Annotated in this window: 54 protein-coding genes, 2 tRNA genes and 1 pseudogene (1 of these 57 cut by a window edge); 30 read left to right on the forward strand and 27 right to left on the reverse strand. The window is 71.7% G+C overall.

From position 1 onward, the window contains the following. Positions 1-2: 2 nt before the first annotated feature. Together ACPXB1_RS05315 and ACPXB1_RS05320 are read left to right on the forward strand one after the other, a co-directional pair. Positions 3-76: transfer RNA gene (locus ACPXB1_RS05315), tRNA-Met, on the forward strand. 122 nt (positions 77-198) lie between these two features. Next, positions 199-272 (forward strand) — tRNA-Met (locus tag ACPXB1_RS05320). Between the two features lie 108 nt (positions 273-380). Here the strand turns inward: ACPXB1_RS05320 and ACPXB1_RS05325 are convergent. Further along, entirely contained in the window at positions 381-4,151 is a 3,771-nt protein-coding gene (locus tag ACPXB1_RS05325) for a S8 family serine peptidase (protein ID WP_355590960.1), read from the reverse strand. A 167-nt stretch (positions 4,152-4,318) separates the two neighbouring features. On the opposite strand from ACPXB1_RS05325, the gene ACPXB1_RS05330 reads away from it, so the two are divergent. Continuing rightward, on the forward strand, positions 4,319-4,567 hold the full coding sequence (locus ACPXB1_RS05330; protein ID WP_355590963.1) for a hypothetical protein: 249 nt from the start codon (positions 4,319-4,321) through the stop codon (positions 4,565-4,567). Positions 4,568-4,610: 43 nt separating this feature from the next. Here the strand turns inward: ACPXB1_RS05330 and ACPXB1_RS05335 are convergent, their stop codons facing one another. Continuing rightward, positions 4,611-5,942, reverse strand: coding sequence for an ABC transporter substrate-binding protein (locus ACPXB1_RS05335; RefSeq protein ID WP_355590966.1), 1,332 nt, complete (start codon positions 5,940-5,942; stop codon positions 4,611-4,613). Positions 5,943-6,090: 148 nt separating this feature from the next. Here ACPXB1_RS05335 and ACPXB1_RS05340 point away from each other — a divergent pair, with 148 nt between their 5' ends. Next, entirely contained in the window at positions 6,091-6,924 is an 834-nt protein-coding gene (locus ACPXB1_RS05340; RefSeq protein WP_425734861.1) for a phosphoribosylaminoimidazolesuccinocarboxamide synthase, read from the forward strand. An 88-nt stretch (positions 6,925-7,012) separates the two neighbouring features. On the opposite strand, the gene glpK is transcribed toward ACPXB1_RS05340, so the two are convergent. Continuing rightward, a complete protein-coding gene (gene glpK / locus ACPXB1_RS05345; RefSeq protein ID WP_355632275.1) occupies positions 7,013-8,497 on the reverse strand; it encodes a glycerol kinase GlpK in 1,485 nt (494 codons plus the stop codon). 77 nt (positions 8,498-8,574) lie between these two features. Here glpK and ACPXB1_RS05350 point away from each other — a divergent pair, with 77 nt between their 5' ends. After that, the gene (locus ACPXB1_RS05350) at positions 8,575-9,513 is read left to right on the forward strand and encodes a ribose-phosphate diphosphokinase (RefSeq protein ID WP_355590975.1); all 939 of its coding nucleotides are present in this window, start codon (positions 8,575-8,577) and stop codon (positions 9,511-9,513) included. A 61-nt stretch (positions 9,514-9,574) separates the two neighbouring features. Here ACPXB1_RS05350 and ACPXB1_RS05355 read toward each other — a convergent pair whose 3' ends face one another. Continuing rightward, positions 9,575-10,030, reverse strand: coding sequence for an ATP-binding protein (locus tag ACPXB1_RS05355; protein WP_355590978.1), 456 nt, complete (start codon positions 10,028-10,030; stop codon positions 9,575-9,577). 120 nt (positions 10,031-10,150) lie between these two features. Between ACPXB1_RS05355 and macS the strand changes: the two genes are divergently transcribed. Both macS and ACPXB1_RS05365 read left to right on the forward strand, forming a co-directional pair. Further along, entirely contained in the window at positions 10,151-11,290 is a 1,140-nt protein-coding gene (macS, locus tag ACPXB1_RS05360) for a MacS family sensor histidine kinase (RefSeq protein WP_425734862.1), read from the forward strand. A gap of 14 nt (positions 11,291-11,304) precedes the next feature. Next, positions 11,305-11,958, forward strand: coding sequence for a response regulator transcription factor (locus ACPXB1_RS05365; RefSeq protein WP_355591408.1), 654 nt, complete (start codon positions 11,305-11,307; stop codon positions 11,956-11,958). Positions 11,959-11,964: 6 nt separating this feature from the next. Here ACPXB1_RS05365 and ACPXB1_RS05370 read toward each other — a convergent pair whose 3' ends face one another. From ACPXB1_RS05370 to ACPXB1_RS05380, 3 genes are all read right to left on the reverse strand, one after another. Beyond that, positions 11,965-12,537 (reverse strand): DUF5709 domain-containing protein, encoded by a 573-nt coding sequence (locus ACPXB1_RS05370; RefSeq protein ID WP_355590988.1) that lies wholly within the window; start codon positions 12,535-12,537, stop codon positions 11,965-11,967. Between the two features lie 88 nt (positions 12,538-12,625). Continuing rightward, a complete protein-coding gene (locus tag ACPXB1_RS05375) occupies positions 12,626-13,432 on the reverse strand; it encodes an ATP-binding protein (RefSeq protein WP_355632278.1) in 807 nt (268 codons plus the stop codon). Further along, positions 13,432-14,430 carry an SDR family oxidoreductase gene (locus ACPXB1_RS05380; RefSeq protein WP_355590994.1) on the reverse strand — a complete coding sequence of 333 codons (999 nt, stop codon included), beginning with the start codon at positions 14,428-14,430 and terminating at the stop codon, positions 13,432-13,434. The genes ACPXB1_RS05375 and ACPXB1_RS05380 overlap by 1 nt, the downstream gene beginning before the upstream one ends. Before the next feature lie 227 nt (positions 14,431-14,657). On the opposite strand from ACPXB1_RS05380, the gene ACPXB1_RS05385 reads away from it, so the two are divergent. Further along, a complete protein-coding gene (locus tag ACPXB1_RS05385) occupies positions 14,658-15,857 on the forward strand; it encodes a glycosyltransferase (RefSeq protein ID WP_355590997.1) in 1,200 nt (399 codons plus the stop codon). Here ACPXB1_RS05385 and ACPXB1_RS05390 read toward each other — a convergent pair. The 4 genes and pseudogenes from ACPXB1_RS05390 to aroA all read right to left on the reverse strand — a co-directional run bounded on the left by ACPXB1_RS05390 (position 15,815) and on the right by aroA (position 20,082). Then, positions 15,815-16,742, reverse strand: a pseudogene (locus ACPXB1_RS05390) (hypothetical protein). The gene ACPXB1_RS05385 and the pseudogene ACPXB1_RS05390 sit on opposite strands and share 43 nt — an antisense overlap. A gap of 59 nt (positions 16,743-16,801) precedes the next feature. Further along, positions 16,802-17,620: a histidinol-phosphatase gene (gene hisN, locus ACPXB1_RS05395; protein WP_355591002.1), complete on the reverse strand. Its 819-nt coding sequence runs from the start codon at positions 17,618-17,620 to the stop codon at positions 16,802-16,804. Positions 17,621-17,648: 28 nt separating this feature from the next. Then, positions 17,649-18,659: a ribosome small subunit-dependent GTPase A gene (rsgA, locus tag ACPXB1_RS05400; protein WP_355591005.1), complete on the reverse strand. Its 1,011-nt coding sequence runs from the start codon at positions 18,657-18,659 to the stop codon at positions 17,649-17,651. Positions 18,660-18,780: 121 nt separating this feature from the next. Further along, the gene (gene aroA, locus ACPXB1_RS05405) at positions 18,781-20,082 is read right to left on the reverse strand and encodes a 3-phosphoshikimate 1-carboxyvinyltransferase (RefSeq protein WP_355591008.1); all 1,302 of its coding nucleotides are present in this window, start codon (positions 20,080-20,082) and stop codon (positions 18,781-18,783) included. Positions 20,083-20,183: 101 nt separating this feature from the next. On the opposite strand from aroA, the gene ACPXB1_RS05410 reads away from it, so the two are divergent. From ACPXB1_RS05410 to rsrA, 5 genes are all read left to right on the forward strand, one after another. After that, a complete protein-coding gene (locus tag ACPXB1_RS05410) occupies positions 20,184-20,894 on the forward strand; it encodes an SOS response-associated peptidase (RefSeq protein ID WP_355591010.1) in 711 nt (236 codons plus the stop codon). A gap of 198 nt (positions 20,895-21,092) precedes the next feature. Beyond that, the gene (locus ACPXB1_RS05415) at positions 21,093-21,485 is read left to right on the forward strand and encodes a WhiB family transcriptional regulator (protein ID WP_053660304.1); all 393 of its coding nucleotides are present in this window, start codon (positions 21,093-21,095) and stop codon (positions 21,483-21,485) included. A gap of 53 nt (positions 21,486-21,538) precedes the next feature. Next, the gene (locus ACPXB1_RS05420) at positions 21,539-22,156 is read left to right on the forward strand and encodes an alpha/beta family hydrolase (protein WP_425734863.1); all 618 of its coding nucleotides are present in this window, start codon (positions 21,539-21,541) and stop codon (positions 22,154-22,156) included. 329 nt (positions 22,157-22,485) lie between these two features. After that, positions 22,486-23,313 carry a sigma-70 family RNA polymerase sigma factor gene (locus ACPXB1_RS05425; RefSeq protein WP_355591016.1) on the forward strand — a complete coding sequence of 276 codons (828 nt, stop codon included), beginning with the start codon at positions 22,486-22,488 and terminating at the stop codon, positions 23,311-23,313. Between the two features lies 1 nt (position 23,314). Continuing rightward, entirely contained in the window at positions 23,315-23,602 is a 288-nt protein-coding gene (gene rsrA, locus ACPXB1_RS05430) for a mycothiol system anti-sigma-R factor (protein WP_053660297.1), read from the forward strand. 180 nt (positions 23,603-23,782) lie between these two features. Here rsrA and ACPXB1_RS05435 read toward each other — a convergent pair whose 3' ends face one another. Next, the gene (locus tag ACPXB1_RS05435; protein WP_369814844.1) at positions 23,783-23,857 is read right to left on the reverse strand and encodes a 50S ribosomal protein bL37; all 75 of its coding nucleotides are present in this window, start codon (positions 23,855-23,857) and stop codon (positions 23,783-23,785) included. Positions 23,858-24,083: 226 nt separating this feature from the next. Here ACPXB1_RS05435 and ACPXB1_RS05440 point away from each other — a divergent pair, with 226 nt between their 5' ends. After that, on the forward strand, positions 24,084-24,299 hold the full coding sequence (locus tag ACPXB1_RS05440; protein WP_355591023.1) for a biotin/lipoyl-binding carrier protein: 216 nt from the start codon (positions 24,084-24,086) through the stop codon (positions 24,297-24,299). Then, on the forward strand, positions 24,296-24,805 hold the full coding sequence (locus ACPXB1_RS05445) for a GNAT family N-acetyltransferase (protein WP_355591026.1): 510 nt from the start codon (positions 24,296-24,298) through the stop codon (positions 24,803-24,805). Before ACPXB1_RS05440 ends, ACPXB1_RS05445 begins: the two co-directional genes overlap by 4 nt. Positions 24,806-24,828: 23 nt before the next feature. On the opposite strand, the gene ACPXB1_RS05450 is transcribed toward ACPXB1_RS05445, so the two are convergent. Continuing rightward, positions 24,829-25,434 (reverse strand): TetR/AcrR family transcriptional regulator, encoded by a 606-nt coding sequence (locus ACPXB1_RS05450; RefSeq protein ID WP_425734864.1) that lies wholly within the window; start codon positions 25,432-25,434, stop codon positions 24,829-24,831. 112 nt (positions 25,435-25,546) lie between these two features. Between ACPXB1_RS05450 and ACPXB1_RS05455 the strand changes: the two genes are divergently transcribed. After that, positions 25,547-27,127, forward strand: a complete 1,581-nt coding sequence (locus tag ACPXB1_RS05455; protein WP_425734865.1) for an MDR family MFS transporter — start codon at positions 25,547-25,549, stop codon at positions 27,125-27,127. Positions 27,128-27,271: 144 nt separating this feature from the next. Here the strand turns inward: ACPXB1_RS05455 and ACPXB1_RS05460 are convergent, their stop codons facing one another. After that, positions 27,272-29,110, reverse strand: coding sequence for a tetratricopeptide repeat protein (locus tag ACPXB1_RS05460; RefSeq protein WP_425734866.1), 1,839 nt, complete (start codon positions 29,108-29,110; stop codon positions 27,272-27,274). Positions 29,111-29,291: 181 nt separating this feature from the next. On the opposite strand from ACPXB1_RS05460, the gene ACPXB1_RS05465 reads away from it, so the two are divergent. Next, positions 29,292-30,323, forward strand: coding sequence for an SIS domain-containing protein (locus ACPXB1_RS05465; protein WP_355591411.1), 1,032 nt, complete (start codon positions 29,292-29,294; stop codon positions 30,321-30,323). 24 nt (positions 30,324-30,347) lie between these two features. Then, positions 30,348-31,925, forward strand: a complete 1,578-nt coding sequence (locus ACPXB1_RS05470) for a histidine kinase N-terminal domain-containing protein (RefSeq protein ID WP_355591038.1) — start codon at positions 30,348-30,350, stop codon at positions 31,923-31,925. A 19-nt stretch (positions 31,926-31,944) separates the two neighbouring features. On the opposite strand, the gene ACPXB1_RS05475 is transcribed toward ACPXB1_RS05470, so the two are convergent. After that, entirely contained in the window at positions 31,945-33,561 is a 1,617-nt protein-coding gene (locus ACPXB1_RS05475; RefSeq protein WP_425734867.1) for a glycosyltransferase family 39 protein, read from the reverse strand. A 455-nt stretch (positions 33,562-34,016) separates the two neighbouring features. Here ACPXB1_RS05475 and ACPXB1_RS05480 point away from each other — a divergent pair, with 455 nt between their 5' ends. From ACPXB1_RS05480 to ACPXB1_RS05495, 4 genes are read left to right on the forward strand one after another with little or no spacing between them, the layout of a single operon-like run. Continuing rightward, positions 34,017-35,729, forward strand: coding sequence for a nitrite/sulfite reductase (locus ACPXB1_RS05480; protein WP_355591041.1), 1,713 nt, complete (start codon positions 34,017-34,019; stop codon positions 35,727-35,729). After that, positions 35,726-35,887 carry a hypothetical protein gene (locus tag ACPXB1_RS05485; RefSeq protein WP_355591044.1) on the forward strand — a complete coding sequence of 54 codons (162 nt, stop codon included), beginning with the start codon at positions 35,726-35,728 and terminating at the stop codon, positions 35,885-35,887. The genes ACPXB1_RS05480 and ACPXB1_RS05485 overlap by 4 nt, the downstream gene beginning before the upstream one ends. Then, positions 35,884-36,645: a phosphoadenylyl-sulfate reductase gene (locus tag ACPXB1_RS05490; RefSeq protein WP_425734868.1), complete on the forward strand. Its 762-nt coding sequence runs from the start codon at positions 35,884-35,886 to the stop codon at positions 36,643-36,645. Before ACPXB1_RS05485 ends, ACPXB1_RS05490 begins: the two co-directional genes overlap by 4 nt. A 32-nt stretch (positions 36,646-36,677) precedes the next feature. After that, the gene (locus ACPXB1_RS05495) at positions 36,678-37,430 is read left to right on the forward strand and encodes a sirohydrochlorin chelatase (RefSeq protein ID WP_425734900.1); all 753 of its coding nucleotides are present in this window, start codon (positions 36,678-36,680) and stop codon (positions 37,428-37,430) included. 67 nt (positions 37,431-37,497) lie between these two features. Here ACPXB1_RS05495 and ACPXB1_RS05500 read toward each other — a convergent pair whose 3' ends face one another. Both ACPXB1_RS05500 and ACPXB1_RS05505 read right to left on the reverse strand, forming a co-directional pair. Then, positions 37,498-37,755: a WhiB family transcriptional regulator gene (locus ACPXB1_RS05500; protein WP_007072794.1), complete on the reverse strand. Its 258-nt coding sequence runs from the start codon at positions 37,753-37,755 to the stop codon at positions 37,498-37,500. A 447-nt stretch (positions 37,756-38,202) separates the two neighbouring features. Next, positions 38,203-39,153 (reverse strand): diacylglycerol/lipid kinase family protein, encoded by a 951-nt coding sequence (locus tag ACPXB1_RS05505; protein WP_425734869.1) that lies wholly within the window; start codon positions 39,151-39,153, stop codon positions 38,203-38,205. Positions 39,154-39,196: 43 nt separating this feature from the next. On the opposite strand from ACPXB1_RS05505, the gene ACPXB1_RS05510 reads away from it, so the two are divergent. Continuing rightward, positions 39,197-39,586, forward strand: coding sequence for a hypothetical protein (locus ACPXB1_RS05510; RefSeq protein WP_355591053.1), 390 nt, complete (start codon positions 39,197-39,199; stop codon positions 39,584-39,586). A gap of 21 nt (positions 39,587-39,607) precedes the next feature. Here the strand turns inward: ACPXB1_RS05510 and ACPXB1_RS05515 are convergent, their stop codons facing one another. Genes ACPXB1_RS05515 through sodN form a run of 3 tightly spaced genes read right to left on the reverse strand, consistent with a single transcriptional unit; the run spans position 39,608 to position 40,970 of the window. Then, positions 39,608-40,015 carry an ATP-binding protein gene (locus ACPXB1_RS05515; RefSeq protein ID WP_053660278.1) on the reverse strand — a complete coding sequence of 136 codons (408 nt, stop codon included), beginning with the start codon at positions 40,013-40,015 and terminating at the stop codon, positions 39,608-39,610. A 32-nt stretch (positions 40,016-40,047) separates the two neighbouring features. Further along, positions 40,048-40,569 (reverse strand): GNAT family N-acetyltransferase, encoded by a 522-nt coding sequence (locus tag ACPXB1_RS05520; protein ID WP_355591056.1) that lies wholly within the window; start codon positions 40,567-40,569, stop codon positions 40,048-40,050. Next, positions 40,566-40,970: a superoxide dismutase, Ni gene (sodN, locus tag ACPXB1_RS05525; RefSeq protein ID WP_053660274.1), complete on the reverse strand. Its 405-nt coding sequence runs from the start codon at positions 40,968-40,970 to the stop codon at positions 40,566-40,568. Before sodN ends, ACPXB1_RS05520 begins: the two co-directional genes overlap by 4 nt. 84 nt (positions 40,971-41,054) lie before the next feature. Between sodN and ACPXB1_RS05530 the strand changes: the two genes are divergently transcribed. The 3 genes from ACPXB1_RS05530 to ACPXB1_RS05540 all read left to right on the forward strand — a co-directional run bounded on the left by ACPXB1_RS05530 (position 41,055) and on the right by ACPXB1_RS05540 (position 43,778). Beyond that, positions 41,055-41,405 carry a S24/S26 family peptidase gene (locus ACPXB1_RS05530; RefSeq protein WP_355591060.1) on the forward strand — a complete coding sequence of 117 codons (351 nt, stop codon included), beginning with the start codon at positions 41,055-41,057 and terminating at the stop codon, positions 41,403-41,405. A gap of 143 nt (positions 41,406-41,548) precedes the next feature. After that, positions 41,549-42,727 carry an NAD(P)-dependent malic enzyme gene (locus ACPXB1_RS05535; protein ID WP_355591063.1) on the forward strand — a complete coding sequence of 393 codons (1,179 nt, stop codon included), beginning with the start codon at positions 41,549-41,551 and terminating at the stop codon, positions 42,725-42,727. An 88-nt stretch (positions 42,728-42,815) separates the two neighbouring features. Beyond that, positions 42,816-43,778, forward strand: coding sequence for a zinc-binding dehydrogenase (locus tag ACPXB1_RS05540; RefSeq protein WP_355591065.1), 963 nt, complete (start codon positions 42,816-42,818; stop codon positions 43,776-43,778). Positions 43,779-43,954: 176 nt separating this feature from the next. On the opposite strand, the gene ACPXB1_RS05545 is transcribed toward ACPXB1_RS05540, so the two are convergent. Both ACPXB1_RS05545 and ACPXB1_RS05550 read right to left on the reverse strand, forming a co-directional pair. Beyond that, a complete protein-coding gene (locus ACPXB1_RS05545) occupies positions 43,955-44,926 on the reverse strand; it encodes an alpha/beta hydrolase family protein (RefSeq protein WP_355591067.1) in 972 nt (323 codons plus the stop codon). A 68-nt stretch (positions 44,927-44,994) separates the two neighbouring features. Next, entirely contained in the window at positions 44,995-46,044 is a 1,050-nt protein-coding gene (locus ACPXB1_RS05550) for an aldo/keto reductase (protein ID WP_355591070.1), read from the reverse strand. Between the two features lie 89 nt (positions 46,045-46,133). Here ACPXB1_RS05550 and ACPXB1_RS05555 point away from each other — a divergent pair, with 89 nt between their 5' ends. Then, positions 46,134-46,577, forward strand: a complete 444-nt coding sequence (locus tag ACPXB1_RS05555; protein ID WP_355591073.1) for a MerR family transcriptional regulator — start codon at positions 46,134-46,136, stop codon at positions 46,575-46,577. Positions 46,578-46,633: 56 nt separating this feature from the next. On the opposite strand, the gene ACPXB1_RS05560 is transcribed toward ACPXB1_RS05555, so the two are convergent. Then, positions 46,634-47,530 (reverse strand): alpha/beta hydrolase family protein, encoded by an 897-nt coding sequence (locus tag ACPXB1_RS05560; RefSeq protein WP_355591076.1) that lies wholly within the window; start codon positions 47,528-47,530, stop codon positions 46,634-46,636. Between the two features lie 156 nt (positions 47,531-47,686). Between ACPXB1_RS05560 and ACPXB1_RS05565 the strand changes: the two genes are divergently transcribed. After that, on the forward strand, positions 47,687-47,857 hold the full coding sequence (locus ACPXB1_RS05565; RefSeq protein WP_355591079.1) for a hypothetical protein: 171 nt from the start codon (positions 47,687-47,689) through the stop codon (positions 47,855-47,857). Here ACPXB1_RS05565 and ACPXB1_RS05570 read toward each other — a convergent pair whose 3' ends face one another. Both ACPXB1_RS05570 and pta read right to left on the reverse strand, forming a co-directional pair. Then, a complete protein-coding gene (locus ACPXB1_RS05570) occupies positions 47,858-48,985 on the reverse strand; it encodes an acetate kinase (protein ID WP_355591082.1) in 1,128 nt (375 codons plus the stop codon). It abuts the gene before it with no gap. After that, on the reverse strand, positions 48,982-51,051 hold the full coding sequence (gene pta, locus ACPXB1_RS05575; RefSeq protein WP_425734870.1) for a phosphate acetyltransferase: 2,070 nt from the start codon (positions 51,049-51,051) through the stop codon (positions 48,982-48,984). The genes ACPXB1_RS05570 and pta overlap by 4 nt, the downstream gene beginning before the upstream one ends. 487 nt (positions 51,052-51,538) lie before the next feature. On the opposite strand from pta, the gene ACPXB1_RS05580 reads away from it, so the two are divergent. Together ACPXB1_RS05580 and ACPXB1_RS05585 are read left to right on the forward strand one after the other, a co-directional pair. Then, positions 51,539-52,243 (forward strand): hypothetical protein, encoded by a 705-nt coding sequence (locus ACPXB1_RS05580; protein WP_425734871.1) that lies wholly within the window; start codon positions 51,539-51,541, stop codon positions 52,241-52,243. A 67-nt stretch (positions 52,244-52,310) separates the two neighbouring features. Further along, entirely contained in the window at positions 52,311-54,440 is a 2,130-nt protein-coding gene (locus ACPXB1_RS05585) for a bifunctional polysaccharide deacetylase/glycosyltransferase family 2 protein (RefSeq protein ID WP_355591092.1), read from the forward strand. 18 nt (positions 54,441-54,458) lie between these two features. On the opposite strand, the gene ACPXB1_RS05590 is transcribed toward ACPXB1_RS05585, so the two are convergent. After that, positions 54,459-54,638 (reverse strand): DUF6104 family protein, encoded by a 180-nt coding sequence (locus ACPXB1_RS05590; protein WP_053660250.1) that lies wholly within the window; start codon positions 54,636-54,638, stop codon positions 54,459-54,461. Between the two features lie 115 nt (positions 54,639-54,753). Continuing rightward, on the reverse strand, positions 54,754-55,748 hold the 3' portion of the coding sequence (locus ACPXB1_RS05595) for a multifunctional oxoglutarate decarboxylase/oxoglutarate dehydrogenase thiamine pyrophosphate-binding subunit/dihydrolipoyllysine-residue succinyltransferase subunit (RefSeq protein ID WP_355591095.1). 2,806 nt of this gene lie beyond the right edge of the window; only the last 995 of its 3,801 coding nucleotides appear in the window; the start codon falls outside the window, past its right edge; its stop codon occupies positions 54,754-54,756.

The raw sequence follows: 55,748 nt of genomic DNA on the forward strand, positions 1-55,748 counted from the left end.
GACGCGGGGTGGAGCAGCTCGGTAGCTCGCTGGGCTCATAACCCAGAGGTCGCAGGTTCAAATCCTGTCCCCGCTACGAGAAAGAAAGCCCGTCTCCGGATCGCCGGAGGCGGGCTTTCGACATTCCGGAGATCCGGAGTCCGGGCAGGACCCCGCCGATCATCGTCAAAAAGGGATGGGTTAGGGTTAACCAGTCGACGCGGGGTGGAGCAGCTCGGTAGCTCGCTGGGCTCATAACCCAGAGGTCGCAGGTTCAAATCCTGTCCCCGCTACGAAAGAGAAAGCCCGTTTCCGGTTCGCCGGAGGCGGGCTTTCTCGTTCCCGCGTGGTCTTCCGTCAGCCCGTGGAGGGGCCGGTGCCCACCGGCCCCTCCACGGGTGTCACCTGAGGCCGAAGGCCCGCATGACGGTCTGGGTGACGCCGCCGCCGTTGCGCTGTGTGGCGGTGACGCGGATGGAAACGAAGGCCGAACGGTGCGGCGCGTTCAGCGTCGCCTTCCAGGTGCCACTGCGCTCCTTCAGGGCCTGCCGCTGCCAGGTGCGGCCGTCGTCGTAGGAGACCTCCAGGCCGAGCGAGGACACTCCGTCCTTCGCGGCGGTGCTGCCGACCACGACCGGCGTGATGGCGAGGTCGGTCCTGCGCGTCGCGCGGCCCGCCAGGTCCAGGTCCGTCCCGTAGTCCAACTGCACGAGCGGGATCGCCTGTACGCCGTCGGCGGCGCCCGAGAGGAAGGTCCAGTCGGTGCGCGTGGTGGTGGAGTACGGGCTGAAGGCGGGGTTGCCCTCCGTCTCGACGACAAGCCGGTACGGCAGCTTCTGCGGTGACAGGTCGCCGGCGTAGAACTCCGGCCAGCCTTCGAGCTGACTCACCTGCCTGTCGCCCTGGTAGAGCGAAACCCGTTGCCGCATGCTGGCACCGCCGCTGTGTGCGGCACCCGCATCGCCGAACGCCTGGATGTAGGCGCTGATCCCACCCTCGCCACGGAACGGGATGTCGTAGGTCAGCAGGCGTGGCCGCGTGATGGGGCCGAACCACCTGTCCTTCTGGACACTGCCCGGCCGGTAGGCGATCTCGTCGGTGTTCGACCGCGCCCAGTTGAGCACGTCGACGTACTGCTTCCACCTGATGCCCGCGCCAGCGGACACCCAGTCGGTACGCGGACCCGGGGCTACCTGCCGGAACGGGAACGGGCGGGCCGCAGCCCACTCGTACGGCGGGAAGTCGACGCGCATCTCGGCGGAGAGCTGGCCCGGCGGCGGGGCGAACTCGGTGTCGATCCGCGCGAGGTCACCGCGACCTGTCTTGGCCGAGGGATCGTTCGGCACCCCGCCTCTGTGGTAGTCGACAAGGTCGTACAGGTAGGCCGGCGAGGGGTGGGCGGTGACGGTGAGCCGTACGCCCTTCCGGCCGGCGTCGGTGATCTTCTGGATCAGGGCCTCGCCCCCGCCCCGGACCAGCGTGGCGACCGGGAGCGCCCCGGTCGTCGTGCCGTCGGGGTTTCCGTACCATCCGCTGCTGCGGCCCTGGCCGTCGTTCACCACAAGGAGCAGCGCGGCACCGGCGGCGAACGCCGTCGCCACCTGGTCGGTGGGGTTCACGGCGTCGCTGTCGCGTACGACCACTGCCTTGCCACGGGCGGACAGGCCGGCGTAGTCGGCAGTCGTGCCGGTGCCGGCGAAGACGGCGTCCAGGCGCGACGTGCCGTCGGGCATCGCTCGGGACCCGGGCTGCACGAGGGGGTCACCGACGCGGCGGCCGTTGTGGACGATCTCCAGTGGCGTCTGCTCGGCCCGGATCCGGGTGGTGAGGACGAAGCTGCCCTTCCTGACCTTGCCCTTTGTCGGCAGGGCCCACAGGCTGTCGTAGACGGTGCCGGGCCAGAGCGTCTCCCGCAGCGCGCCCGTGTCGCCGGGCGTCGGCTCCTCGGACGTGAACGAGCGGTAGACGTCGATGCGGCTGTTGGTGACGGCGGTCGGCTGAGGTGTCGCCACCTTGATCTGTCGAGCCTTGGCGGCGTCGAGCACGACGACCCGGTTGGTCGTCAGGTCCACCTCGGGGGCGGTGAGCATCGCGAGCCCGAGGGAGTGGGCGCCGTGCAGACCCTCCACGTCGGCGGCGGCGACGACGGTGTAGGAGCCGGGCGCCCAGCGGCTGGTGAGCGTGCCGTCGCGTACCCACATGAATGTGGAACCACCGTCGGCGCTGACGATCTCGACCTCGCCGCTCATGGGTCGGCCGGCGCGGTCCTTCAGGTGGATGGTGAGGTCGTGCTTTCCGGACTCCACTGCGACACCGACGGCCGTGTGCACCTCACCGCCCGCGTGGCGGGCCACGACCTGGGCGGAGTACCGGCCGGCGGTGAGCCCTGTCGGGTCCACCACGACGTCGACAGTCGAGGTCGCCCGGGCCGCAACCGTGACCTGGCCGGTGCCCGCCGTGAACGTCGTCGCCGGGGAGTCACCACGATCGACCGACAGGTCCAACGTGATGGGGGTGTCAGTGGTGTTGATGTAGGTGATCTTCCGGCTGATGCGCTGCGGCGGCGTGCCGGTCGACGACGCGACGAGGCCGGCGTCCACCGAACCGGACGCGATGATCTGGTCCTGGTGATAGGCGGCGGCCACGTTCAGCCTGCCGCTGCCGGCCCGGTAGGCGTCGTAGCCGGTCGTACGCACGCTGGTGCCCATCAGGGCGTCCTTGATCTGCTGCGGGCTCCACGTGGGGTGTTTCTGGGCCAGCAGGGCGGCGGCCCCGGCGACGTGGGGCGCCGCCATCGAGGTGCCGCTGTCCGTCCGGTAGAAGCCTTCGCCCCAGGGGAGGTGCTGCGAGCGCGCCGCCAGCACGTCCACGCCGGGTGCGGTCATGTCGGGCTTCAACGCCTCGTCGATCATGCGGGGGCCGGCGCTGGAGAAGTCGGCCACCCGGTCCGAGCCGTCGACCGCGCCGATGGTGAGCGCGGCGTCCGCGGTCCCCGGCGCCCCGATGGTGTACGGGTCGGGTCCGCTGTTACCCGCGGAGACGACGAAGAGCGCACCCGTCTCGGCGGTCAACTGGTTGAGGGACTGGCTCAGCGGGTCGTCCTGGGTGTGCCAGGCGCTGACCCCCAGACTCATGTTGATCACCTTGGCGCGTTCGGTACGCGCCGCCCACTCCATCCCCGCGATGATCCCGGAGATCGTCCCGCCTCCGTTGCTGTCGAGGACCTTGCCGATCACCAGGTCGGCATCGGGGGCGACTCCCCGCTCCCTGCCGCCGGAGGCGGCGCCCGTTCCGGCGACGGTGGAGGCGGTGTGGGTGCCGTGCCCGTTGCGGTCGATGATGTCCTCGCCCGGGATGAAGCTGCGGGACGCCACCACGCGGTTGGCGAGGTCCGGGTGGGTCGTGTCCACTCCGGTGTCCAGGACGGCCACCCGGACGCCCTTGCCGGTACCACCTGCCGCCCACGCCGCGGGGGCACTCACCTGCGCTGTCGTGTCGGCGAGAGCAGCCTCCGCCCTGCCGTCGAGCCACACCTTCTCCACGCCGGTCGCGAAGGAGGGCGTCGCGGTGCCGGCGGACCGGCCGGTCGACGACGTACCGACCGATTGTGTGTCGCCGGTGAGGGCCGACCAGAAGTCGGCGGCCTGCGCCCGGCGGGCCCGGATGGCCTCGCCACGGACGGAGGGCAGCTCCAGTGTGGTCTCCGCTCCTGGCAGCGCATTGCTGGCCCGGCGGTTGGTCGCACCCGACCCGCGGGTGACGATCAGAGGCAGCGTGCTGCTCCGTGCGTCGTCGAAGCCCTGGGCGACGAGGTCGGTGACGTCGAAGAGCTGCTTGTCGAGCTGTCCGGTGGCGAGGTAGGGCAGTGCCTCGTCGGGGTACACGTAGGTGTCCCCGTCCTCGGTGGCGACGCGTACGGAGCCGGTGGCACCCGGCGCGCGTGCCACGTCCACGGTGGGCGGCGTCCCGTCGCGTCCCGGGGTCATCGTCACCTTGTCGCCGGTGATCAGCGTGACCGTGACGGGAGCACCCTGTGCGGTGCCGGTCGTGGCCGGTGGCGTCGTCGGCGGGGGCGCGGGGGCGCTGTGGGCCGCAGTGGGGGTGACCAGAGCGGCGACGAGGGTGACGCCGACCGCTGCTGCCGCAGATCTTCGGGTGAGAGAGAGCCGCACAGATCCTCCAGAGTTGAACGTTGATCGAATTCGATCACCTCCGTGATTCATATAGTGATCATCTTCTTTGCCGGGACGTTGCGGGGCCATCGCGTGTGGCCGATCCGGTCCCGGCATTCGGCGTGGACCTGCGTGCCGAAGTTGCACCCTTCGGCGAGGATGGGCGCATGTCTTCCTTCGGTAGGTGGTGGGGCCGGCTCGGCGCGGTCCTCGGTACGGTCGTGCTGACGGTGTTCGTGCCCGTCGCGGCCTGGGCGTCCACAGGCACCGGCGAGATGGTGGTGGAGGCCGCTCGGCGGCGGTCCCGAGGCGGCTTCGGCTTCATCGGCCTGCTCTGCTGCCTCGTGGTGGTGGCGATCATCGTGTTCCTGCTGCTGCGCCTGATGCGCGGTCGCCGTGGCGGCCCGCCGCGCTGACCCCGTCAGCTCGACGCCGGGCGGCTGCGCAGCCGCCCGGCGGTCACGCCGCCAGTGCGGCGTTGGCCAGGGAGAGGAAGCGTGAGGTGGCCGCGCGCGTGCCGGCCCGCCCGCCGCGGATGCTCTCCGCGGCGGTGACAAGCAGCGACCGCACCTTCGCGTGGCCCATCGGCGGCGGCGCGGGCGCCGGCCCGAGCTGGTCGGCGATGCTGGCGCCGAACGCGGCGGCGCGCTGCTGAGCCGGGTCGGTGATGCTGCCCTCGGTGTACCGGCGCACGGGGATACTGGCGTTGAGGCCGCGTTCGTGGCCGAGAACCGTGCCGGCCTCGCCGTTCGTGGTCAGGAAATTGATCACGTCGATGACGGTGTCCGGGTGGCGGGTGCCGCGGAACGCGGACCAGTACATCGACGCCCTCGCCCACTGCGAGCCCGGGGGGCCGGGGATGCCCACCACTCCCAGCTCCGCATCGGTGAGCCGTTGCAGGTCCGGTAGCTGGTGGGACCAGGCGAAGGACGCGGCGGTCAACCCGGTGACCACCAGCTGCCGGGCAGGCTCTCCGCTGTCGGACTGCTCCACGAGGGCCGCGCCCGGCGTGGCCCTCGTGGACCGTGCCCGCTGCCACAGTTCGAACCAGGCGATCAGCTCGTCGGCGCCGAAGCCCATCTGGCGTCCCCGATAGAACTCGCCGCCCTGCGAGCGCAGCCACAACCAGAGGGCGCGGTAGTCACCGGACGCGTCGACCGTACCGGCCACCTGGCCGTCACTGGCCTCGGTGACCCCTGTGGCCCAGGCGATGTAGTCCGCCCAGGACATTCCACCGCGCGGCTCGGGCACCCGCAGCTCGCGCAGCAGGTCACGGTTGAAGACCACGGCCCCGAGGGTCTGCCCGGCGGCCACCCCCATCGTCCGGCCGTCCACGGTGCCGGAGCGGACGAGACCGTCCGGCAGACCGCCCAGGTCCAGCCGGCGGTCGGCGACGCTGTCGGTGAGGTCGAGAACGATCTCGCGCTCGGCGTACTCGGCAAGCACGGCGTCGTCGACCTGGATCAGATCCGGAATGTTGCCGCCGGCGGCCTGCGTGGCCAGCCGGTCGTAGTAGCCGTCGGCGCCCTGCCAGGTGACGCGGAAGGTGACCCGGGGGTTGCGCTCCGAGTAGAGCCGCAGAGCCTTCTCGGTCAACTCGGCCCGCTTCTGCCCGCCCCACCAGAAGACCGACAGCTCGACAGGCCCGTCCTCGGCCGACGTGGTGGATTCGTCGGTGCACCCGGCCAGCCCGCCGGTGACCAGCAGGGGAGCGCCGAGCAGCGCGCTGAGCAGACGGCGCCGGCCCGGGTCCGCGCGGAGGCGGTCGATCGGCTGTCGAACAACGGGCACGGGGTCTCCTGGCACCTGCGGGCGGGGTCGGACCATTCACGCAGGCGGCGCACAAGGGTGTCAACGTCCATCCGGTCATCCCTGGTGGTCGGCCCCCGCGCGGGTGGCCGAAGCCGGATCGCCGCTGCCGCGTGGTGTACTAGGGCGCGTGGAACTTCTGCACTCGGGCAAGGTCCGGGACGTCTACGCCGACGGCGACGACCTGATCCTGGTCGCCTCGGACCGCATCTCGATCTACGACGTGGCGTTGCCGACGCCGATCCCGGACAAGGGTCGACTACTCACCGCGCTCTCGCTCTGGTGGTTCGAGCAGCTCGCCGACCTCGTGCCGAACCACGTCATCTCCGCCACCGACGTGCCGGCCGAGTTCGCCGGCCGGGCCATCCGCTGCCAGCGGCTGGACATGGTCCCGGTCGAGTGCGTCGCCCGGGGTTACCTCACCGGCGGCGGCCTACGGGAGTACGAGCGCACCGGTTCGGTCTCCGGTGTGCCGCTGCCTCGGGGGCTCGGTGAGGCGTCGATCCTGCCCGAGCCGATCTTCACGCCGTCGACCAAGGCGCCGATGGGCGAGCACGACGAGCCGATCACGTTCGACGACGTGGTGGACAAGGTGGGCCAGGCCACCGCCGAGCGGCTGCGGCAGATCACCATCGACGTCTACCGGCGCGGTGCCGAACTGGCCGCCGACCGGGGCATTCTGATCGCCGACACCAAGATCGAGCTGGGCTGGGCGCCGGACGGCACACTTGTCCTCGCCGACGAGTTGCTCACCTCCGACTCGTCGCGCTTCTGGCCCGCCGAGTCGTACCAGCCGGGCCGGGTGCAGTTCTCCTACGACAAGCAGTACGTGCGGGACTGGGCCACCGGCAGCGGATGGAACAAGCAGGCGCCGGCACCGGACGTGCCCGCCGAGGTCGTCGAGGCGACCCGCGCCCGCTACGTCGAGGTGTACGAGAAGCTCACCGGCAACCGCTGGAGCTGAGCCGGCGCCAGCGATCCGCCGGGTCACCACCGTGCTGCGCACGTAGGTGCCTGGCCGGGACGGTCGGGCGTCCGGCAGCGGGCCTGCGTCACTCCACCCAGTCGAGGGTGCGCTGCACCGCCTTGCGCCAGTTGTGCAGCTCCCTGTCGCGTAGCTCCGCCGCCATGGTCGACTCCCACTGCGCGTCGGAGCGCCACTGCGCGCGCAACGTGGCCAGGTCGGGCCAGAAGCCGACCGCCAGGCCGGCCGCGTACGCCGCGCCCAGGCAGGTGGTCTCGGTGATCCGGGACCGGATCACCGGGACGTCGAGCACATCGGCGAGGAACTGCATGAGCAGGGCGTTCGCGGTCATGCCGCCGTCCACCCTGAGCCGGCGCAGGGCCACGTCGGAGTCGGCGTCCATCGCGTCGACCACCTCGCGGGTCTGCCACGCCGACGCCTCAAGCACCGCCCGCGCCAGGTGCCCCTTCGTGATGTAGCCGGTCAGGCCGGCGATCACACCGCGGGCGTCGCTGCGCCAGTGCGGTGCGAAGAGCCCGGAGAACGCCGGCACCACGTAGCAGCCGCCGTTGTCGTCCACGGTGCGGGCCAACTCCTCCACCTCGGCGGCTGTGGAGATCAGGCCGAGGTTGTCACGCAGCCACTGCACGAGCGACCCGGTGACGGCGATGGCGCCTTCGAGGGCGTACGCCGGCGGTTGGCCCTTGATCTGGTAGGCGACGGTGGTGAGCAGGCCGTGCGTCGACGGAACAGGTGTGGCCCCGGTGTTGAGCAGCAGGAAGCTGCCGGTGCCGTAGGTGCACTTCGCCTCGCCCGGCTGGAAGCACGTCTGACCGAACAGCGCGGCCTGCTGGTCGCCCAGCGCGCTCGCCACCGGCACCCCGGCGAGTACGCCGGTGGCCGTGCCGTACACCTCGGAGGAGCAGCGGATCTCCGGGAGCATCGCCGCAGGCACGCCCATGGCGTCCAGCAGTTCCGGGTCCCAGTCGAGCGTCGTGAGGTCCATGAGCATGGTCCGGCTGGCGTTCGTCACGTCGGTGACGTGCTCGCCTGTCAGTTTCCAGATCAGCCAGCTGTCCATGGTGCCGAACAGCACCTCGCCGCGCTCGGCGCGTTCGCGCAGGCCGTCGACCTCGTCGAGCAGCCAGCGCAACTTGGGGCCGGCGAAGTAGGTGGCAAGCGGCAGGCCGGTGCGGGACCGGAACCGCTCCTCGCCGTACGCCGAGGCCAGCTCGCGCAGCAGCGGCCCGGTGCGGGTGTCCTGCCAGACGATGGCGTTGGCCACCGGACGGCCGGTGGCCCGGTCCCAGACCAGTGTCGTCTCCCGCTGGTTGGTGATGCCCACGGCGGCCAGCCCTGCCGCGTCCGTGCCGGCGGACCGCAGCGCCTCGGAGACCACCTGCTGGACGTTGTCCCAGATCTCCTCGGCGTCGTGCTCCACCCAGCCCGGCCGGGGGAAGATCTGCCGGTGCTCGCGCTGGGCCACGGCGACGATCTCCCCGGCGGAGTCGAAGACGATGCACCGCGAGGAGGTGGTGCCCTGGTCGATGGCGGCGACGTACTCGGGGGTCACCGCAGCACCGTACCCAAAGCGGTGGCACGGTGCGACCGGCGTCACGTGGGCCTACGCGTCGCCTACGATGTGCGAACGTGCGTGACATCGCCGTTTTCAGTGGAACCGCCCATCCCGACCTCGCCGCCGAGATCTGCGCTCACCTGGGGGTGCCGCTGCATCCGGTGCGCGTCTCCCGGTTCGCAAACGACTGCCTGGAAGTGCAGTTGCAGGCCAACTGCCGCGAGCGTGACGTCTTCCTGATCCAACCGCTGGTGCCTCCGGTGCAGGAGAACCTGGTCGAGCTGCTGCTGATGATCGACGCCGCCCGGGGCGCGTCCGCCGGCCGGATCACAGTGGTGCTGCCGCACTACGCGTACGCCCGCTCGGACAAGAAGGACGCGCCACGGATCTCCATCGGTGCCCGGCTCGTCGCCGACCTGCTCACCTCGGCCGGCGCGGACCGGGTGCTCGCGATGACCCTGCACTCGCCGCAGGTGCACGGCTTCTTCAGCGTCCCCGTGGACCATCTCCACGCGCTGCGGGAGTTGGCCACCCACTTCCGGCGCTACGACCTCAGCAACACGGTGGTGGTCTCGCCGGACCTCGGCAACGCCAAGGAGGCGGCGGCTTTCGCCCGGCTGCTCGGCACGCCGGTCGCGGCCGGGGCGAAGCAGCGGTTCAGCGACGACCTTGTGAAGATCAGCGCGGTGATCGGCGAGGTGGCCGACCGTGACGTCATCGTGCTGGACGACGAGATCGCCAAGGGCAGCACCGTCATCGAGTTGATGGAGCACCTGCGCGGCCTGAAGGTGCGTTCGATCCGGCTGGCCTGCACGCACGGTCTCTTCTCCGCTGACGCGTTGCGGCGGCTCAGCGACCAGGACGGCGTCCTGGAGATCGTCTGCACGAACACCGTTCCCATCCCGGCCGCCAAGCGGGTCCCCGAACTCCAGGTCCTGTCGGTGGCTCCCGCCCTGGCCGAGGCGATGCGCCGGATCCACAACGGGGAGTCGGTCTCCGCCCTCTTCGCCTGATCCGGCCGCAAGCGGTTGCCACTGCCCGCCGCTGGCCTCGCTGGCCGTGGGAGGCCCGAGGTCAGCGCGGGGTGTGGTCGGAGGCGGTGAGGCCGGCGGTGATGCGTACCGTGGTCCCGGCGCCGCTGGTGGCGATCTCCATGGCGTCGGTCAGCTCCCGGGCCAGCCACAGACCCCAGCCGCCGGCGGTGTCCGGGGCCGGCCGGCGGCGGTCGCCCAGCCGTTGCGGGCTGATGCCGCGTCCGTGGTCGGCGACCTCGCAGACCAACACTCCCGGCTCCTGCCAGAGTCGCAGCCACCCGCGCCCGCCGCCGTGCCGCACCGCGTTGGTGATCAACTCGTTGACCGCGAGCACGAAGTCGTCCAGCCGTTGGCCTCCGAGGCCGGAGGCATGCGCGCAGGAGGCGACCGAGTGTCGAATCTCGGTCACCTGGGCCTTGTCGAAGGCCTCGGCGATCAGGAGGGCTGGGTCGATGGGCACAACCGTACGCGGTGCGTGCGGATCTGCGTTCATCATGGCCCCGTTCCGACGGCGGACACCGGTGTGTTTCGCGGCTTTTCAACCGTACGTCAGGGTTTCTCGGCCCGCACTCTCTGCCTTTCGCGGCGTCGGCGCGGCTGTGGCATCCTGACCGCCATGCCGTCGCCGCCGCGTGGATTCGAGGTGCCGCTCTGGCGGGCGCTCACGGTGTTCCGGCTGGCCTCCCTGGCGTACGTCTGCGCGCTCGCGGTGCGCGACGCCGACAGGTACGCCCACCCGATCGCGGTCGGTGCCCTGATCCTGGTGATGATCGCCTGGACCGCGGCGACAAGCGTCGCGTACGCCCGACCGGGCTGGCGCCGCTGGCCGCTGCTGCTGGCCGACCTCGTGGTGGTCATGGCCGTCGTGCTGTCCACCCCGTGGGCCGTCGGGCGGGAGGCGCTCGCCAACGGCGTACCCACCCTTGGGGTTGCCTGGATGGCCGGCCCGGTGCTGGCCTGGGCCGTCTCCGGTGGCCGGCGGCGGGGCACCGTGGCTGCGCTGCTCGTCGCCGGCGCGGACCTGGCCACCCGTGAGCGGATCGGCCAGTCCTCGTTCACCGGGGTGATCCTCATGCTGCTCGCCGGCCTGGTGGTCGGGCACGTGGCGCGCCTCGCCGCCGACGCCGAGGAGCGCCTGCAACGCGCCGTGGAGTTGGAGGCGGCCACCCGGGAGCGGGAACGGCTGGCCCGGGGCATCCACGACTCGGTGCTCCAGGTGCTGGCGCTGGTGCAGCGGCGTGGCGCGGACCTGCCCGGCGAGGCCGGTGAGCTTGCCCGGCTGGCCGGCGAGCAGGAAGCCGCGCTACGGGCGCTTATCGCCGGCAGCGCCCCGGTCGGTACCGTCGGGCCGGACGGGCCCGACACGGACGCGGTCGACCTTCGTGCTCTGCTCGGCCGGTACGCCTCCACGGCGGTGTCGCTGTCCGCGCCCGCGACCCCGGTACCCCTGCCCCGGCAGGTGGCCCGGGAGGTCGCCGCGGCGACGGGCGCGGCCCTGGACAACGTGGGACGCCACGCCGGTGGGCGGGCCTGGGTGCTTGTCGAGGACGAGGGGGAGACAGTGACAGTGTCGATCCGTGACGAGGGGCCTGGCATCCCGGACGGCCGACTGGACGAGGCCGCCGCGCAGGGGCGGCTCGGAGTGAGCCAGTCGATCCAGGGCCGGGTGGCCGACCTCGGCGGGACGGTGAGGATCATCTCGGCCCCCGAGGCTGGCACCGAGATCGAGCTGACAGTGCCGAGGGCCGGACGGTGAGCGCCCTGCGGGTGATGGTCGTCGACGACCATCCGATGTGGCGGGAGGGCGTGGCCCGCGATCTCACCGAGGCCGGGTTCCTTGTGGTGGCCACCAGCGGCGAGGGACGGCAGGCGATCCGGGTGGCCGCCGCCGCCCGGCCCGACGTCGTCGTCCTCGACCTGCAACTACCGGACATCTCCGGTGTCGAGGTGGTCCTCGGGCTGCGCGCCGCGCTCCCTCAGGTGCGGGTCCTGATGCTCAGCGCCAGCGGCGAGGAGCAGTCAGTGCTCGACGCGGTCAAGGCGGGCGCCACCGGCTACCTGGTGAAGTCGACGGCACCCGCCGAGTTCCTCGACGCGGTGCGCCGTACCGCCGCCGGTGATCCGGTCTTCACACCCGGCCTGGCCGGGCTGGTCCTGGGGGAGTACCGCAGGCTGGCGACCGGGCCGGGGCCGGGGGCCGGGCCGGCCGGAGACGCGGACCCCGGCGCACCCCGGCTCACCGACCGGGAGACCGAGGTGCTGCGCCTGGTGGCCAAGGGGATGTCGTACAAGCAGATCGCGCAGCGGCTCGGCCTGTCCCACCGCACCGTCCAGAACCACGTGCAGAACACGCTGGGCAAGCTGCAACTGCACAACCGGGTCGAGCTGACCCGCTACGCCATCGAGCGGGGCCTGGACGGCTGAGCCCGCTCAGACCGAACGCGGCGGTTCGGTCTCGTGGATGGCCAGCTCCTCGGCTGTCGCCCCGCCACCGGCCGACCCGGCGTCGTACGCCACGGAGTCGGTCTCCTGGCCGGTGTGCGCCCCCTCGTCCGGTTGCACCAGCCGACCCACAGTGGCGTCGGCGACAGTGCCGAGCTGGCCGTGGTCGTAGAGGGAGACCGGCGATTTCGGGTCCGAGGTGGGGCCCGGGTCCATCACGTCGGCGTCCAGTTGGGCTTCCGCGGCGGCCGCCTCGTTGTCCGCCTCAAGGGCGATCTTCGGGTCGACCGGGCCGGCCAGCGGGTCGTCCACCGGGCGCTCGAAGCTCTCCCGCTGGAGCTTGTAGTCCAGCGACTCGCCGTCGAGCTGCTCGTCGGCGGTGGTCCCGAAGCGGTCCACCGCCACCGGGGTCCGGTCGCCGGGAAGCTGGGCCGGCTCCGGGCCGTCCGCCTCGCGCCCGGTGAGGACGTCGTCGTTGGCGGTCGAGTCGTCGTCGGCGGTGTCGGGCAGCCCCTCCGCCTCGGTGTCGGACACGGGGGTCGGGTACTCGTTGTCGCGCATGTCTGATCACTACCCGCTGCCCTCCCGCCGTAACCGGAGCACGGCCGGTCATGCGGGAGTGAACCGGCCAGCGAGGGCGGAACCGTCGTCAGCCGAGCGCCGTGGCCTCGTCGTCCGGGTGCAGCACGCACCAGATGACCTTGCCGTCCGGCACCACGCTGGTGCCCCAGCGACGGGCCATCGTGTCGATCAACAGGAGGCCCCGACCGCCCGCGCGCGTCGGCGGGGACACCCCGGCGAACGTCGGCCAGCGCGGGGAGTGGTCACGGACCGACAGTTGCAGTGTGTTGTCGTACGGCGCAACCCGGACGTTCATCGCCGTCCGGGCGTGCACCACCACATTGTTGACCATCTCGGTGACCGCGATCTGGGCCGGCTCGGTCAACGTCGGCATGCCCCAGTTCCGGCAGCCGGTGGCGACCAACTCGCGAGCCTGCCGGGCGGCCTCCACGGTGGGAGGCAGGTCGACGGTCAGCACCGCCGCCAGTGGCGTAGCGGCGAGCGCGGCCAGCGCGCCGTCCAGGGTGGGCCAGGCCGGGACACCGGCGAACGTGGTGTCGGCGCTACCTGGCGCGGAGACCGCCGGGTCGCAGAGCAGCAGGTCCGCTGCGGGCCAGTCGGCGACCTCCCGGCGGACCTGGGCGAAGACACCCCACCCTGGAGGTTCGTCGACCCGCAACCCGGTCACGTCGGCGACGATCGGGCCCGGCCGGTCACAGAGCCGCGCGAGCAGCGCGTCGCGGACCGTGTCGGCGGCGGCCGGGTCGAGCACGCCGCTCAACCGCACCACCGCAGACGAATCGTCGACCTCCACGAGGCAGCGCGTGCCGGCGGGCGTCGCGCCGCCGCTCGGCACGCCGAGGTACGGCGTGTCCGGCCTGTCGATGCCCGTCATCAGCGACCTGACCGGGATCGGCGGCTCTTCGCCGCCAACGTGCCGACTGCGGTGCCGGCCGCCGCCAGGCCGAAGGCGGCGGTCATCCGCACCAGGTGCCGCCGCCGACCGTGCCAACCACCGTCGCGGCTCGCCTGCCCGTCGGGCTGGAACACGTTGCCGCTGGTGTCCAGCCGCGCAGCCGGGCCGAACTGGGTGCGCTGGGCGTACCAGCCGAGGGTGCGCTCCACAAGTGCCGGCGCGAGCCGCCACTGGAGGCCCACCAACCGGGCGGCACCGCCGGCGTACGCCTCGCGGCGCGGCCGGCGCAGCAACCGCACGATGGTCTCGGCGACCACCTCCGGCGGGTAGACCGGTGGGGGTGGCAGCAACTCGCGGCCGCTGTGGTTTGCCGCGTGCCGGAAGAACGGGGTGTCGATGGTGGCCGGCAGCACTGTGCAGACGGATATCTGACTCCGGCCGGTTACCCGCAGCTCCTGTCGGAGGGTGTCGGCCAGCCCACGGATGCCGTGCTTGGCCGTGTTGTACGCCGACTGGTACGGCATCGCCACCTCGGCGAGCACCGACGCGTTGTTGACGAGCACCCCGCCGCCGGCAGCGCTGAGATACGGCAGGGCGGCCTTGATGCCGTGCACAGCGCCGAGCAGGTCGACCTCCAGTACCCGGCGGAACTCGGCGACCGGGATCTCGTCGAACAGGCCCACAGCGCTCACGGCGGCGTTGTTCACCCAGGCGTCGAGGTGGCCGAACTCGTCAACGGCCCGATCGGCGAGCATCAGCACCGACTCCAGATCGGTCACGTCGGTAGGCACCGCCAACGCCCGACCTCCCAGCTCCCGACAGCGCTGCGCCACCTGTCGTAGCGCGGGCTCACTGCGGGCGGCCACCACGACGGCGGCGCCCCGGCGGGCCAGCGCGTATGCGGTGGCGGCGCCGATCCCGCTGGACGCGCCGGTGATCACGATTGTCGAATCGTCGAGGCTGCGGGTCAGCGGCATTTCTGAGCGGTACCCCGGGCTGCCCCGGCTCATTCCACCGAGCACCCGACGATCATCGCGGCGCCGTTTTCTCTGCGCCGTGGCGGACTGTTGGGACTGCCGTGGCGCAGGTGCCGGCGCAGTTGACGTGGGGTGTTTCCCGATCTGCCAGGTTTCGGCTCCCCGCCCCCAGGTTAATGGGACGCTCTGACCGGACCGCCGAGGAGAAGATCGCAGGGAGGTGACCCATGCGCGTCGGCCTCGTCTGCGCGCACAGCAGTTCGTACCGGCACGCCGACGGCCCGCCGGTCGGTACCCAGCAGCACATCGCGAGGGTCGCCGCAGAGCTGGCCGCTCGCGGCCACGATGTCCGGATCTACGAACGCCGCGACGATCCGGAGCTGCCGGTCACGGCGGACGTCGACGGCTACCGTGTGCACCGGGTGCCCACCGGCCCGCCCACTCGGCTGGCCACCGCCGAGCTGATTCCGCACGTGACGGAGTTCGGGCGCTGGCTGGCCGACGAGTGGGGCGGCGCCTGGCGGCCCGAGGTGGTGCACGGGCACTACTGGATCGGCGGCCTGGCCGCCGCGCACGCCGTCCGCGAGACCGACATCCCGGTGGTGCAGACCTTCCACTCACTTGGTGTGGAGCAACTGCGACACCTGGGCGGCCACTACGACGGGCCGGGGCAGCGGATTCCGCTGGAGCGGGCGCTGACCCGCGCGGTGGACATCGCTGTCGCCCAGAGCAACGACGAGGTGGACGAGCTGACCCGGATGGGCCTGCAACGCAGCTCGGTGGCGATGGTGCCGGCGGGAGTGGACACCGAGCTGTTCCACCCCGACGGTGAGGCCGCGCCGCGCGAGCAGCGGCCCCGGATCCTCTCCGTCGGTGGGCTCGCCGCGGGTCACGGCCAGGACGACCTGATCCGGGCGATGCGCCTGGTCGGCGACGCCGAGCTGGTGATCGCCGGTGGACCGCCGGCGAGTCAACTGGCCAACCACGCGGAGGCGCGCCGGCTGAGCGAGCTGGCCGAGCGGGCCGGGCTGGCCGACCAGGTACGTCTGGTCGGGGCGGTGCCGCACGACCAGATGGCCACCTGGTACCGGTCGGCGGACGTGGTGGCCTGCACGCCGCGGTACTCCTCGGCCGGACGTGTCTCGCTGGAGGCGATGGCCTGCGGCGTACCGGTTGTCGGCTACGCGATGGGCGGCCTTGCCGATGCCGTGGTCGACGAGGTCACCGGCCGCCTGGTGCCGCCCGGTGACGTGCGTACGCTCGGCGTGTCCCTGCGCCGGCTGCTCACCGACAACGCCGGCCGGTTCGCGTACGGGCACGCCGCAGTGGACCGGGTCCGCAGCAGCTACACCTGGGAACGCACCGCCGGAGCGCTGGAGCGCCTCTACGAGCGGGTGGTGAGCCGCCGCAAGCCCGTGGAGGCGTGAAGCCAGGCGGGTAGGAGGGTCGGCGTCGGCTCAGACGGGCCGGCCGATGCCGACCATGGCCCGGCCGCCCCGTTGCGGCACGGACCGCTGCTGCTGCGGTTCGGCGTACCGGGTAAGGCCGATCACCGAGGCCAGGGTGACCAGGAATCCGACCGCCGCCAACCATTCCCGGCCCGGCCAGATCTTGTCGTTGAGCAGCAGCAGTCCGACGATCGCCGCCGGCACCGCACCGGCGGCGTCCATCGCGGCGACCGCGGCGGTGGTCGAGCCGCGCTGCATGGCCAGGCCGAGCAGCAGTTGGCCGACGATCGAGTGCGCGATCAGCAGGTAGAGCAGCGGGTCGGCGAGGAACCCCGCGGCCGACGGCGCGGACGCCAGTGGCCGGGCCGCGACGGCGGCCGACGAGAACGCCAGCCCGGCCAGTGAGCCGAGAGCCACCGAGCCGGGAGCGCCGTGCAACCGGACGGCGAAGAAGCCGAGCACCGCGATGACGCCGAGCGCTGCGGTCAGCGCGACGGAGCCGGCGGTGCCGAGCTGGCGTGACGGCGCCGGTCGGGCCGACAGCACCAGCGCGGTGATCCCCGCGAAGAGCAGAGCCAGCAGGACCACCTCCGCCAGCGGCAGGCGCCACTTCAGCACCAGCACCCCGAGGATGGCGGTCACGCCGAGCCCGGCGGCCACGCTCGCCTGCACCAGGAACAGCGGCAGGTCCCGCCGGGCCAGGAACGCGAGCACGAAACCGCCGATCTGGCAGCCCAACCCGACCAGGTACGTCCGGTGCCCGGCGAGGCGCAGCAGCAGGCCCGGATCGAATGTGTGGTGGACCGTTGTGCGGGCCGCGGCCACCGACTGGAGAAGGTTGGCGAAGCCGTACGCGACGATCATCGCCGCGAGAAAGCACCAGCCGGAAGTGACCACCTGGCGAGGATAGAGGTTGCCGAGGGTCAGCGCTCGGCTGGCCGATCCAGTCGAGTGAGGATGTCGGTGTGCAGCAACCCATTGGTAGCCACCACGCTGCTCTCGGTGCCCGGCGCGCCCGCCGGGGCCGGTCGACCCGCCAGATCCGTGACCGTGCCACCCGCCTCGGTGATGATCGGCACCAGGGCCGCCACGTCCCACAGTGACAACTCTGGCTCGACCATCACGTCAAGTGCCCCTTCGGCCAGCAGCATGTAGCCGTAGAAGTCTCCGTACGCCCGGCTGCGCCAACTGGCCCGCATCACGTCGAGCATCGCGTCGAGCCGACCGGCGCGTTCCCACCCGGTCAGCGACGAGTAGCAGAAGCTGGCGTCGTCGATCCGGCCGACCGCCGAGACGGTGATCCGCTCGCCGGCGGCGGGGCCCGGTCCGGCGTACGCGCCCGCGCCCGCGCTGGCCCACCAGCGCCTGCCCAGCGCCGGTGCGGACACCACGCCGACCGCAGGCTGGTCGCCGTCGTAGAGCGCGATCAGGGTGGCCCACACGGGCACGCCACGGACGAAGTTCTTGGTGCCGTCGATCGGGTCGACGATCCACCGGCGGCCGCCGGGGTCGGTGTCCGGCTTCGCGCCGTACTCCTCGCCGAGCAGCCCGTCGCCCGGCCGGTGCTCGGCCAGCAGGGCGCGGATCTCCCGCTCCACTGCGGTGTCCGCGTCGGACACCGGCGTGAGGTCCGGCTTGGCCTCCACACGGAGGTCGAGCGCCCGGAACCGGGCCGTGGCGACGGCGTCGGCCCGGTCGGCTAGCAGGTGGGCGAGGGCGAGGTCGTCGGCGTACCCGGTCATGCCGGCAACCTAACCGATGCCCGGCGGCTCACTCGTCCGGCCCGCGCCGGTCGCCCTCGCCGGGCCCGCGCTGGTCGGCGTCGCCCCGCGAGTCGCCCTCACCGGCGCGGGAGGCGAGCAGCCGGCGGTACGACGCCAGCCGGCGCGCGTCGGCCTTGCCGGCGGCCACCCAGGCGTCCAGCCCGCACTCGGCCTCGTCGGTGCTGTGGGGGCAGTTCGGCGGGCAGTCGACGGTGCCCTCGACCAGGTCGGGGAAGCCGTGCAGCAGGCTGTCGGCGGAGACGTGCGCCAAACCGAAGCTGCGGATGCCGGGGGTGTCGATGATCCAGCCCGGGTCGGTGTCCACGCCGGGCACCGGGGGCAGCCGCAGCGCCACAGCGCTCGTCGAGGTGTGCCGGCCGCGGCCGATCGCGCTGACCACGCCCACGGCGCGATCGGCGTCCGGGACGAGCCGGTTGACGAGCGTCGACTTGCCCACCCCGGAGTGCCCGACCAGCACCGACACCCGGCCGCCGAGGAGCGCGCGCAGCGCCGCCAGGTCGGCGTCGGGGCGGTTGAGCACGTACGGCAGCTCCAGTTCGGCGTAGTAGCCCAGCACCTCCTCCGGACCGGCCAGATCGGCCTTGGTGAGGCAGAGCAGCGGCTCGACGTCCGCGTCGTAGGCGGCCACCAGGCAGCGGTCGATGAACCCGGTACGCGGCGGCGGGTCGGCCAACGCGCTGACGATCACCAACTGGTCGGCGTTGGCGACCACCACCCGTTCCAGCCGACCCTCGGCGGTGCTCTCGTCGTCGTCGGCGGTGCGGCGCAGCACCGACCGGCGGTCGGCGATCCGGACGATGCGGGCGAGAGCGCCCTCGGTGCCGGAAGTGTCCCCGACAAGGCTTACCCGGTCGCCCACGACCACCGACTTACGGCCCAGCTCACGGGCTCTCATCGCGGTGATCGTGGGCAGCTCGGCACCGGCCACGCCGCGCTCGGCACCGGCAAGCACGCAGGTGTAGCGACCCCTGTCGACGGCGATGACGAAGCCGTCCACAGCGTCAGCGTGTTGGGGGCGGGTGCGCGTACGCGGACGCGACGACTTTCCGGGCCGGACCCGTACGTCGTCCTCGTCGTACTCCCGCCGTCTGGTCGCCAGGACCTGTCCTCTTCTCGCCTCAGTTCTTGCCGGTCACCATCGCTGACCATAGTGCCGGGAACTCCGGCATGGTCTTGGAGGTACACCCGACGTCGTCGACCTCGATGCCCGGCACGGCGAGACCGGCCACCGCGGCGGCGTGCGCCATCCGGTGGTCGTGGTAGGTGCGGAAGGTGCCACCGCGCAGCGGCCGGGGCCGGATCGACAACCCGTCCGGCGCCTCGGTGATGTCTGCCCCGAGCGCGGCGAACTCCTGTGCCAGGGCTGCGAGGCGGTCGGTCTCGTGGCCGCGGATGTGCCCGACCCCTGTGAAGACCGACGGCGAGTCGGCAAGCATGGCCAGCGCGGTGAGCACGGGGGTCAGCTCGCTGACGTCGGACAGGTCGGCGGTCAGGCCGTGCACCACGCCGGTGCCCCGGACGGTCAGCCCATCGGTGGAGAGGCTTACCTCGCCACCCATCTGGTGCAGCAGCGAACGGAGTTGCTCGATCGGCTGCGCGCTGTTGTGCGGCCAGCCCTGGAGGGTGACCTCACCGCCGGTGACGAGGGCCGCGGCGAAGAACGGCACCGCACCGGAGAGGTCCGGCTCGATCTCCCAGCCGCGCCCGGTGAGGGGGCCGGGCTCGACGGTCCACACGTCGGGTGTGGTGTCGTCGACGGCCGCGCCGGCGGCCCGCAGCATCTGCACCGTCATCCGCAGGTGCGGCGCGGAGGGCACCGGCGGGCCGACGTGGCGCACCACGAGGCCACTGTCGAAGCGGGGGGCGGCCAGCAGCAGACCGGAGACCAACTGGCTGGACGCGGACGCGTCGATCACCACCTCGCCGCCGGTGACCCCACCGGAGCCCTGCACGGTGAGCGGCAGGCTGCCCGTGCCGGTGACGTCGATCCGGACTCCCAGCGAGCGCAGCGCCTCGATGAGTGGACCGAGCGGCCGGGTCCGGGCGTGCGGGTCGCCGTCGAAGGTGACCTGCCCGTCGGCCAGCCCCGCCACCGGCGGCACGAACCGCATCACAGTGCCGGCCAGCCCCACGTCGACGTGTGCCGGCCCGCTCAGCGGGTGCGGCCGGACCAGCCAGCGTTCGTCGTCGCTCATCGACACGTACGTGCCCATGGCACGCAGGCCGGCCGCCATCAACTCGGTGTCCCGGGCACGCAACGGCCCGGCCAGCGTCGACGGGCCGGCGGCCAGCGCGCTGAGCACCAGGGCCCGCGCGGTGAGCGACTTGGAACCGGGCAGGCGCAGCGTGGCCGCCACCGGGTCGGATGCGGTCGGTGCGCTCCACGGCTGCGGTGGCCGGGTGGCGGTCAGATTCCCCACGGTTACATTCTGCCGTGTCAACCGGCCGTCGGCACCGACCAGCGGTCGTACTCCCGGTTGGCGGGACAGCCGGCGGGCCATCGACAGGCTAGCGTTGGCGCATGTGCGGCAGGTACGCGACGACCCGTGGCGCCGGTGAGCTGAGCGCGCTGTTCGAGTCGTCCGACGACACCGAGGGCCGGGTCCAGCCCGATCACAATGTCGCCCCCACCGATCCGGTGCCGCTGGTCCGGATGACCCCGGAAGGGCACCGCAGTCTCTGCGTGGGCCGTTGGGGTTTTCTGCCGCACTGGTCCCGGTCCGCGGCCGGCGCGGCCCGCATGATCAACGCACGGTCCGAGACGGTGGCCAGCAGCCGGGCGTACGCCCGCGCGTTCGCCCGCCGCCGCTGCCTGGTCCCGGCCGACGGCTGGTACGAGTGGGTACGCCTGCCGGAGGGCGGGCGGCAGGCGTATTACATGACCCCCGCCGACGGCTCGGTGCTCGCCCTGGCTGGCATCTGGTCGATGTGGGAGTCCGGGGCTGATTCCCGGCTCACCTTCAGCGTGTTGACCACCGCGGCGCTCGGCGAGTTGGCCGAGGTGCATGACCGGATGCCGCTGCTGCTGTCGCCGGAGCGTTGGTCGTCGTGGCTGGCGTCGGGCGACGAGCCGGAGCAGCTGCTGACCCCTCCGTCTGCCGAGCAGCTGGGGGCGCTGGAGGTCCGTCCGGTCGGGCCGGCGGTGGGTGACGTTCGCAACGACGGGCCCGGGTTGACCGCCCGGGTGCCTGTCGCGTCGGCGCTGGCGCCCCAGGAGCTGACTCTGTTCTGAGGCCGGCACACATCGTCAGGCGACGATTTGCCAGGTTTCCGATCGATTCGTCGCCCATCTCTTCAGTCAGGTTCCCGGCAGCCACTTGTCCCGGTCACCAGAAGTGCGATACAACACAGCGCCGGTAGTGGCTGTCGTATTCGCACGGGGCGGATGGCATCCACCGATCTTGCCGGTCCCACGGGGGAGGTGGGTGGAATGACACGGGCGCGTATGCCACGCCCGCACGAGGTGGCCGCGGCGCGACAGGATCCGCGACTGCTGCGGGCCTTGCGGGAACGACGACAAGACGACGCGTGGCGCACCAGAGGGACATGCCAGAGTGTGGATCCGGAGACGTTCTTTCCGGCGCCCAACGAGCCGGCGGACGCCGCCGTCGCACTCTGTCGCAGCTGCGATGTGCAGGGATCCTGCCTGGCGTGGGCGCTGGAGGTGGGTGACTGCCACGGGGTGTGGGGTGCCACCACGCCCCGCGAACGGCGGGCGATGCTTGTCGCCTGGCGGGGCGAGGTCGAGCCGGATCCGGACGCCCTCGACGACGCCGGCCCGCCGGTGCGGGACCGCCTGCTCACCCTGGTGCCGCTGAGCTGACCACCGGCGCGTTCCGATCCCGGTGACGGGTCGGAACGGCGCAGAATGGGTCGGTGCTGCCCAGCGAAGAGATCGACACCCCACGCGGTCCGGCGCGGATCGACACGGACGTGCCGGACCGCCCGACCACCAGCCTGCTGGTGCTCGGGCACGGCGCGGGCGGCAGCGTCGACGCACCCGACCTGCTCGCGGTGCGCGACGCGGCGGTCTCGGCCGGCCTGGTGGTGGTCCGGGTGACCCAGCCCTACCGGGTCGCCGGCCGGCGTGCGCCGGCCCCCGCCGGGCACCTCGACGAGGCGTGGACGGTCGTCCTCGCCGCGGTGCGGGACCGTCACGCCGACGTGCCGACGCTGCTTGTCGGCGGTCGGTCCAGCGGTGCCCGGGTGGCCTGTCGCACGGCTCGCGCGGTGAATGCGGCTGGAGTGTTGGCGCTAGCTTTTCCGCTGCACCCGCCCGGCCGGCCGGAACGCTCCCGGGCTGCCGAACTCGACACCGGGCTGCCGACGCTTGTGGTCAACGGCGACCGGGATTCGTTCGGGGTGCCCGAGCCAGGGCCGGTAGTGCAGGTGGTGACCCGGCCCGGTGAGACGCACGACCTGCGGCGGGACCCTGCCGGCACCGCTGCCGCCGTGCGGGACTGGCTGCGCGCCCACGGCTGGACGGCCGACTGACCCGCTGGCGCCGAGCCGGCCGCTTCCGTGGCGCGCCGGTCCGTTGCGCGCCGGTACGTTGGGCGTCGAACCGTGACGCCTCGGCTCGTGGCGCGTCGGCTCGTCGTGGCTGGTCGGGGTCGGCCGTTTCCGGTGCCGGGCGCGGTTCGTTGCTCTCGATGGTGCCGCCGGCCCGGTTCGAGCGGGCGACGCCAGTCCTCCCAGGCCCTTCCTGGTCCCAGCGCCGGCCGTCGCCGGGGCCGGGACCAGGAACGGGAGAGCACGATGGAATGCGACAGCTTCCCTTCCGCGTTACTACCCCCGGACGACTTTTGCGAGGGGGGTGACCGGTGCCGACCGAGACACGAAGCCTGGAACGGGACGAGCGGGACGCCAAGCAGCTCAAGCGGCTGCTGGATGCTCCGGCCTGGCCCGCGACCGTGGGGCCGGGCGGTGTGGGGGCGGTGAGTACGGGCACACAAGCCGGAAGTGAATCTGTGGGCACGTCCGTGCGCGTATCCTCGGCGGGAAAGCATCCGACGCGAGGGGATGTGCGGTTGACCACCGAGAAGACGGACGAGCGCAGGGCCCGGTTCGAACGGGACGCGATGCCTTTCGTCGATCAGCTCTACGCCGCCGGGCTGCGCATGACGCGCAACCCGGCGGATGCCGAAGACCTGGTCCAGGAGACATACCTGAAGGCGTACGCGGCCTTCCACCAGTTCGAGCAGGGCACCAACCTGAAGGCCTGGCTCTACCGGATCCTGACCAACACCTACATCAACTCCTACCGCAAGCGGCAGCGCCAACCGATCCAGGCGCCCACGGAGGAGATCACCGACTGGCAGCTCGCCGAGGCCGAGTCGCACACGTCCAGCGGTCTGCGCTCAGCCGAGACCGAGGCACTGGACCGGCTGCCGGACAGCGACGTCAAGGAGGCCCTCCAGCAGTTGCCGGAGGAGTTCCGCCTGGCTGTCTACCTGACCGACGTCGAGGGCTTCTCGTACAAGGAGGTCGCCGACATCATGGGCACGCCGATCGGCACAGTGATGTCGCGTCTGCACCGGGGCCGTCGTAATCTGCGCAAGCTGCTCGAGCAGTACGCCGCGGAGCGGGGCTTCAGTTCGGCCCGGTCCGCGAAGGGCTCGACCGCCGCCGCTGCCGGCCGGGAGGTGTGACGTGAGCTGTGGGAAGCCACACGAGACGGACTGCCGTGAGGTGCTCGCGGAGGTCTACCTCTACCTGGATCTGGAATGCGCCGACGAGCGACGCCTGCTGATCCGGCACCACCTCGACGAGTGCGGGCCATGCCTGCGCGAGTACGGCCTGGAGCAGGAGGTGCGGGCGCTGGTGGCTCGGTGCTGCGGCAACGAGACCGCCCCGGACCAGTTGCGGGAGCGGCTGCGCGTGAAGCTCACCGAGCTGGTGGTCTTCGAGACCACCGACTCCCGCGAGCTGGCCGACTGACCGTCGGCCCTGCCGGACGGCCGACAGCGCGTCGGCTCTGCCGGATTGGCCGGCCAGCCGTCGGCGTACCGGATCGAACGTAAAGCGGTGGCCCGGGTCGATATCGACCCGGGCCACCGGCATACCCGGCGTCCGCCAGGTTGGTCTGACCGTCGACGGGCAGTCGGCCCGTCGGCACGTTCAGGAGTTGGGACGCTTGCCGTGGTTGGCGGCGCTCTTCTTGCGGGCCTTCTTCTTGCGGGACTTCTTCGCCATGCTGACCTCCTCGTGATGGGTCGGATCCGTGTCGCGCGCGGCCTCGAGCCGGTGCACCCACCGGCCACCCGGCGTCGGGTCCGACCCGCTGATGGTAGTGCGGTCGACCACCGGGACCTTCCCCCGGGGCTGTCCCGGCATGCGGGCCGCCCGCTACTCACCCACGCCCGACCCTCGCGTGATTGGATACGTCGGCAGGCACATCGCGAAAAGGGAGGGCCGGGACATGGCCGACGAGATCCGCGCCGAGATGGTGGCGAACGTCTGGAAGGTCGTCGCGTCGACGGGCGACACGGTGGCCGAGGGCGACACCCTGGTGATCCTCGAGTCGATGAAGATGGAGATCCCGGTCATCGCCGAGTCCGACGGTGTGGTCCAGCAGCTCGCCGTCAACGAGGGCGACGTCGTGCAGGACGGCGACCTCATCGCGGTGATCGGTTGACCGGCCTGCGGGTCCGCCCCGCCGAGGCGTCCGACTTCCCGGCGGTGGCCCGACTGACAGTGGCCGCGTACGAGGCGGACGGGCAGCTCAAGGGCGAGCACGGGTACGGCGAGGTGCTTGCCGACGTGTCGACGCGGGCGGCCGACGGCGAGGTGCTGGTCGCTGTGGACGAGGCGACAGGTGCGGTGCTCGGTTCGGTGACGTTCGTGCTTCCGGGGACCCGCTTCGCCGAGTTGTCCGGGCCGGGTGAGGCGGAATTCCGCATGCTCGCGGTCGACCCGGCCGCCCAGGGCCGTGGTGTCGGTGCGGCGCTGGCTCAGGCGTGCGTCGACCGCGCGACCGAGCTGGGCTGCACTGCGGTCCTGATCTGCGTACGCGCCGGGATGGCCGTCCCGGCGCATCGCCTCTACGAGCGGCTGGGCTTCGTCCGGGTGCCTGAGAAGGACTGGTCGCCGGTGGCCGGCGTCGACCTGCTCGGCCTGCGCCTCGATCTCAACCGCAGCTGACCCGCCCCGCTCGGCCGGGCGGTTCAGTGCTGCGGGTCGCCTGCCGGGGCCTCGCCCTGGTCGGGTTGTTCACCGATGCTGGCCAGCAGTTCGTCCGCGACTTCCAGGGCGATCCGTCGGCGCTCGTCGTCGGTGATGCCCGGCGTACGTACCGCGAACCAACTGCTGTGCACAGCGAACAGCGACAGCGTCGCGCGCAGTTGGGCGGTGGGAGAGTCGTCGCCCCGGCAGAGGGCGTAGGCCAGGCGCATCATCCGGTCGCGCATCTGCTGGCCGGCGGCGAGGCTCTTGAGCACTGTCTGGTTCTGCTCGAAGAAGCGCATCACCGATGGTTGTTCGCCGTTGAACATCGTGTCGGCGTACCGGGAGATCAGCACGCGCCGGGTGTCGAGGGTCGCGGGCTGCGAGTCAGCCCAGGCGATCAGGGCGTCCATCCGCTCCAGCCGGTCCTCGACGAAGCTGGCGACGATGTCGTCCTTGCTCTTGAAGTGGTAGTAGAGCGCGGCCTTCGTGACGTTGAGGCGTTCGGCGATCTCGCGCAGGGACGTCTTCTCGTAACCCTGCTCGGTGAAGAGCTCCAGCGCGACGGCCTTGATCCGTTCCCGGGTGCCGCCTGTGCTCTCCCTCACCATGTCCCTCCAAATCACTTGACCCGGGTTGCCGCCCAACTTACCGTCCGGCTAGTAAGCTGACTGACCGGTCGGCAAGTAAGTTAGGCGAGCACTTCGGGGGAGCTTACCGATGAGCCAGGGGACCGAGACCAGCGCACGACCCAACGTTCGGGTCGTCTTGTTCGGGCTGATGATCGCGATGATGCTCGCGATGCTCGACAACATGATCGTCAGCACCGCGCTCCCGAGGATCGTCGGCGAGTTCGGCGGCCTCAACCACTTCACCTGGGTCGTCACCGCGTACGTCCTGGGCACCACCGTCTCGACCCCGATCTGGGGAAAGCTCGGTGACCTGTACGGGCGCAAGTCGGTCTTCCTGACCTCGGTCGGCATCTTCCTGTTCGGCTCGGCGCTCTGCGGCATGGCCGGCTCCGCGATGCTGGGCGGCCCGCAGGACGGCATGGTGCAGCTCATCGCCTTCCGGGCCGTGCAGGGCCTCGGCGCCGGTGGCCTCATGGTCGGCGTCATGGCGATCATCGGTGACCTGGTTCCGCCCCGCGAGCGTGGGCGCTACCAGGGCATGATCGCGGGCATCATGGCAATCGCCATGGTCGCCGGCCCGCTTGTCGGCGGCTTCATCACCGACCACCTCTCCTGGCGCTGGGCGTTCTACGTCAACCTGCCGCTGGGCGGCGTGGCACTGGTTGTGCTGATCACCACGATGCACCTGCCGAAGTACCGCACCGAGCACCGGATCGACTGGTTCGGCGCCGGGCTGCTCTCGGTCGGCATCACCTCGATCGTGCTGATCACCACCTGGGGCGGCAACGAGTACGACTGGACCTCACCGCAGATCCTCGGCCTGGCCGCGCTCGGGCTCGTGGCGCTCGTGGCGTTCGGCCTGGTCGAGCGCCGGGTGCCGGAGCCGATCCTCCCGCTGGCGCTCTTCGCCAACCGCAACTTCGCACTGATCTCGCTCATCGGTTTCCTGCTGGGGTTCGCGATGTTCGGCGCGATGAACTTCCTGCCGCTCTACCAGCAGACCGTGCAGGGCGCCTCCGCGACGAACAGCGGTCTGCTGCTGCTGCCACTGATGTTCGGCATGCTCGTCGTCTCGCTTGTCGTCGGGCGGGCCATCACGAAGACCGGCAGGTATCGGGCGTACCCGATCATCGGTGGGGTGGTGATGGCCACCGGCATGGGGCTGTTGGCAATGCTCGACACCGACACCAGCAAATTGCAGTCCTCGCTGTACATGGTCGTGCTGGGCGCCGGCATGGGCTTCCTCATGCAGACCTCCATGCTCATCGCGCAGAACAGCGTGGAACAGAAGGACCTCGGCGCGGCCAGCGGCGCGGCCACCTTCTTCCGGTCGATCGGCGGCTCGTTCGGCATCTCGCTGTTCGGCGCGATCTTCGCCAGTCGGCTCGCCGACTCCGGCGCGGGCGCGGCCTTCGGCGGTGAGGCCGGCGGCGGTATGGACATCGCGAAGCTCAGGGAGTTGCCCGCCCAGGCGCGCGAGGTGGTGCTCGGCGGCCTCGCCGACGCGATCTCCCACGTGTTCCTCTGGGCGGTGCTGTTCACCGTCGTGATCCCGGTGCTCGCCTGGTTCATCAAGGAGATCCCGCTGCGCACCGCCAACGAGACCCCGCCCCAGGCAACCCCCGAGGAAGAAGCCGAGGCAGCCCTCGGCAAAGCCCCAGTCGCGTAACCCCCCGCCCCACCCCACGCCCTCACGCCCCCACGCCCCACGCCCCCGCGATCTTGCACTTGGTGTCGCGACAAATACCTGCAATCCCGGCAAGTCGGCGACCGTAAGTGCAAGATCGCGAGGGGAAGGGGCGGGCGCGGGGCGCTAGCGGCGGCGGTGGGTTACCAGGCGTTGCCAGAGGCGGCGTAGCGGGTTGCGGGGGCGCGGGAGTTGCGGGGTGGCCAGGTCGCCTATCAGTCTGGTTGCCAGCGACGCCGTTTCGGCGTCCAACTCCGGGGCGGCCAGCGCCAGGTGGGCAAGTGAGACCGCTATCGGCACCGGCCGGGCCTGTGTCACGGCTGCCACGTCGGCCAGCCGCTCAGCCACCACCGCTGCCACGTCCGGCCGTACGTCGGGATCCACCCACGCGGCCGTGACCAGGGCGAACATCGCGGCCTCGGTGACCCAGTCCTCCACGCCCCAGACGAGGTCCAGCAGCACCCGGCGCCTTGTCGACTCCTCCCACGGCTCGTCGGTGCGGTGGTGCAGCAGTCCCAGGCAGGCCCACACCTGCACACCGCGTACCCAGATCGACGGGTCCTGGGCGGCCAGCAACCGGCCCAGCGCGTTGGCCGGTGCCGCCGGCGGGTGCACAAGCAGTCCGAGCAGGTCGACCACGTCGAGCCCGGCCAGGCCCACCGCGGCGTCGTAGGCGGCCGGCGGGTGCGGCCAGGCCGGATGGGCCACCTGACCGATGCGCTCGACCGCCGCCGCCGAGGGCGCCGGCAGGGCGGGCGTCGGCACGTTCTCCGCGAAGTTCCACAGCCGCTGGGCGGACGCCCGCCGGGGCTCGCGCGGGTCCGGCTCCGGTGTGCCCGTCACCTCGATCCGCAGCCCGGGCGCCACCGACGTGGCCGTACGCAGGGCGCTCGGCGGGGCTACCGCCGTGAGGCGTACGGCGCTGCCGAGACCGTTGTCGTCGTCGGCGACCGCCTGGCGCAGCGCGTCGACAAGCGGCCCGCCGGCCGGCGTCAACTGCCCGAGCCAGGGCCGGCCCCGGCAGCACTGGGCAAGGTCGCCGTGCTCGTGACTGTCGTCCGGGTGGTCACGGATGAAGTCGGCGAGCGCGACGAGGTGGGACAGGTCGCCGTCGCGCAGGTGCCGCAGGCGGTGGGCGGTGTGCACGGCGCAGTCGAACGACGGGTCGCGGGCCAGCGCCCGCTCGGTCCATTCCAGCGCCTCGTCGAGCCGGCCGGTGTCGGCCAGGGTGCCCGCGATGTCGGCGTAGATGGCCAGGTCGTCGGGGTCCCGCTCGACGGCCCGGTAGAGGGCGGCGAGGGCTTCACGGGTCCGGCCCGCGCTGCGGTACGCGTACCCGAGCCAGACCTCGCCCATCTTCGACGGCTGGAACCGTACCCCTCGGCTGGCCCAGCGGATCGCCAGCGGGACCTCGCCGAGCCGCCGGGCCAGCGCGGACGCCGCGCCCAGCAGAAGGCCGTGCTCGGGGTGGACGGTGGCGGCGTTGCGGGCCAGCGTGAGGTACGGGCTCAGTGCGTTCCGGCCGGCGCGGGGCACCGGGTCGGGCAGCGCGGCGCAGACCTGCATGAGGACCCGGGCGATGTGCTCCGGGTCCAGCCGCTCGACCAGTTCCGACGCGGTCACCCAGGGCACGCCGGCCCACTGTGCCCCGGGTGCGTGGCCGGTGGCGGCGGCGAGCAGTTCCAGCCCTTCCGCGGGGCGGCCGGCGGCGGCCAGCAGGTGGGCCCGGGCCACGACGGAGCCGACGAAGGTGTGGTGGGTGATCGGAAAGAGGTCGAGCCCGCCGCCGTCGGCCGCGGCCAGCCGGGCCAGCGTCTCGTGCACCTCCGGCAGTGTGGGTGCCCGCGCCAGCGCGCTGGCCAGGTGGTCGGCGGCGTGGCGTAGGTCGCCCTCGTCAAGTGCCAGCCGGGCCAGGGCCAGCTCCTCCGTCGCGGAAAGCGCGGGGTCGTCCCTTCCCTCTGGCACGTCGTCCTCTCGTCGCAGCGAAACAGCCCGCACAGCGTAGTTGATATTGAGGGGTTTAGGTGATCGCCTGCGCACTGATGCTCGTTCAATTGCTCGGACCAAAGGAAACGTGCAAGACTGAGCAGGAAGCGCGCGGCAATCGCGCAGGAGGGGAGTGTTCGTGACACGTGCAGGGGCCGGGATGACCGCCGACATCGACGAGCAGCCGGACGGCTACGAGCGGCTGCTCTCCACCGTCAACGCCGAGGCGATCGCCAGGGTCGCGGCAGTGGTCGCCGAGCGGCGCCCACGACACGTGGTCTTCACCGCCCGGGGCACCTCCGACCACGCGGCCCTCTACGGGGCGTACCTGACCGAGATCCGGCTCGGCCTGCCCGCCGGGCTCGCGTCGCCGAGCGTCGTCACACTGTTCGGCGCCCGTCCCGACCTGTCCGACGCGCTCGTCGTCGGCGTCAGCCAGAGCGGCGGCTCACCCGACCTGAGCGAGGTGTTGCGCGCCGCACGCGCCTCCGGTGCGCTCACCCTCGCGGTGACGAACGCCCCCGGTTCGCCGCTGACCGAGACGGCCGAGCTGAGCATCGACATCGCCGCCGGGCACGAGCGGGCGGTCGCCGCCACCAAGACGTACACAGCCGAGCTGCTCGCCCTGCTCATGCTCGTGGAGGGCATCCGGGCCGGCGACGGCGTGCTCCCGGCCGCCGAACGGGAGGCGCTCGCCGCGCTGCCCGAACTGGCCGCCCGGACCCTCGCCGACGACACCCCGGCCCAGCTCGCACCGCGCTACCGGTTCGCGCAGCAACTGGTCACCACCGGCCGCGGGTACGCGTACCCGACCGCCCGCGAGGCCGCGCTGAAGCTGATGGAGACCTCGTACCTGCCGGCGCTGGCGTTCTCCGGCGCCGACCTGCTGCACGGCCCGCTCGCCATGACCGACCCGGAGGTCCCGGTGCTTGCCGTGGTCGGGTCCGGCCCCGGCGGCCGGTCGATGGGTGAGGTGCTGCCCCGCCTCGGTGAGCGCCGCGCGGACGTCGTGGTGGTCGGCTCCGCCGACGTGCCGGGGGCCACCCGACTCGCCGTCCCCGAGGTCGACGAGCGGTACGCGCCGCTGCTGGACATCCTGCCGTTGCAGCGGTTGGCGTTGGCGTTGGCGCTGGCCCGGGGCGAGGATCCGGACGCGCCGCGCGGGTTGAAGAAGGTCACCGCGACGATGTGAGGCGCGGCGTGGCAGGCTGGTCACGTGTCCACGTTGCGCGACCTCGCCGAGGAGCACACCCATCTCCGACCGGCCGACATCGACCACCTGCACCGGATAGCCGGTGACTGGCAGTTGCTGTCCGACCTGTCCTTCGCCGACCTGCTGCTCTGGGTGCCGGTCGACGCCGACGGCACGTTCCTCTGCGTCGCCCAGGTCCGTCCGACGACCGCCCCCACCGCGTACCAGGACGACCAGGTGGGGCGGATCATCGGCGGGCCCGAGGTGGCGCATCTGGGGGTCGCGTACTCCCAGGGTCGGATCTGGCGGGAGGGCGACCCGGTCTGGTACGGCGACGTACCGGCCCGGCACGAGGCGATCCCGGTCCGGCTGCGTACCGCCGAGGGTGAGGCCGGCGACGTGATCGCCGTGGTGGGCAGGGACACCAACCTCTCCACCGCGCGTACGCCCAGCCAGTTGGAGCTCAACTACCTGACAACTGCCGACGACCTGGCCCAGATGATCGCGGACGGCACCTTCCCGCCGCCCCGGCACCCGGGGGAGACCACCTCCGCGCCCCGCGTCGGTGATGGCCTCGTCCGGCTGGACGCCGGCGGCAAGGTGACCTACGCCAGCCCGAACGCCCAGTCCGCGTACCGGCGGTTGGGCTACGCCTCCCACCTGGTGGGCGAGGACCTGGCCGTGCTGCACCGGCGGCTGGCCGGCGACCCGCTTGACGGCACCGAAGCCGCGAACGGCATCCTGGCCGCGTTACGCGGTGAGGCGCCGCCCCGGCGGGAGATCGACGCGCGCGGGGCCACGATGCTGACCCGCGCGCTGCCGCTGATGCCCGCCGGGGTGCCGATCGGGGCGCTCGTGCTGGTCCGGGACATCACCGAGGTACGCCGTCGGGACCGGGCGCTGATCACCAAGGACGCCACCATCCGGGAGATCCACCACCGGGTGAAGAACAACCTCCAGACTGTCGCCGCGCTGTTGCGGTTGCAGGCTCGCCGGGTGGCCATGCCGGAGGCACGTGTCGCACTGGAGGAGTCGGTCCGCCGGGTCGCCTCGATCGCGCTGGTGCACGAGACGCTCTCCATGTCCAGCGATGAGGCTGTCGAGTTCGACGGCATCGTCGACCGCGTGGCAAGCGCGGCCACCGAGGTCGCCGCCACCGAGGTGAGCGTCGGCATGCGCCGCCAGGGCAGCTTCGGCGTGCTGCCGGCGGAGATCGCCACCTCACTGGTGATGGTCCTCAACGAACTGCTGCTCAACGCCGTCGAGCACGGCTTCCCGCCGGCCGACGAGACCGACGAGACCGACGCCGCTTCGGTCGGGGTGTCGACTGTCGACGACGCGTCCGGCCGGCCGGAGGTGGTGGTCTCGGCGCACCGGTTCCGCAAGATGCTGCACGTGTCGGTGACGGACAACGGGCGCGGGCTGCCGCCGGACTTCGACGCGGAACGCGCCAGCCGGCTCGGCCTCCAGATCGTCCGGGCCCTGGTCACCGGGGAACTGCGCGGCACCATCGAGCTTCGGGCCGGCGCGAACGGAGGCACCGAGGCGCTGCTTGTCGTCCCGCTGGCCCGCAGCGCCCCCGACGGGCGCTCGCAGGTCTGACGCCAAGCGGCGTCATCGGTCAGGAGGCGCTGCGGCGGGTCAGGAGTGCGACGGTCAGGCCGGGGCGTTGCCAGACCTGCGCGACAGTGAAGTCCGCGCGCAACGCGTCGCCCTTGGGCCCCTGTAGGCCGGCCAGGGGCTCGGCACGACGCCCGGCGACGACCAGCCAGACCCGTGACGTGCCGGCGAGGCACTGCGCCGGCTGCGCGCACTCGGCCGCCCAGAGGTCGCCGCGGCGGACCTCGTCCTCGGTGACCAGGACGTCGCGTGGCGGGTCGTCGAGGTGGTACCCGATGCCCAGGTCGAGGAACAGCCAACTGTCCCGGGGCGAGTAGACCACCGCGTCGCCCGGCCGCTGACCGTCGGTGATCACCCGCGCCGCCCCCGCGTAGTCCACCGGTGCGCTGCGGGGCCACTCGTGGGTGCGCCGCAGCGCGGTCTGATCGGGCAAGCCGAGCAGGCCGGCCAGGACCACAACTGCCAGCGCGGCCGGCGCGGACACCCCGGCCAGTGCCGCGCCGGCCAGCAGGCAGGCGAAGGGCACCACGAAGACCAGGTACCGCGGCACCCACAGCGGTACGACCGCGCCAGCGGCGAAGAGCAGCGCGACGGGCAGGAGCAGCGCGCTCACCGGTAGCAGGGCGCGCCGCCCGAGCCGGGCCGCCCCGAGCGCGGCGACCCCGACCACCAGGCCACCCACCACGCTGCTCTGAGCCACCCCGCCGGGCAGTGCGCTCAGGTCGTCCAGTCGGGCCGGGGAGACCCAGCTCAGCTGCCGGGAGCGTTGCGTGCGGGCACGCAGCAGCAGGGGAGTCACCACCAGCGCGGCAGGCACCAGGGCCACCACCCACCGCCACAGTCGCCGGTCCCGACCGCCGGGTCCTCCGATCACCCCGGGGTGCCTGCCGGCCGGTGCCGCCTCGCCGTCCGGCGCGGGCCCGGCGACCGGTGCCCGTCTGGCGCCCGGCGCGGGCCCGGCGACCGGTGCCCGTCTGGCGCCCGGCGCGGGCCCGGCGACCGGTGCCGTGATGCCGGCTGCGGCGGGGCCTCTCCACCAGGTGATCAGCACGACAAGCGCGTGCGCGGCCAGCAGGGTGAGCGCTATCAGGTGGGTGAGCCCGAGCGCGGCCACCGCTGCGGCGTACCCGACCCAGCGGGCCCAACCCGGCCGGCGCAGCGCTGTCACCAGCAGCAGGGTCGCGAGCACCGCGAGCGCGGTGGCCAGGGCGTACGGGCGGGCTTCCTGACCGTAGCGGGAGGTGCCGGGGAGCACCGCGAACAGCAGCCCGGCGAACAGCCCGATGCGCCGGTCGACCAGCCGCTCGCCGAGCACGGCGAGCAGCCCGGCGGCGACGGTCATCGCCAGGGCCGCTGGCAGGCGCAGGGCGACCGTGGAGTCACCGGCGACCGTGACCCAGCCGTGCATGAGCAGGTAGTACGGGCCGGTGGCGGCGTCGATGGTGCCCGCCAGCCGGGCCAGCTCGCCCGGTGACCGGGTGGCGGCGCTCCAGGTGGCCAGTTCGTCGCGCCAGAGCTGCGCCGATCCCAGCCCTGTCAGTGTCACCGCCAGGGTCAGCAGCGCCGGAGGAAACCAGACCGGTAGGCCCCTGATCGACTTCTCGGACAATCCGCCCACAGCCTCGAGCCTGCCACGCGTAACCGCCCCACAAGCTCAGCCCGCAACAGCGCCACGCCGATGTCGCCCCACCAACTCGCGTCGATCTTGCACTTTCGGTCCCCGATATGAGTGGAGTGCCTCTTATGTCGAGGCAGTAAGTGCAAGATCGCGGGGTAGTGGAGGCGTCTCGGTCCGTGATGTGGGATCCCACACGTGGACATTGGCCGGCCCTCATCGGGTGTGGCAGCATGAGCCCATGACCGCCGCTGTCGTCCGCCGCTTCGTGGCTCGCCGCCACGTCGATTACGGCCGCGTGCGCAGCGCGATCTGTCCGGCCTACTGACGACGCCCGACCCATCTGTCTCGGGCGCGCTCCGCGCCGGCTGTCTCAGACACCGTTGTCCCGCCCGCTCGCCGGGCCGGCCGTCGCGCCCCGCGTGCCCGAGGCACAGCAGACAACGGAGGACGCCGCGATGGCGGTCAGCAGCATCCCGGCCCGTTCCGGAGATTCGACGGCACGCCCGGCCCGGGCGCCGCGCAAGCCCCGGGGTGAGGGTCAGTGGGCGCTCGGCCACCGCGAGCCGCTCAACCCCAACGAGCGCATCAAGAAGGACGACGACCCGCTCAACGTCCGGGCCCGCATCGAAACCATCTACGCGCACCGCGGCTTCGCTTCCATCGACCCGCAGGACCTGCGTGGCCGGTTCCGCTGGTGGGGTCTCTACACGCAGCGCAAGGCCGGCATCGACGGCGGGCGCACCGCAGTGCTGGAGCCGCACGAGCTGGAGGACGAGTTCTTCATGCTCCGGGTCCGCATCGACGGCGGGCAGCTCAGCCTGGCGCAGCTGCGGGTGATCGCGGACATCTCCCGGGAGTTCGCCCGGGACACCGCCGACATCACCGACCGGCAGAACATCCAGTACCACTGGATCCGGGTCGAGGACATGCCGGAGATCTGGCGTCGACTGGAGTCGGTCGGCCTCCAGACCACCGAGGCGTGCGGAGACTGCCCCCGGATCGTGCTGGGCAGCCCGGTCGCCGGCGTGGCCCGCGAGGAGGTGCTCGACCCGACCCCGGCGATCGACGAGATCGTCGCCCGGTACGTCGGTGACAAGCAGTTCTCCAACCTGCCCCGCAAGTTCAAGACGTCCATCTCCTGGCTGGTGGACACCCCGTACGAGTCGAACGACATCGCCTTGCTCGGTGTCGACCACCCCGAGCACGGCCCGGGCTTCGACGTCTGGGTCGGTGGAGGGCTCTCCACAAATCCGATGCTCGCCCAGCGGCTCGGCGTCTGGGTGCCGCTGGCCGAGGTGCCGGACGTGTGGGCCGGGGTGGTGGGGATCTTCCGCGACTACGGCTACCGCCGGCTGCGTAACCGGGCACGGCTGAAGTTCCTGGTGGCCGACTGGGGCGTGGAGCGCTTCCGCGAGGTGTTGGAGAAGGAATACCTGGGTCGCACGCTGCTCGACGGTCCGGCGCCCGTTCTGCCGTCGAAGCCGATCGATCACGTGGGCGTGCACGAGCAGTCCGACGGGCGGTACTACGTGGGTGCCGCGCCGGTGGTCGGGCGGGTCTCCGGCGCGCAGTTGAGCCAGTTGGCCGACGTGGTGGAGGCGCACGGCAGCGACCGGGTGCGCCTCACCCCGTACCAGAAGCTGCTGGTGCTCGACGTGCCGTCGGAGCGGACGGAGTCGCTTGTCGACGCGCTGCGGGGGATCGGCCTGGAGGCCCGGCCGTCGGCCTGGCGGCGCGGCACCATGGCGTGCACCGGCATCGAGTACTGCAAGTTGGCGATCGTCGAGACGAAGGCCCGTGGCGAGGAGTTGGTGGCCCGGCTGGAGCAGCGGCTGCGGGACTTCGACGCGGACATCTCGATCCACATCAACGGCTGCCCGAACGCGTGCGCGCGTACCCAGGTGGCCGACATCGGCCTCAAGGGTCAGCTGGTTGTCGGCCCGGACGGCCGGCAGGTGGAGGGCTTCCAGGTGCACCTGGGCGGCGGCCTGGGCATGGCGCAGGGGCAGACCGCCGGTTTCGGTCGCAAGCTGCGGGGCTTGAAGACCACCGCCGACGAGCTTCCGGAGTACGTGGAACGGCTGGCCCGCCGCTACCTGGCTGGCCGGAGCACTGGCGAGACGTTCGCCAACTGGGTGATCAGAGTCGACGAGGAGGAACTGCGGTGAGCAGCGAGAACCGAGCGGCACCTCTGTACTGCCCGTACTGCGGCGAGGAAGACCTGCGGCCGCACGAGTCGGGGCACGGCGCCTGGGAGTGCCACGCCTGCACCCGGGTCTTCGCCGTGAAGTTCACCGGTCTGCTGTCGCGGGCGGTGTCCCGATGAGCCTCGTCTCCGCCGCAGGCCTGGGCCTGGTCGGCCCGGGCGGGCCGACGCCGGCCGACCCGACCCGTCGTAGCCCCCAGGAGTTGCGCGCGCTCGCCGAGCAGGCCGGTCGGGAGTTGGAGGGCGCCCCGGCGCTGGAGATCGCCCGTTGGGCGGCGCAGACCTTCGGCGACCGGTTCTGCGTGACCAGCTCGATGGCGGACGCCGTGCTGGCCCACCTGGTGTCCCGGGTCGCCCCGGGGGTGGACGTGGTCTTCCTCGACACCGGCCTGCACTTCCCGGAGACGCTGCGGGTGCGCGACGAGGTGGCCCGGACGCTCCCGGTGAACGTCCGGTCGATCCGGCCCCGGCTCACAGTGGGGCAGCAGGACGGTCAGTACGGCCCGCGACTGTTCAACAAGTCGCCGGACGACTGCTGCCAGTTGCGCAAGGTGGAGCCGCTGGAGCGCGCCCTGTCCGGGTACGACGCCTGGGCCGCCGGCCTGCGCCGGGACGAGTCGCCGACGCGTGCCAACACGCCGGTCGTGACCTTCGACTCACGGCGCGGCAGGGTGAAGGTCAACCCGATCGCGGCCTGGTCGCAAGCGGATGTGGATTCCTACATCGCCCGCTTCAACGTCCCGGTCAACGAGCTGTTCAAGCAGGGGTACGGGTCGATCGGCTGCTGGCCGTGCACCCGACGTACCAAGGCCGGTGAGGACCCACGGGCTGGCCGGTGGGCCATGTTCGAGAAGACCGAGTGCGGGCTGCACGTCTGACCTCCGTTTCGGCGACCCCGACCGGCGCGCCACTGGCCGGCGGGGCGCCGCCTGTGGTGCTTGTCGCCCACGGCAGCCGTGATCCACGAGCTGCCGAGGCCACCCGGGCGCTGGCCGGGGCGGTGTCAGCGGCCCGACCCGGGCTTGTGGTCCATCCAAGCTGGCTGGACCACACCGAGCCGGGTCCGACAGAGGTGTTGCGGGCGCTCGCCGTGGCAGGGCACCGGCGCGCTGTGGTGGTGCCGCTGCTGTTGACCGCCGCGTACCACCGCCGGGTGGACATCCCCGCGGCCGTCGCCGCCGCGACGAAGGCGGCGCCCACCCTCGCGGTACGCGTGACCGACGTGCTCGGCCCTGCGGGCGGGACTGTGGATCCGCTGCTGCTGGCCGGGTTGCGCCGTCGGCTCGGTCAGGTCGGTCCGGATCGTTTCGACGCGCTGGTGTTGGCCGCCGCAGGCACCCGGGACGCACGGGCGCGTGGCTCGGTGGGGCGGGTGGCGGACGCGCTCAGCGCGGATTTCGGAGTGCCCTGCCGTGTGTCGTACGCCTCGGCGGCCCCACCGGCGACAGATGCAGCGGTGTCGCGGTTGCGGGAGGCCGGTGCCAGCCGGGTGGCGGTCGCCGCGTACTTCCTGGCGCCCGGCCTGTTCTACGACGCGGTGGCCGAGGCGGCTCTGGCGGCCGGTGCGGTGACGGTGGCTACCCCGTTGACCGACGCGCCGGAGTTGGCCGGGTTGGTATTGCGACGGGTCGATGACCACAGTGGCATTTCGCCAACTGTCTGACGGGTCAAAAAGCTGTACGCCCCGGCGGGCGGACCCGCTGGGGCGTACAGCTTTTGTCGTTGGGAAATCAGGCGGAGTGAGCGCGCAGCACCCGGAGGCCGCCGCGCCGCTTGACGGCCCGCCGCTCCTCTTCGCTCATCCCGCCCCAGACGCCGGCGTCCTGACCCGACTCAAGCGCCCACTGCAGGCACTGGTCGGTCACGGAGCAGCGCCTGCAGACGGCCTTGGCCTGCTCGACCTGCAGGAGAGCCGGTCCGGACGTCCCAATCGGGAAGAACAGCTCCGGGTCCTCGTCGCGGCAGACAGCATGGTGACGCCAGTCCATGGCGGCAACACTCCTCATTCTGGATGGGTGGCAATGTATTGCTGGTGGTGCTTTTCCTATATGCATACGCAATGCCGATGGTGACTGTTCGCGTCTGACCATTCGGCAATGCGTGAGCAGGCAGTTAGTCCGGGGACCTGCTGGAACAGCTCGGCCAGCCGAGCGTATCCGCGCAATGTCCCGGTAACTCAAGTTCGCTTGTGAATACTTTCACGAACGCTCGTGATGTCAAGGGTGACGCTCGGAAAAACTCCATGCGGTGAGCAAGCCCACAACCCATTTGTCCGGGTTCCAGCACCTTCCTGGTTACCCGCCGTGCCACAGCCGTGGATCAATATAGTACAGTCCGCGTGACATTGCTGGCATTTCCGGCACCTGCCCCTCGGTGTGGCGGTGGCCGCCGTCGCGGTTGCGGTTGCCGCGTCGACCTAGGGCAGTACCCGAGACCTAGTAGATTACTCTCAGTGCGGCGGGAATGGATGTGAATCTGACTTTCTCCCGCTCGCCAAGATAGTCGCCGTCCAACTGGAACGCCTGCGGACGGCTGGAGAGCAGCGTGAACTCCGCAGTGTCATGGAGTCGTAACACCTGCCGGCCGGTGCGATCCGGCTTCCGGGACAGGAATTGAGTCACTGTCCGTGTTGTGCTAGCCACACGGAGCTGACGCAATGCCAGCACATCCAGCCCGAGGTCGAACGACGCGTCCGGGTTCGGGTTGACCTCCCGATCACCCAGGTACGTCCACGGGGCGGTGTTCTGGATGATGACCGTCGCCAGCTCGTCCTCCGCCGGCTCACCGGGGCGCTCCAGGCTGATGGCCGGATGCCGCCGGTCCGAGGCGAGGAAATACTGGTTCATGATCGAGCGAAGGTAGAGCCCCGGCGTGGAGACGCGGCCCCGCCGTCGAGCCTGCTCCACCCGATGGATCACGGCGGCGTCCAGCCCGAACCCGGCGCAGAAGGTGAAGTAGCGGTCGTCGGCGAGGCCCAGCCCGACCGTCCGCTGCCGGCCCAGGCGCAGCCCTTCGAGGATCATGCTGGTCGCCTCCGGCCATTCCCGGGGCAGGCCCAACGCACGGGCGAACACGTTTGTCGAGCCACCCGGAACGGTGGCCAGCGCGGGCAACCGGTCGGCCATCGAGGCGCCCGGCGGACCCGCTGGTGGTTCGGCCGCCATCAGGCCGTTCACCACCTCGTTCACAGTGCCGTCGCCACCGAGGGTGACGACGAGGCCGACCCCCTCGGCGGCGGCCTCCCGCGCCAGCGTCATGCCGTGCCCGCGACGGCGGGTGTAGCGCACACTGAGATCGACTTCGCTGCGCAGCGCTCGGACAAGCACGTCCCGGCTGCGTTCGCTGGTAGTGGTGGCCTTCGGATTGACCACCAGGACGGCCCGCATGGGCGGCACTGTACCTTCCGGTAGCCCAGGTATCGTGGCGCGCGTGACCATCGACTCGGCTCCGATTCCCGTCACACTCCGCTGGGCGGTTCGGCTGCTGTGGGCGGAGGCGGTCGCCGTCGGGCTGATCGCCGCGTGGCTGGTCTGGGCCGACATCACCGCCACCACCACCGACCTCCCGTCGGCGTTGTTGGTGACGGCGTTCGCCATCGGCGCGGCAGTCGCGCTGTGGGCGTTGGGCCGTGCGTTGCTGCGCCGCCGGGCCGGCGCACGTGCCCCCGCGATCGTGCTTCAGCTGATGCTGCTGCCGATCGGGTGGTTCATGATCCAGGCCGGTCTGGGCTGGCTGGGCGTGCCGCTGATGGCGCTCGGCCTCGGCGTCGCCTGGCTCCTGGTGAGCCCTCCGACAACGCGGGCCCTCGGCTTCGAGTGACCCGGCCCCGCGGTGGGCTGGTCAGAGGGCGCTGGAGCGGCGGGTGAGCAACGAGATCGTCGCCCGGCCGTCGGCGGCCGTGGCAGCCGCCGAGGTGGTGAGGGCGGTGAGCACCTTCCAGGCGAACGACGACTCGCCGGGCAGCGTGGCACCCCGCACCGTCGGCACTGTCACCTCGACGGTCAGGGCGTCGTCGGTCACCGAGAACCGGCACTCCAACTCGGCGTCCCGGGTGGCGATGGCGAGCAGCATGGCGCACGCCTCGTCGACAGCGATCCGCAGATCTTCGATCTCGTCGAGCGCGAACTGCAACCGGGCCGCGAGGCCGGCGGTGGCGGTGCGGAGCACGCCAAGGTAACCGCCGTCGGCGGGCACGGTGAGGTGCACCACGTCGTCGTCGGTCGCTGGCTGGCCGGTCAGTTGAGTCACGCCTCATCCCCCCGGTCGGGGACTCTACCCGGTCAATGGTTCGGGCGCGCCGCGGCGGCTCGCACTTGCGCGGCCAGGTCGTTCAGCGCGTCGCCACTGAGGCGGTAGGGGACCCACTCGCTCATCTGTTCGGCGCCGATCGAGGCGTAGAAGCCGGCCGCCGGATTCCAGTTGATCATCCACCACTCCAACCGCCGGTAGCCCCGCTGGACGCAGATGTCGGCAAGGGTGGCGAGCAGCAGGCGGCCCGCGCCGGTGCCCCTGGCGGCCGGTCGTACGTAGAGGTCCTCAAGGTAGATGCCGTGCACCCCGGCCCAGGTGGAGAAGTTCAGGAACCACAGGGCGAAGCCGACCGGTACGTCCTGCTCGTCGACCGCGACGTGGCCGAAGAGCGCGGGGGCCGTGCCGAACAGAGCAGAGGTCAGCTGGTCGGTGGTGAGGTGGCACTCGTCGGGAGCACGTTCGTACTCCGCCAGCTCGTGCACCATGTCGACGACGGCCGGCACGTCCTCGGGACGTGCCGGCCGGATCGTCGGAATGACGGGAGACGTCACGCCTTCTTGGTCTCCCAGAAGATCTTCGAGATCTCGTCGATCTTCGCGAGCAGCTGGTCGGCGGTGGCCGGGTCCAGGCTGCCCTTGACGCCACCGGCGCCAGCGAGCTTGGTGGCCTCGTTGAACAGGGTGTGCAGGTTCGGGTACTTCTCGAAGTGGGGCGCCTTGAAGTAGTCCGTCCACAGCACCCACAGGTGGTGCTTGACCAGCTCGGCGCGCTGTTCCTTGATGATGACCGCCCGGGTGCGGAACTCCGGGTCGGTGTTCGCCTGGTACTTCTCGCAGATCATTTTGACCGACTCGGCCTCGATCCGAGCCTGAGCCGGGTCGTAGACGCCGCACGGCAGGTCGCAGTGAGCGCTCGCGGTGACGCGGGGCGCAAGGATGCGGGAAAGTCGCATCGGGATCCTCCATGGCAGGTTTGCGATGATCAAAGGCGACATTACTCCTGAGATTGCTCCCCGAGCGGGCTGGAGGTGAAACCAGTGCGCGCCGATCAACCAGCGGAAGCTCCCCGGCTGCGGTGGCCGCTGACCGCTGTCCTGGTGACCGGGCCCTCCATGGCCCCGACGCTGCGGCACGGCGACGCGGTGCTGGTCCGCCCGGGAGGCCGCCCTGTTCGTCCCGGTGACGTGGTGGTCGCGGTATTCCGGACGCGCCCCGAACTGCTGGTCGTCAAGCGGGCGGTCCGACCTCAGGACGGCGGCTGGTGGCTGCGCGGCGACAACGACCTTGTCACCGACGACTCCCGGGCGTACGGGGTGGCCGATGTGCGGGGGAGGGTGGTGGCCCGCTACTGGCCGCGTCCCGGACGGGTGTCCCGTCACCGTTTATGACCCTGCTCACATCCGGGCGGCGGTGTCGACACTATGCTCGGAAAGTGCCCGGGTGACCCCCCGCACCGCGCGCCACGCTCGCTGCCCACCTCGCGGCGAGGCCCGGCCGCCCCATCTGTTCGCCAGATCCTGGAGTCACCACCATGCCTTCGTCCACCGTGGACCCCGCCGATCCCGTCTTCCAGTTGCACGTGGGCGGCAAGATGGCCGTCGCCTCGACGGTGCCACTCACCAGCCGGGAGGACCTCTCCCTCGCGTACACCCCTGGGGTCGCCCTGGTTTGTGAAGCGATCGCGGCCGACCCCGAGCTGGCCGACGACTACACGTGGGCGTCGCACGCGGTGGCAGTGGTAACCGACGGTTCGGCGGTGCTCGGGCTCGGCAACATCGGCCCGCGCGCCTCGCTGCCGGTGATGGAGGGCAAGGCGGTGCTGTTCAAGCAGTTCGCCGGGGTGGACGCGGTGCCGATCTGCCTGGACACCCAGGACGTCGACGAGATCGTCGCCGTGGTGAAGGCGCTGGCACCGTCGTTCGGCGGAATCAACCTTGAGGACATCAGCGCGCCGCGCTGCTTCGAGGTGGAGCGGCGGCTGGACGAGGCGCTGGACATCCCGGTCTTCCACGACGACCAGCACGGCACCGCGATCGTGGTGCTCGCTGCGCTGCGTAACGCCGCAAGCCTGCTCGACCGCAAGCTCGGCGACCTGCGGGTGGCGGTGAGCGGCGCGGGCGCCGCAGGCGTCGCCGTGACCAAGATGCTGATCGCCGGTGGAGTCAACCCCGATCAGGTGGTCGTCTGCGACTCCAAGGGGATCATCGGCCGGCACCGCACCGAGCTGACCGGCACCAAGGCCGAGCTGGCGGCGAGCACGAACGCCGCCGGCCGGCACGGCGACATCACCGAGGCGCTGCGTGGCGCGGACGTGTTGATAGGCGTCTCCGGCGGCCAGATCCCGGAGGCCGCGGTCGCCGGGATGGCACCCGACGGGATCGTGTTCGCGCTGGCCAACCCGACGCCGGAGGTGCACCCCGACGTGGCAGCCCGGCACGTAGCGGTGGTCGCGACCGGGCGCAGCGACTACCCCAACCAGATCAACAACGTGCTTGCCTTCCCCGGTGTGTTCCGCGGTGCGCTGGACGCGCGGGCCACCCGGATCACCGAGGGGATGAAGGTCGCCGCCGCTGACGCCATCGCCGGCGTGGTGGCCGAGTCGCTGACCGCCGACGCGATCGTCCCGTCGCCACTGGACCCGCGCGTCGCTCCCGCCGTCGCCGAAGCCGTCGCCGAGGCGGCCCGTCGCGACGGCGTCGCCCGCCGTTGACCTGCTGGCCCACGTCGAAAGGAGAAGGGCCTTTCTCACGCCTAGGGCGTGGGAAGGGCCCTTCTTAACGGCCGCTCAGCTTGTTACCGTGCCGATCATGCGTGCTGCCTTTGCCTCCCGACTCGACGACGCCGATCCCCTCGCCGCGCTCACCGTCGGTGAGCGACCCGAGCCGACCCACCCGGAGGACGACTGGGTGACAGTGCAGGTCCGGGCCAGCTCGCTCAACCACCACGACCTCTGGTCGCTGCGCGGGGTGGGGCTCACCGAGGCCCAGCTGCCGATGATCCTCGGCTGCGACGCGGTCGCCACGGACCCGGAAGGCAACGACGTCGTCGTCTACCCGGTGGTCGTCACGCCGGGTGACCCGCGCGGCGTGTCGATCCTCTCCGAGCACTTCGCCGGGACGCTCGCGGAGCGGGTCGCCGTACCCCGGTCGAATCTGATCCCGCTGCCCGAGGGCCTGGCGGCGACCGACGCAGCGTGCCTGCCCACGGCCTGGCTGACCGCGTGGCGGATGCTCACCACCAAGGGCCGCGTCGCGGACGCGGACAGCGTGCTGGTCCAGGGCGCTGGCGGTGGCGTCGCCACCGCGGCCGTCGCGCTCGCCGTCGCAATGGGCAAGCGGGTGTACGCGACCAGCCGCGACGCCGGCAAGCGGGAGCGGATCACCGCGCTCGGCGCGACCGCCTTCGAGCCGGGTGCCCGGCTCCCGGAGCGGGTCGACGTGGTGATCGAGACGGTCGGCGCCGCCACCTTCGACCACTCGCTGAAGTCGGCCGCGCCGACGGCCCGGATCGTGGTGTCCGGCGCGACCGCCGGGCACCAGCCGTCGATCAACCTCCGGCGCGTCTTCGCCATGCAGCTGGAGATCCTGGGCACCTCGATGGGCACCCCCGGTGAGCTGTACGAGCTGCTGGCGTTCTGCGCCGAGAACGAGGTGCGCCCGGTGGTGGACAGCGTGGTCCCGTTCAGCAGGGTCGAGGACGCCTTCGCCCGCCTGCACTCCGGAGAGGCCTTCGGCAAGATCGTCATCGACCACACGGCCTGACAGGCTGCTGTCCCGGCGTGGTCCGCGTGCTGTCGGGCGTGGCCCGGCCTGGCGCAACATCGTGGAAGTAGTGGCTTCCGGCGATGCCGGAGGCCACTACTTCCTGGTTATTGCGCGGATCTTGAGCGGCGCGCAGCGCGGTGCGGCGCGCAGCGCGGTCCGGCGCTGCGCAGGGCTCAGAGGTGATCGTCGAAGGTTGCCAGGTCGCCGCGCTCGGCACCCGTGGAGAGGCGTTCCTTGGCCGCGGCGTCGCCGTACAGCGACCAGCGGAGGAACTCGATGGACGTGTCCGAGACGACCCGCAGCGTCTTGACGTCGCCGAGCAGCCCGCGCCCGTGGTCGCCCTTGGGCAGGCTCAGCAGCGCCTTCGGCCAGGGCACCTTGTCGTAGACGGCCTTGCCTGCCGCGTAGTCGACGACCTCGTCCAACTCGCCGTGCACGAACAACTGCGGGGCGGCGGCACCCGCGAAGGCGGTGCCCACGCCGACGGCAGTACCGGCGAACACGACCCCGGCGTCCAGCCGCTCGTCCCGGGCGCCGGTGAAGAGACCGATGGTGGTCACCCCGCCGGCCGAGTGCCCTGCCGCCGCCACCCGGTCGGTGGCCAGCCGGCCGCGCAGGCCGTCGCCGGCCTTGGCGTCGAGGTTGAGAACCTGCGTCAGCGCGTACGACACGTCGGCCGGCTGGTTGAGCACGTCGACGAGCTTGCCGTCGCTGCCCCGTGAGGTGTGCGGGAAGACCGGCGCAGCCACGACGAATCCCGCCGTCGCCCACCGGGTCAGCAACGGGGCGTAGTCGTCCGGGTGACCGGTGAGGCCGTGACTGAACATCACCACCGGGAATCGGCCCTCCGCGGCAGTCGCGGACCGCTTCGCCGCGCCGCCCGCCTTCCCGGCCGCCGGGTACCAGAGCGTGACGGGAAGCGCACGGCCGTCCCGGTTCAGCTTCAGCTGGCGTACGCCGACAGCGAAGGCGGTCTCCGGCGCGGTCCCGGCGGGGACCTGCGGTGTCGGTGTGGCGGTGGCGGCGGGCGGTGGCGTGGCCGGCGCCGGTGCGGTCGCGTTCTCCGGGGCGTCGGAGGAGCAGCCGACCAGACCGGCCATGAGCAGAGTGGTGGCCAGCAGCGTGGGGGTGACGCGACGAGACATGAGGCTCATTGTGCCCTGCCGGGGTCACCGGGTTGGGCGTGCTGTGCCGACACCGTCACCCACCCACCTCACGCTGCGGCGCGTTCGGAGAGTGGCCGCCGTCGGCGCGCGGTGTCGGTGAGTGCGTGCGGCGGGAAGGCGGCGTTGGGGTTGTACATGTTGGTTCCAGGCGGCACGATCTCGTCGATCCGGTCGAGGACGGCGTCGTCGAGGGTGAGTGCCGCGCCCTTGAGTAGATCCTCCAGTTGCCCATTGTTCCGTGGCCCGATGATCGCCGACGTGACGGCGGGATGGGCCACCGTGAAGGCGATGGCGAGCTGCGGCAGCGTGCAGCCGACCTGTGCGGCGAGGTTGACGAGCTGTTCGACGACGTCGAGCTTGGCGGTGTTCTCGGCGATCGCGGGATCGAACTGCGCCGGGCGCAGGACGGCACGCCCTGTCGACAGGTCGACGGGCTGTCCCTTGCGGTATCTGCCGGTGAGGAACCCGAAGGCGAGCGGGCTCCAGACCAACACCCCCATGCCGTAGCGCTGGCAGACCGGCAGGAGTGCGGCCTCGATTCCCCGGGCCAGGATCGAGTACGGCGGTTGCTCGGTACGCAGCCGGCCGAGGCCCCGACGCTCGGAGACGTGGTGCGCCTCGACGATCTCCTCGGCCGGGAACGTCGAGCAGCCGAAGGCACGGATCTTGCCCTGGCGTACGAGGTCGGTGAGTACCGAGAGGGTCTCCTCAATGTCGGTGCGGGGGTCGGGGCGGTGGATCTGGTAGAGGTCGATCCAGTCGGTGCCCAGACGCCGGAGGCTTTCCTCGACCGCCGTGAGGATCCACCGCCGCGAGTTCCCACCGCGGTTGCGCCCCTCGCCCATCGGAAAGTGCACCTTGGTGGCGAGTACGACGTCGTCTCGCCGCCCCCGCAGCGCCTTCCCGACAATTTGTTCGGACTCGCCCTGGCCGTACATGTCGGCGGTGTCCACGAAGTTGATGCCCTGGTCCAGGGCGGTGTGGACGATGCGGACGCAGTCGTCGTGGTCGGGGTTGCCGACGGCACCGAACATCATGGTTCCGAGGCAGTGGGTGCTCACCTCGATGCCGGTGCCGCCGAGGGTGCGGTAGCGCATGGCGATGCTCCTCTGTGATTCAGTGACGATCACGTGGAACGGTAGGAGCTAGAGCCGGCTCTAGGTCAACCCTCGTTACCCTGCACGGCATGGCTGACGTCCCCGCGATTCTGAGCATTGGACAGGTCGCCGAGCGCACCGGTCTGAGCGTGCACGCGCTGCGCTTCTACGAGCAGGAGGGCGTCTTCGTCAGCCCCGTACGCCGTGGGCCTGGCGGGCGTCGCGTCTATAGCCAGGACGACGTGGACTGGCTGACCGTGTGCATCATCCTCCGCGCCTCGGGCATGCCGCTGCCCGCGCTCCGGCGCTACGCCGACCTCGTCCGCGACGGTGCCGGCAACGAGCGGGAGCGGCTTGCGCTCCTGCGCGAGCACCACGAGCGCGTCACCGGTCAGATGGGCCGGCTCGCCCAGTGTCTTGACCTGATCACCTTCAAGATCGGCGTGTACGAGGACCTGCTCGATCAGGACGGCAGCACCGAACACCAGGGCGGCGACGACACCACACCGAGAGCTGGGCAGGTGGCCGTGTAACCGGCTGCCTGCTGCACCCCGCACCGATCGGCGGCTCGCGAGCCGGGGCGTTGGTGTCAGTGGGGCGGACGGGACTCGTAGCGGGTCAGGGGCGTCCGGGCGCCGATGGGCAGGCGTACGCCCGCCGCCCGGTCGCCGTAGAGGGTCCACCGGAGGAAGTCGATGGTGGTGGCGAGGACCGCCGCGAACCCCGGGTTGCCCGGTGTCAGGTATTCGCCGTGGCCCTGACCGAGCAGGCTGAGGAACGCGGCCGGCCCCGGTACGCGCGCGTACGCGGCCCGGCCGACAGTAAGCGGCACCACCGGGTCGGCCGTACCGTGCACGAAGAGCAGCGGTGCGACGGGCCCGGCGAAGCTGCCGGGCAGTCCGCCACCGGCGATCACGATGCCGGAGCGCAGCCGGGCGGGGTGGCCCTCGGCGAACATGCCGCTGGTGGTGAAGCCGCCCGCGGAGTGCCCGGCGGCGGCGATCGACGTGAGGTCCAGGTGGCCGGCGAGCGGATCGGTGGGCTGGCTGTCGAGGCGGCTCAGGTGCCTGATGAGCCGCCAGCCGTCGGCGGGCTGGTTGCGGACGTCGGCCCGGGTGAACCGCGCGGCACCCTGTCGGGTGTGCGGGTACGCGGGGGCGGCAACAACGAACCCGGCCGCCGCCCACCGGGTGGTCAGCCCGGCGTGCAACTCGGGCCGGCTGAACAGACCGTGGCTGTAGATCACCACCGGGAACCGCCCGGGGGCCACCCCGTCGGTCGACGACGGGTACCAGATGGTCACCGGCAGGGGACGCGCCGAGCGCGGATCGAGGGTGAGCGTACGCACGCCGACGGCGTACGACCCCTCGGGCGCCCGCCGCGCCGGCGCCGGGATGCCGGACCCGCCCGGCGCGGCGGTGGCAGGCGCGCAGCCAGCCAACAGAGCCGACACCACAAGTACGGCGATCAGCCGCCCCGCCCCCATGGCTTCACCGTAGGTGCCAGGGGGTGTGCCGCGAGCCCGCCGTCCGGCCCGGCTGCACCCGCCACCCGGGTGGGTCGACTCCGCCGGCCGGGTCGACACGGGCCGACGGAGTGGGCGGGACGGTACGCCGACGCCGTCTTCGCTACTGTCACCGGCATGGCTGAGAACTACACGGACCCCAGCGGCAACACCGAGGCGTTCCGCGCGTTCACCCAGACGCCGGAGGCCGCCGGGTCGACGGAGTCGCCGTCCCGCCTCCCGCTGATCATCGGCGTGGCTGCGGCCGTCGTGCTCCTGGTGGCCGTCGTCGTCTGGCTCGTCGCCTAGCTAGCGCCGCGAGCCGCCGCCGTCGACCACCTCACGGGTCTGCTGGGCGATCTCCCGTTCCTCGTCGGTGCGGATGACGCAGACGCTCACCTCGGCGCCGTCCGGCGAGATGAGCCGGTCGCCGTCGCCGTCGTTGCGGGCGGAGTCCACGGCGATGCCCAGCCTCGCCAGCCCTTCCAGCGCTGCGGCCCGCACCGGCGCGGCGTGCTCGCCCACGCCGGCGGTGAACGTGATCGCGTCGACCCGGCCGAGCAGCGCGTAGTACGCGCCGACGTACCCGGTGATCCGCCGGCAGTACACGTCGAAGGCCAGCGCGGCGGCCCGGTCCCCGGCCGCCCGACGTTGGAGGACCTCGCGCATGTCGTTGACGCCGGTCAGCCCGAGCAGACCGCTGCGATGGTTGAGCAGGTCGTCGATGTCGTCGACCGACATCCCGCCCTCACGGCGCAGGTGGAAGATCACGGTCGGGTCCAGGTCGCCGCTGCGGGTGCCCATCACCAGCCCTTCCAACGGGGACATCCCCATCGAGGTGGCGACGCTGCGGCCGTTGGACACCGCGCAGGCGCTGGCGCCGTTGCCCAGGTGCAGGGTGATGGTGTTGAGCTGGTCGTACGGGCGGCCCAGCAGTTCGGCGGTGCGTCGGGAGACGTACGCGTGTGAGGTGCCGTGGAAGCCGTACCTGCGGATGCCGTACTGCTGCGCGGTGTCCAGGTCGATCGCGTAGGTGGCGGCGGCCTCCGGCAGGGTGTGGTGGAACGCGGTGTCGAAGACGGCGACCTGCGGGACGTCCGGCAGCGCCGCCCTTGCCACCTCGATGCCAGCCAGATTGGCCGGGTTGTGTAGCGGTGCGAGCGGCACGAGGTCGCGGATCGCGGCCAGCACCGCGTCGTCGATGAGGACCGGGGTGCTGAACTTCCGTCCGCCGTGCACCACCCGGTGCCCGACCGCGGTGAGCCCGTCCAGGTCGAGATCGCCGAGGATCTGCCGGACGGCACCGGCGTGATCGGCAGGGCCGCCGCCGGGCTCACCGACCCGCTCGACGGTGCCCTGGTCGAGGGTCCGGTCCCCGTCGTAGTGCCGCCACTTCACCGACGACGACCCACAGTTGAGCACAAGTACCCGACTCACGAGCCCTCCTCGGTGGCGGCCTGGATGGCGGTGATCGCCGCCGTGTTGACGATGTCCGGCACTGTCGCGCCCCGGGACAGGTCGTTCACCGGCCGGCGCAGGCCCTGCATCACGGGGCCGACGGCGACCGCCCCGGCGGAGCGCTGCACCGCCTTGTACGTGTTGTTGCCGGTGTTGAGGTCCGGGAAGATGAAGACAGTGGCCTTGCCGGCCACCGGGCTGCCGGGCAGCTTGGTCGCCGCCACCGCCGGGTCGATCGCCGCGTCGTACTGGATGGGTCCCTCGACCAGCAGGTCGGGGCGGCGCTCCCGGACCAGCTCGGTGGCCGTGGCGACCTTCTCCACGTCCGCGCCCGCGCCGGAGCTGCCTGTGGAGTACGACAGCATCGCCACCCGGGGCTCGATGCCGAACCGGGCGGCGGTGTCGGCGGACGAGATCGCGATGTCGGCGAGCTGCGCGGCGTCCGGGTCGCGGTTGACGGCGCAGTCGCCGTAGACGAGCACTCGGTCGGCGAGCAGCATGAAGAAGACGCTGGACGCCACCGAGACGTCCGGGACCGTACGGATGATCTCGAACGCGGGCCGGATGGTGGCGGCCGTGGTGTGCGTGGCCCCCGAGATCATTCCGTCGGCGTGCCCGGTGGCCACCATGAGGGTGCCGAAGTAGTTGGCCTGCGCCACCACGTCGTACGCCAGCTCGACGGTGACCCCCCGGTGGGCGCGCAGCTTCGCGTACTCGGCGGCGAACTCGTCCCGCCAGGGGCTGCTGACCGGGTCGACCACGTCCGCGCCGGTCAGGTCGATGCCCAGCTCGCGGGTGCGGCGGGCGATGTCGTCCGGGCGGCCGAGCAGGGTGAGGTCGGCCACGCCCCGGCGGAGCAGGATCTCGGCGGCACGAAGGATCCGCTCCTCGGTCCCCTCCGGCAGCACCAGCCGGCGGCGGTTGGCCCGGGCGCGGTCGATCAGGTCGTACTCGAACATCAGCGGGGTGACCCGCTCGGAGCGGGTGACCCGCAGCCGGCGGGCCAGGTCGGCGCTGTCGACGTTGCCCTCGAACGCGCCGAGCGCGGCCTCCACCTTGCGCGGGTTGGCCGGGCTGGGCCGCGCCTCGATCCGGCTGGACGCCTCGACGGTGTCGTAGCTGTCGCTGGGCACCGACAGCACGGCGAACCCGGTGTTGAGCCGCTCGACAAGGCGCATCGCCCGGGGATCGGGCTGCTCGCCGAGGGTGAGGATCACGCCGGCCAGCGAGACCTGCCCGGCCACGTGCGCGGCGCTCGCCGCGACGATCAGGTCGGCGCGGTCACCGGGGGTGATTACCAGCGCCCCTTCGGTCAGATGGTCGAGCAGTATCGGCACGTGCGCCGCGCCGACCACGTAGTCGAGGACGTCCCGGCCGAGTGTGGCGTCGTCGCCGGCCAGCAGCGTGGCGTCGAGCGCCGTGGCGACCTCGGCCACCGTCGGCGCCGACACCGTCGGCACCTCCGGGATGGCGTACGCGGGAACCGGCAGTTCCGGCAGCGTCATCGGCTCGGACACCCGGTTGGCGATCACCGCGAGCACCGTCGCGCCCAGGTCCACCAGATCGTGGTACGCCCCACGCGCTGTCGCCGCGATGGACTCGGGCGGCTGGCCGAAGCCGTCCACCACGGGCACCACAACGCTTCCGAACTCGGTGGCGAGCCGGGCGTTGAATGCCAGCTCGCGGGGGCCGGCGCCGTCCCCACCGTCGGCGAAGTCGCTGCCCACCACGACGACTGCCGGGCAGCGCCGTTCGACAGCCCGGTACCGCTCGACGATCCGCGAGATCAGCTCCTCCCGGCGGCCGTCGGCGACAAGAGCGGCCGCCTCGGCGTACGTCGTGCCGGTCAGCTCGTCCTCGGGTACTTCGATCCGATAGCGGTCGTGCAGGAGGGCGAGGATCGGGTCGGGTCGGCTGCCGGAGACCAGCGGTCGGAACGCGCCGATCCGCTCGACCTGCCGGGAGAGGAGTTCCGCGAGGCCGAGGGCGATGGTCGACTTGCCCCCGCCGGACCCCACGCTGGTCAGATAGACGCTGCGGGCCACGCACCCACCCTAGAAGATCACCGTCTGTTGCGCGCGGGTCCGGTGGCCCTGGACCGCGACATCACCAGCCGGATATGGGGTGCGAATGTGACCGTGCCGGCGACCGGGCGAGGCGATCGACACGCGCCGTCTGCCGGGCCGGGGTGCGGGGCGGTCCGGTCGCGGAGGTGGGCCGGCTTGTCGTCGGGGTGCGACCCCGGTTCGTCACGCCAGCCGGCCCGATCAGACCTGGCCCGGCGGTCGATCGACCGACCAGGCGACTACGCCAAGTGATCGAACGATTGCACTGATTGCTGTTGAGGGTTCATGGATGCGGCCGGCGTCTCACCAGCGAGACGGCGGGCGAAGGTGAGTGAGATTCGCGCCTAGACTTCAATCCATGACTGCCCACCGTGTGAGCAGCGACGATACGTCGATCGGGAGGTCGATGCCCGCAGTCAAGGCAGGCTGCGGTTCGGCCGCCGACTCGAATCGTACCGAGCGCGTTATGGACGTCGATGGCTCGCGTCGACTACCGCGCGTACCCCGCCAGACGTCCAGGCGGCCCGTAGCGCCGTCCCTGCTCGACGCGGCGACCGAGGTGCGGCCGGCCCTGTTCGACGCACCCACCGAGGTGCGGCCGGCCCTGCTCGACGCGCCGACCGTGATCATGGGGCGGTCCGACAACCCCACCGCGCTGATGGCCCCCGTAGGCCGGCAGTCGCCGGTCTTCGTCGACCCCAGCGGTCGACGCCAGTCTCGCCTGCGCCTGCTCGCGTACGCCGCAGGGCTGCTCGGCCTGATCTACACCGGACTGGTGGGTGTCAGTTTCGCGGGCGTGGTGGAGCCGCACACGGTGCTCCCGTTCGTCGACGAGGTCAAGCAGTCCGAGCGGCCCGCGCCGCAGACCGATGCGAACGTCGCCGTCCCCGATCCGTCGACGGCTGCCCCCCGCACCCCAGCGGTCACGACGGCGCCCACAGTCGTCCCGGCGCTGCCTCCCTCGGTGGCACCCACCCGGTCACCGGCCGCCACCCGCCCGCCGGCCACCCGCCCGCCGACCCGCGACCCGGTGGGCCGACCGACCCCCTCCAGGCCGGCACCGACCGCCCCGGAGGCCCCCGCACCCACTGTGACGGCACCCACCGAGAACCCGCCGTCGGCGCCGGACGAGAGGCCCGAGCAGGCCGTCGGCCCCCGCGCCGATGGCTGAGCCGACGATCAGACCGATCCGCCACCGCCGCCGGGCCGTACCGCAGCCGCGGTGGATCCTGCTCGGCATGCTGCTTGTCGTCCTGGGCAGCGTGCTCTTCGTCAACGCGTACACGAACGCCTCCTTCGCACCGGACCACCACCAGAGCAGCAGCGGGCAGCGGGACGTCCCCACCTCGGTGGTGACCGGCGGACCGATCATCAGCGCCAACAGCGAGCAGGTCCGCTCCTACCGGCTGCCGGAGCGCACGATCGCGCTCACCTTCGACGACGGCCCCGACCCGGTCTGGACCCCCGAGGTGCTCCGTGTCCTGGACGCCCACCAGGTCAAGGGCACCTTCTTCGTGCTGGGCTCGCAGGTGTCCCGGCACCCCGACGCGGCCCGCAGCCTTGTCGCGGGTGGGCACGAGGTCGGCGTGCACACCTTCACCCACCCCCAGCTCGCCGAGCTGCCGGCCTGGCGGCGACAGCTGGAGTACGGCCAGACGCAGCTCGTCGTGGCGGCCGTCACCGGCGTGCGGACCCCGCTGATCCGGTTTCCCTACTCCTCGCACGCCAACGCGATCGACAACAGGGACTGGCCGGTGGTGAGGTCCGCCGGTGACCTGGGCTACCTGACGGTGCTCAACGACACCGACAGCCGGGACTGGGCACGACCCGGCGTAGACAAGATCATTGAGAATGCGACCCCGGACGGTACGTCGGGCGCCGTCACGCTCTGGCACGACGCTGGCGGCGACCGCTCACAGACCGTCGCCGCCCTGGATCGGTTCATCCCGCTGATGAAGGAACGGGGATACCGCTTCGTCACCGCCACCGAGGGACTGAACCTCGCCTTCGCCGCCGCCGGTGTCGACCACCGGGTGGACGCCGGGGAGCCCGCCACCGCCGGGGACCGCTGGCGCGGTCGGATGCTGGTCTGGGCGGTGCGCGGCGCCGACGACGTGCTGGGGGTGCTCGGCGTCCTGTTCGTGCTCGTCGGTGCGCTCACTGTGGGGCGTACCGCCGTGCTGATCGTGCTCGCCGGGCGGCACGCCCGCCGCCGTCGGTCCAGGGACTGGACGTGGGGGCCGCCGGTCACCGAGCCGGTGTCGGTGATCGTGCCCGCGTACAACGAGAAGGAGGGGATCGCCGCGTCGGTCCGCTCGCTCGCCGGTGGCGACCATCCGGGCGGGATCGAGGTGATCGTCGTCGACGACGGCTCCACCGACGGGACCGCGGACATCGTCGAGGCGCTCCGCCTGCCCAACGTCCGGGTTGTCCGCAAGCCCAACGGTGGCAAGCCCAGCGCGTTGAACACCGGCATCGCGCTGGCCCGGCACGACCTGCTCGTGCTTGTCGACGGGGACACCATCTTCGAGCCCGACTCCGTCCGCCGGCTGGTGCAGCCCTTCGCCGACCCCCGGGTGGGCGCGGTGGCCGGCAACGTCAAGGTCGGCAACCGGCGCAGCCTGATCGCCAAGTGGCAGCACATCGAGTACGTCATCGGCTTCAACCTGGACCGGCGGCTCTACGAAACGCTGCGCTGCATGCCGACGGTGCCCGGGGCGATCGGCGGTTTCCGGCGGGAGGCGCTGCGCTACGCCGGTGGGATGACGGACGACACGCTGGCCGAAGACACCGACATCACCATCGCCCTCGGCCGCGCCGGCTGGAAGATCGTCTACGAGGAGACAGCCCGCGCCTGGACCGAGGCGCCGACGAGCATCGGCCAGCTCTGGAAACAGCGCTACAGGTGGAGCTACGGCACCATGCAGGCGTTGTGGAAGCACCGCCGCTCAGTGCTCGACCGGGGCGCGTCGGGCCGGTTCACCAGGCGCTGCCTGTTCTTCGTCAGCCTCTTCGGAGTGCTGCTCCCGCTGCTCGCGCCGGTGATCGACCTGATGGCCCTGTACGGCCTGTTCTTCCTCGACCGGAAGGCCACAGCGGTCGCCTGGCTGGCGATGCTCGGCATGCAGTTGGTCACCGCAGTGGTGGCGTTCCGACTGGACCGGGAGAAGCTCGGCGTGCTGTGGGTGCTACCGCTCCAGCAGTTCGCCTACCGCCAACTGATGTACCTGGTGATCATCCAGTCGGTGGTCACCGCGCTTACCGGCGGCCGGCTGGGCTGGCAGAAACTGCGACGGACCGGCCTGGAACCGCCGCCCACCGCGCCGGTCAGGCGCCCGCCGCCCGTCGAAGCCCGCCCGGCGCCGTAACCCCGAACGCCGGGACGGTCAGTCCTCGTCGATGTCGTCCAGGCGAGCCAGCCAGGTGGCGAACCGCTCGATCGGCGTCTCGAACTCGGGGTTGAGGTCGACGAAGTCGCGCAGGCGCTCGCCCAACCACTCAAGGGTCACCTGCTCGTCACCTCGGCGCTCCACGAGCTCCTCGATGCCACGGTCGGTGAAGTACATCGCGTACGTCCTCATGCTCTCGACCCGGTGCGGCCGGGCGGGTGGTCGGTGGGCCGACGACAGCCGGGGCAGGCCGTGGTGACGGCGCTGCCCCGGCTCTCGCGGTGCGTTCAGATCACGGGCGGGGGAGTGCCGCCTCGATCAGAGCCGTCTGCTCGACCTCGTGGGTCTTGGCCGAGCCGACCGCCGGGGCGGCCGCGGCCGGGCGGGAGATCCGCCGCAGCCGGACGTCGGTGAGGTGCTCCAGCAGGTTGAGCGCGACGAACGACCAGGCACCCTGGTTGGCCGGCTCCTCCTGCACCCAGGCGAAGTCCTCAGCGTTCGGGTACTGCGCCAGAGCAGCCCGGATCTCCTCCACCGGCAGCGGGTACAGCTGCTCGATCCGGATGATCGCGGTGTCGGTGACGCCGCGCTCCTGACGGGCCTGGAACAGGTCGTAGTAGACCTTGCCCGAGCAGAGCAGCACCCGCTTGACCGCCTCCGGTGCCGGGGCGCCCGTGTCGCGCAGCACCGGCTGGAAGGTGCCGGTGGTGAAGTCCTCGACGGAGGAGACGCAGAGCTTGTGCCGCAGCAGCGACTTCGGCGTGAACACCACGAGCGGCTTGCGCTTCGGCGACAGGGCCTGGCGACGCAGCAGGTGGAAGTAGTTAGCCGGAGTCGTCGGGATGGCCACCCGCATGTTGTCCTCGGCGCACATCTGAAGGAAGCGCTCCGGACGACCAGAGGTGTGGTCCGGGCCCTGACCCTCGTGGCCGTGCGGCAGCAGCAGGGTCACGGCGGAACGCTGACCCCACTTGACCTCGCCGGAGGAGATGAACTCGTCGATCACCGACTGGGCGCCGTTGACGAAGTCACCGAACTGGGCCTCCCAGGCGACAAGCGCGTTGATGTTCTCCACCGAGTAGCCGTACTCGAAGCCCATCGCCGCGTACTCGCTGAGCAGCGAGTCGTGCACGAAGAACCGGGAGCGCTCGCCGTCGCCGGTGAGCGACATCAGCGGCAGGTAGTCGTCGCCGGTGCGGGAGTCGACCACCGAGGCGTGCCGCTGGACGAACGTGCCGCGACGCGAATCCTGCCCGGCGAGCCGGACGGTGACCCCGTCGTGCAGCA

The organism is Micromonospora sp. DT68 (assembly GCF_049847245.1).
Lineage (GTDB): Bacteria > Actinomycetota > Actinomycetes > Mycobacteriales > Micromonosporaceae > Micromonospora > Micromonospora profundi.

Coding starts and splice junctions, on each gene's coding strand:
- ACPXB1_RS05330 (WP_355590963.1), top strand. CDS start 4,319: ATGTCTTCCTTCGGTAGGTGGTGGGGCCGGCTCGGCGCGGTCCTCGGT.
- ACPXB1_RS05355 (WP_355590978.1), bottom strand. CDS start 10,030: ATGATGAACGCAGATCCGCACGCACCGCGTACGGTTGTGCCCATCGAC.
- macS (WP_425734862.1), top strand. CDS start 10,151: ATGCCGTCGCCGCCGCGTGGATTCGAGGTGCCGCTCTGGCGGGCGCTC.
- ACPXB1_RS05365 (WP_355591408.1), top strand. CDS start 11,305: ATGGTCGTCGACGACCATCCGATGTGGCGGGAGGGCGTGGCCCGCGAT.
- ACPXB1_RS05370 (WP_355590988.1), bottom strand. CDS start 12,537: ATGCGCGACAACGAGTACCCGACCCCCGTGTCCGACACCGAGGCGGAG.
- ACPXB1_RS05375 (WP_355632278.1), bottom strand. CDS start 13,432: ATGACGGGCATCGACAGGCCGGACACGCCGTACCTCGGCGTGCCGAGC.
- ACPXB1_RS05380 (WP_355590994.1), bottom strand. CDS start 14,430: ATGCCGCTGACCCGCAGCCTCGACGATTCGACAATCGTGATCACCGGC.
- ACPXB1_RS05385 (WP_355590997.1), top strand. CDS start 14,658: ATGCGCGTCGGCCTCGTCTGCGCGCACAGCAGTTCGTACCGGCACGCC.
- hisN (WP_355591002.1), bottom strand. CDS start 17,620: ATGACCGGGTACGCCGACGACCTCGCCCTCGCCCACCTGCTAGCCGAC.
- ACPXB1_RS05410 (WP_355591010.1), top strand. CDS start 20,184: ATGTGCGGCAGGTACGCGACGACCCGTGGCGCCGGTGAGCTGAGCGCG.
- ACPXB1_RS05415 (WP_053660304.1), top strand. CDS start 21,093: ATGACACGGGCGCGTATGCCACGCCCGCACGAGGTGGCCGCGGCGCGA.
- ACPXB1_RS05440 (WP_355591023.1), top strand. CDS start 24,084: ATGGCCGACGAGATCCGCGCCGAGATGGTGGCGAACGTCTGGAAGGTC.
- ACPXB1_RS05455 (WP_425734865.1), top strand. CDS start 25,547: ATGAGCCAGGGGACCGAGACCAGCGCACGACCCAACGTTCGGGTCGTC.
- ACPXB1_RS05465 (WP_355591411.1), top strand. CDS start 29,292: ATGACCGCCGACATCGACGAGCAGCCGGACGGCTACGAGCGGCTGCTC.
- ACPXB1_RS05480 (WP_355591041.1), top strand. CDS start 34,017: ATGGCGGTCAGCAGCATCCCGGCCCGTTCCGGAGATTCGACGGCACGC.
- ACPXB1_RS05490 (WP_425734868.1), top strand. CDS start 35,884: ATGAGCCTCGTCTCCGCCGCAGGCCTGGGCCTGGTCGGCCCGGGCGGG.
- ACPXB1_RS05500 (WP_007072794.1), bottom strand. CDS start 37,755: ATGGACTGGCGTCACCATGCTGTCTGCCGCGACGAGGACCCGGAGCTG.
- ACPXB1_RS05505 (WP_425734869.1), bottom strand. CDS start 39,153: ATGCGGGCCGTCCTGGTGGTCAATCCGAAGGCCACCACTACCAGCGAA.
- sodN (WP_053660274.1), bottom strand. CDS start 40,970: ATGCGACTTTCCCGCATCCTTGCGCCCCGCGTCACCGCGAGCGCTCAC.
- ACPXB1_RS05535 (WP_355591063.1), top strand. CDS start 41,549: ATGCCTTCGTCCACCGTGGACCCCGCCGATCCCGTCTTCCAGTTGCAC.
- ACPXB1_RS05545 (WP_355591067.1), bottom strand. CDS start 44,926: ATGTCTCGTCGCGTCACCCCCACGCTGCTGGCCACCACTCTGCTCATG.
- ACPXB1_RS05550 (WP_355591070.1), bottom strand. CDS start 46,044: ATGCGCTACCGCACCCTCGGCGGCACCGGCATCGAGGTGAGCACCCAC.
- ACPXB1_RS05555 (WP_355591073.1), top strand. CDS start 46,134: ATGGCTGACGTCCCCGCGATTCTGAGCATTGGACAGGTCGCCGAGCGC.
- ACPXB1_RS05560 (WP_355591076.1), bottom strand. CDS start 47,530: ATGGGGGCGGGGCGGCTGATCGCCGTACTTGTGGTGTCGGCTCTGTTG.
- ACPXB1_RS05565 (WP_355591079.1), top strand. CDS start 47,687: ATGGCTGAGAACTACACGGACCCCAGCGGCAACACCGAGGCGTTCCGC.
- ACPXB1_RS05580 (WP_425734871.1), top strand. CDS start 51,539: ATGGACGTCGATGGCTCGCGTCGACTACCGCGCGTACCCCGCCAGACG.
- ACPXB1_RS05585 (WP_355591092.1), top strand. CDS start 52,311: ATGCTGCTTGTCGTCCTGGGCAGCGTGCTCTTCGTCAACGCGTACACG.
- ACPXB1_RS05590 (WP_053660250.1), bottom strand. CDS start 54,638: ATGTACTTCACCGACCGTGGCATCGAGGAGCTCGTGGAGCGCCGAGGT.